General features: G+C 51.5%; 51 protein-coding genes and 1 tRNA gene. 27 read left to right on the forward strand and 25 right to left on the reverse strand.

Features of this window, described 5'->3' with window-relative positions; genetic code table 11:
- Positions 1-242: 242 nt before the first annotated feature.
- Positions 243-2,138: a family 43 glycosylhydrolase gene (locus BUA40_RS11800; RefSeq protein ID WP_083585389.1), complete on the forward strand. Its 1,896-nt coding sequence runs from the start codon at positions 243-245 to the stop codon at positions 2,136-2,138.
- Positions 2,139-2,141: 3 nt separating this feature from the next.
- Here BUA40_RS11800 and BUA40_RS11805 read toward each other — a convergent pair whose 3' ends face one another.
- Both BUA40_RS11805 and BUA40_RS11810 read right to left on the reverse strand, forming a co-directional pair.
- Positions 2,142-3,107: a phospholipase C/P1 nuclease family protein gene (locus tag BUA40_RS11805; RefSeq protein ID WP_072801058.1), complete on the reverse strand. Its 966-nt coding sequence runs from the start codon at positions 3,105-3,107 to the stop codon at positions 2,142-2,144.
- A gap of 90 nt (positions 3,108-3,197) precedes the next feature.
- Positions 3,198-4,121 (reverse strand): hypothetical protein, encoded by a 924-nt coding sequence (locus BUA40_RS11810; protein ID WP_072801059.1) that lies wholly within the window; start codon positions 4,119-4,121, stop codon positions 3,198-3,200.
- 81 nt (positions 4,122-4,202) lie between these two features.
- On the opposite strand from BUA40_RS11810, the gene thiS reads away from it, so the two are divergent.
- From thiS to BUA40_RS11825, 3 genes are all read left to right on the forward strand, one after another.
- Positions 4,203-4,397 (forward strand): sulfur carrier protein ThiS, encoded by a 195-nt coding sequence (thiS, locus tag BUA40_RS11815; protein ID WP_072801060.1) that lies wholly within the window; start codon positions 4,203-4,205, stop codon positions 4,395-4,397.
- Positions 4,397-5,062, forward strand: a complete 666-nt coding sequence (gene thiF, locus BUA40_RS11820; RefSeq protein WP_255369302.1) for a thiamine biosynthesis protein ThiF — start codon at positions 4,397-4,399, stop codon at positions 5,060-5,062. Before thiS ends, thiF begins: the two co-directional genes overlap by 1 nt.
- 92 nt (positions 5,063-5,154) lie before the next feature.
- Positions 5,155-5,922 (forward strand): thiazole synthase, encoded by a 768-nt coding sequence (locus BUA40_RS11825; protein ID WP_072801061.1) that lies wholly within the window; start codon positions 5,155-5,157, stop codon positions 5,920-5,922.
- Positions 5,923-6,110: 188 nt separating this feature from the next.
- Here the strand turns inward: BUA40_RS11825 and BUA40_RS11830 are convergent, their stop codons facing one another.
- A complete protein-coding gene (locus BUA40_RS11830; RefSeq protein ID WP_072801062.1) occupies positions 6,111-8,369 on the reverse strand; it encodes a DUF748 domain-containing protein in 2,259 nt (752 codons plus the stop codon).
- An 81-nt stretch (positions 8,370-8,450) separates the two neighbouring features.
- Between BUA40_RS11830 and BUA40_RS11835 the strand changes: the two genes are divergently transcribed.
- The 6 genes from BUA40_RS11835 (at position 8,451) to BUA40_RS11860 (ending at position 15,291) form a co-directional block, all read left to right on the forward strand.
- Entirely contained in the window at positions 8,451-9,350 is a 900-nt protein-coding gene (locus tag BUA40_RS11835; RefSeq protein ID WP_255369303.1) for a sugar phosphate nucleotidyltransferase, read from the forward strand.
- A 38-nt stretch (positions 9,351-9,388) separates the two neighbouring features.
- Positions 9,389-10,183: an RNA methyltransferase gene (locus BUA40_RS11840; RefSeq protein ID WP_072801063.1), complete on the forward strand. Its 795-nt coding sequence runs from the start codon at positions 9,389-9,391 to the stop codon at positions 10,181-10,183.
- On the forward strand, positions 10,184-10,546 hold the full coding sequence (locus BUA40_RS11845; protein WP_072801064.1) for a hypothetical protein: 363 nt from the start codon (positions 10,184-10,186) through the stop codon (positions 10,544-10,546). It abuts the gene before it with no gap.
- 25 nt (positions 10,547-10,571) lie between these two features.
- Entirely contained in the window at positions 10,572-11,006 is a 435-nt protein-coding gene (locus BUA40_RS11850) for a dUTP diphosphatase (RefSeq protein ID WP_072801065.1), read from the forward strand.
- A gap of 246 nt (positions 11,007-11,252) precedes the next feature.
- Positions 11,253-11,987 (forward strand): DsbA family protein, encoded by a 735-nt coding sequence (locus BUA40_RS11855; protein WP_072801066.1) that lies wholly within the window; start codon positions 11,253-11,255, stop codon positions 11,985-11,987.
- 115 nt (positions 11,988-12,102) lie between these two features.
- Positions 12,103-15,291: a carbohydrate binding domain-containing protein gene (locus tag BUA40_RS11860; protein ID WP_072801067.1), complete on the forward strand. Its 3,189-nt coding sequence runs from the start codon at positions 12,103-12,105 to the stop codon at positions 15,289-15,291.
- Positions 15,292-15,457: 166 nt separating this feature from the next.
- On the opposite strand, the gene glgB is transcribed toward BUA40_RS11860, so the two are convergent.
- Entirely contained in the window at positions 15,458-17,674 is a 2,217-nt protein-coding gene (glgB, locus tag BUA40_RS11865; RefSeq protein WP_218588196.1) for a 1,4-alpha-glucan branching protein GlgB, read from the reverse strand.
- Between the two features lie 87 nt (positions 17,675-17,761).
- Here glgB and BUA40_RS11870 point away from each other — a divergent pair, with 87 nt between their 5' ends.
- Both BUA40_RS11870 and BUA40_RS11875 read left to right on the forward strand, forming a co-directional pair.
- Entirely contained in the window at positions 17,762-18,595 is an 834-nt protein-coding gene (locus BUA40_RS11870) for a pyridoxamine kinase (protein ID WP_072801068.1), read from the forward strand.
- A gap of 6 nt (positions 18,596-18,601) precedes the next feature.
- Positions 18,602-19,033, forward strand: a complete 432-nt coding sequence (locus BUA40_RS11875) for an acyl-CoA thioesterase (RefSeq protein ID WP_083585390.1) — start codon at positions 18,602-18,604, stop codon at positions 19,031-19,033.
- A gap of 90 nt (positions 19,034-19,123) precedes the next feature.
- On the opposite strand, the gene BUA40_RS11880 is transcribed toward BUA40_RS11875, so the two are convergent.
- Positions 19,124-20,560 (reverse strand): aldehyde dehydrogenase family protein, encoded by a 1,437-nt coding sequence (locus tag BUA40_RS11880; RefSeq protein WP_072801069.1) that lies wholly within the window; start codon positions 20,558-20,560, stop codon positions 19,124-19,126.
- Positions 20,561-20,700: 140 nt separating this feature from the next.
- Between BUA40_RS11880 and BUA40_RS11885 the strand changes: the two genes are divergently transcribed.
- From BUA40_RS11885 to BUA40_RS11915, 6 genes are all read left to right on the forward strand, one after another.
- The gene (locus tag BUA40_RS11885; protein ID WP_072801070.1) at positions 20,701-21,213 is read left to right on the forward strand and encodes a gamma carbonic anhydrase family protein; all 513 of its coding nucleotides are present in this window, start codon (positions 20,701-20,703) and stop codon (positions 21,211-21,213) included.
- Positions 21,214-21,278: 65 nt separating this feature from the next.
- Positions 21,279-22,241 carry a diacylglycerol/lipid kinase family protein gene (locus BUA40_RS11890; RefSeq protein WP_072801071.1) on the forward strand — a complete coding sequence of 321 codons (963 nt, stop codon included), beginning with the start codon at positions 21,279-21,281 and terminating at the stop codon, positions 22,239-22,241.
- Positions 22,241-23,308: a UDP-3-O-(3-hydroxymyristoyl)glucosamine N-acyltransferase gene (locus BUA40_RS11895; RefSeq protein WP_072801072.1), complete on the forward strand. Its 1,068-nt coding sequence runs from the start codon at positions 22,241-22,243 to the stop codon at positions 23,306-23,308. Before BUA40_RS11890 ends, BUA40_RS11895 begins: the two co-directional genes overlap by 1 nt.
- 183 nt (positions 23,309-23,491) lie before the next feature.
- The gene (locus BUA40_RS11900) at positions 23,492-24,394 is read left to right on the forward strand and encodes a UDP-3-O-acyl-N-acetylglucosamine deacetylase (protein WP_072801073.1); all 903 of its coding nucleotides are present in this window, start codon (positions 23,492-23,494) and stop codon (positions 24,392-24,394) included.
- A complete protein-coding gene (locus BUA40_RS11905; protein ID WP_255369305.1) occupies positions 24,363-24,854 on the forward strand; it encodes a 3-hydroxyacyl-ACP dehydratase FabZ family protein in 492 nt (163 codons plus the stop codon). The genes BUA40_RS11900 and BUA40_RS11905 overlap by 32 nt, the downstream gene beginning before the upstream one ends.
- A gap of 159 nt (positions 24,855-25,013) precedes the next feature.
- Positions 25,014-26,162: an FISUMP domain-containing protein gene (locus BUA40_RS11915; protein ID WP_143149794.1), complete on the forward strand. Its 1,149-nt coding sequence runs from the start codon at positions 25,014-25,016 to the stop codon at positions 26,160-26,162.
- 233 nt (positions 26,163-26,395) lie between these two features.
- Here the strand turns inward: BUA40_RS11915 and BUA40_RS11920 are convergent, their stop codons facing one another.
- On the reverse strand, positions 26,396-26,989 hold the full coding sequence (locus BUA40_RS11920; protein ID WP_072801076.1) for an L-threonylcarbamoyladenylate synthase: 594 nt from the start codon (positions 26,987-26,989) through the stop codon (positions 26,396-26,398).
- A gap of 125 nt (positions 26,990-27,114) precedes the next feature.
- On the opposite strand from BUA40_RS11920, the gene gatB reads away from it, so the two are divergent.
- From gatB to BUA40_RS11940, 4 genes are all read left to right on the forward strand, one after another.
- On the forward strand, positions 27,115-28,572 hold the full coding sequence (gene gatB / locus BUA40_RS11925) for an Asp-tRNA(Asn)/Glu-tRNA(Gln) amidotransferase subunit GatB (protein ID WP_072801077.1): 1,458 nt from the start codon (positions 27,115-27,117) through the stop codon (positions 28,570-28,572).
- A gap of 159 nt (positions 28,573-28,731) precedes the next feature.
- A complete protein-coding gene (locus tag BUA40_RS11930) occupies positions 28,732-29,022 on the forward strand; it encodes a hypothetical protein (RefSeq protein WP_072801078.1) in 291 nt (96 codons plus the stop codon).
- A 6-nt stretch (positions 29,023-29,028) separates the two neighbouring features.
- Positions 29,029-29,763 carry an IMP cyclohydrolase gene (locus BUA40_RS11935; RefSeq protein ID WP_072801079.1) on the forward strand — a complete coding sequence of 245 codons (735 nt, stop codon included), beginning with the start codon at positions 29,029-29,031 and terminating at the stop codon, positions 29,761-29,763.
- 95 nt (positions 29,764-29,858) lie between these two features.
- Entirely contained in the window at positions 29,859-32,804 is a 2,946-nt protein-coding gene (locus BUA40_RS11940) for a TIGR02171 family lipoprotein (RefSeq protein ID WP_178299631.1), read from the forward strand.
- Here the strand turns inward: BUA40_RS11940 and BUA40_RS11945 are convergent, their stop codons facing one another.
- The 16 genes from BUA40_RS11945 to BUA40_RS12020 form a co-directional block, all read right to left on the reverse strand.
- The gene (locus tag BUA40_RS11945) at positions 32,805-34,196 is read right to left on the reverse strand and encodes a GntR family transcriptional regulator (RefSeq protein WP_072801081.1); all 1,392 of its coding nucleotides are present in this window, start codon (positions 34,194-34,196) and stop codon (positions 32,805-32,807) included.
- A gap of 80 nt (positions 34,197-34,276) precedes the next feature.
- A complete protein-coding gene (locus BUA40_RS11950) occupies positions 34,277-35,305 on the reverse strand; it encodes a glycoside hydrolase family 16 protein (RefSeq protein ID WP_369827631.1) in 1,029 nt (342 codons plus the stop codon).
- A 113-nt stretch (positions 35,306-35,418) separates the two neighbouring features.
- On the reverse strand, positions 35,419-36,462 hold the full coding sequence (ruvB, locus tag BUA40_RS11955; protein ID WP_072801083.1) for a Holliday junction branch migration DNA helicase RuvB: 1,044 nt from the start codon (positions 36,460-36,462) through the stop codon (positions 35,419-35,421).
- Between the two features lie 35 nt (positions 36,463-36,497).
- Positions 36,498-37,106 (reverse strand): Holliday junction branch migration protein RuvA, encoded by a 609-nt coding sequence (ruvA, locus tag BUA40_RS11960; RefSeq protein WP_072801084.1) that lies wholly within the window; start codon positions 37,104-37,106, stop codon positions 36,498-36,500.
- A gap of 106 nt (positions 37,107-37,212) precedes the next feature.
- Positions 37,213-37,809, reverse strand: coding sequence for an ABC-type transport auxiliary lipoprotein family protein (locus BUA40_RS11965; RefSeq protein ID WP_072801085.1), 597 nt, complete (start codon positions 37,807-37,809; stop codon positions 37,213-37,215).
- Positions 37,810-37,812: 3 nt separating this feature from the next.
- Positions 37,813-38,739 (reverse strand): MlaD family protein, encoded by a 927-nt coding sequence (locus BUA40_RS11970; protein ID WP_072801086.1) that lies wholly within the window; start codon positions 38,737-38,739, stop codon positions 37,813-37,815.
- A gap of 12 nt (positions 38,740-38,751) precedes the next feature.
- Entirely contained in the window at positions 38,752-39,537 is a 786-nt protein-coding gene (locus BUA40_RS11975) for an ABC transporter ATP-binding protein (protein ID WP_072801087.1), read from the reverse strand.
- Between the two features lie 8 nt (positions 39,538-39,545).
- Positions 39,546-40,610: an MlaE family ABC transporter permease gene (locus BUA40_RS11980; protein WP_072801088.1), complete on the reverse strand. Its 1,065-nt coding sequence runs from the start codon at positions 40,608-40,610 to the stop codon at positions 39,546-39,548.
- Between the two features lie 8 nt (positions 40,611-40,618).
- Positions 40,619-41,374: a flavodoxin family protein gene (locus BUA40_RS11985; protein WP_072801089.1), complete on the reverse strand. Its 756-nt coding sequence runs from the start codon at positions 41,372-41,374 to the stop codon at positions 40,619-40,621.
- A gap of 2 nt (positions 41,375-41,376) precedes the next feature.
- Positions 41,377-42,222: a patatin-like phospholipase family protein gene (locus BUA40_RS11990; RefSeq protein WP_072801090.1), complete on the reverse strand. Its 846-nt coding sequence runs from the start codon at positions 42,220-42,222 to the stop codon at positions 41,377-41,379.
- Positions 42,219-42,926, reverse strand: coding sequence for a lysophospholipid acyltransferase family protein (locus BUA40_RS11995; protein ID WP_072801091.1), 708 nt, complete (start codon positions 42,924-42,926; stop codon positions 42,219-42,221). Before BUA40_RS11995 ends, BUA40_RS11990 begins: the two co-directional genes overlap by 4 nt.
- Before the next feature lie 5 nt (positions 42,927-42,931).
- A complete protein-coding gene (gene fabZ, locus BUA40_RS12000) occupies positions 42,932-43,378 on the reverse strand; it encodes a 3-hydroxyacyl-ACP dehydratase FabZ (RefSeq protein WP_072801092.1) in 447 nt (148 codons plus the stop codon).
- The gene (locus BUA40_RS12005; protein WP_072801093.1) at positions 43,375-44,106 is read right to left on the reverse strand and encodes a glucose 1-dehydrogenase; all 732 of its coding nucleotides are present in this window, start codon (positions 44,104-44,106) and stop codon (positions 43,375-43,377) included. The genes fabZ and BUA40_RS12005 overlap by 4 nt, the downstream gene beginning before the upstream one ends.
- Before the next feature lie 24 nt (positions 44,107-44,130).
- Positions 44,131-46,527, reverse strand: coding sequence for a beta-ketoacyl-[acyl-carrier-protein] synthase family protein (locus BUA40_RS12010; RefSeq protein WP_072801094.1), 2,397 nt, complete (start codon positions 46,525-46,527; stop codon positions 44,131-44,133).
- An 87-nt stretch (positions 46,528-46,614) separates the two neighbouring features.
- On the reverse strand, positions 46,615-46,854 hold the full coding sequence (locus BUA40_RS12015; protein WP_072801095.1) for an acyl carrier protein: 240 nt from the start codon (positions 46,852-46,854) through the stop codon (positions 46,615-46,617).
- A 139-nt stretch (positions 46,855-46,993) separates the two neighbouring features.
- On the reverse strand, positions 46,994-48,040 hold the full coding sequence (locus BUA40_RS12020) for a BamA/TamA family outer membrane protein (RefSeq protein WP_143149795.1): 1,047 nt from the start codon (positions 48,038-48,040) through the stop codon (positions 46,994-46,996).
- Between the two features lie 50 nt (positions 48,041-48,090).
- On the opposite strand from BUA40_RS12020, the gene BUA40_RS12025 reads away from it, so the two are divergent.
- From BUA40_RS12025 to BUA40_RS12045, 5 genes are all read left to right on the forward strand, one after another.
- Complete coding sequence (locus tag BUA40_RS12025; protein ID WP_072801097.1) at positions 48,091-48,561, forward strand: BTB/POZ domain-containing protein; 471 nt, start codon at positions 48,091-48,093, stop codon at positions 48,559-48,561.
- Positions 48,562-48,755: 194 nt separating this feature from the next.
- Positions 48,756-49,451 carry a hypothetical protein gene (locus BUA40_RS12030; protein ID WP_072801098.1) on the forward strand — a complete coding sequence of 232 codons (696 nt, stop codon included), beginning with the start codon at positions 48,756-48,758 and terminating at the stop codon, positions 49,449-49,451.
- A gap of 8 nt (positions 49,452-49,459) precedes the next feature.
- Positions 49,460-51,148: a M3 family oligoendopeptidase gene (locus BUA40_RS12035; RefSeq protein ID WP_072801099.1), complete on the forward strand. Its 1,689-nt coding sequence runs from the start codon at positions 49,460-49,462 to the stop codon at positions 51,146-51,148.
- A 105-nt stretch (positions 51,149-51,253) separates the two neighbouring features.
- A tRNA-Ser gene (locus BUA40_RS12040) sits at positions 51,254-51,338 on the forward strand.
- A 25-nt stretch (positions 51,339-51,363) separates the two neighbouring features.
- Positions 51,364-51,675 (forward strand): hypothetical protein, encoded by a 312-nt coding sequence (locus tag BUA40_RS12045; protein ID WP_072801100.1) that lies wholly within the window; start codon positions 51,364-51,366, stop codon positions 51,673-51,675.
- A 115-nt stretch (positions 51,676-51,790) separates the two neighbouring features.
- Here the strand turns inward: BUA40_RS12045 and BUA40_RS12050 are convergent, their stop codons facing one another.
- The 3 genes from BUA40_RS12050 to BUA40_RS12060 are packed head-to-tail and all read right to left on the reverse strand — an operon-like array spanning position 51,791 to position 54,451.
- The gene (locus tag BUA40_RS12050; protein WP_072801101.1) at positions 51,791-52,276 is read right to left on the reverse strand and encodes a PAS domain S-box protein; all 486 of its coding nucleotides are present in this window, start codon (positions 52,274-52,276) and stop codon (positions 51,791-51,793) included.
- Positions 52,273-53,631: a hypothetical protein gene (locus BUA40_RS12055; RefSeq protein WP_072801102.1), complete on the reverse strand. Its 1,359-nt coding sequence runs from the start codon at positions 53,629-53,631 to the stop codon at positions 52,273-52,275. Before BUA40_RS12055 ends, BUA40_RS12050 begins: the two co-directional genes overlap by 4 nt.
- Positions 53,624-54,451, reverse strand: coding sequence for a TIGR02147 family protein (locus BUA40_RS12060; protein WP_072801103.1), 828 nt, complete (start codon positions 54,449-54,451; stop codon positions 53,624-53,626). The genes BUA40_RS12055 and BUA40_RS12060 overlap by 8 nt, the downstream gene beginning before the upstream one ends.
- Positions 54,452-54,520 lie beyond the last annotated feature (69 nt).

Genomic DNA, 54,520 nt, shown 5'->3' on the forward strand with positions numbered 1-54,520 from the left:
CGTTTAAACGGAATGAGCCCGGTTCAATACCGGACCCATAACTCAATTTTATCCTAACTTTAACCTGTCCAACTTTTTGGGGTCGGTTCAGGCGAGGGGGTTGAGAGCTACGAAGTGCGAACCAGGGGGAGGCTTCCCCCTTTTGGATCCTATCGCGCTTCGCGCTCCAGGATGACATTTCCTCCTTCTTACTTTTTATTATATATTTAAACAGGTTTGGTTGTGTGGGAAAGCGAGGCGATATGAAAAGAGTCAACGTGTTTTTTGCACTTTCTGCACTGATGGCGGGGCAGGCTTTTGCGGCCGATTGGTACGCGAAGGAGACGCGATGGGCGGGGCATGACCCGGACATCATCCGTTATGAGGACGGCTATGCGCTTGCCACGACGGACAACCACATGCTCATGCAGTTTTCCGAAGACGCGCTGAACTGGAAGAACGGCGAACCTGCCATGCCGAAGTTTTCTCAGTGGCTTTACAAGTACGCACCGAACATGATTGACATCTGGGCGCCCGATATTCATTATGTCGGTGGCGAATACCGCATGTACTATTGCGGTTCCGAGATGGGTATCCGCTCGTCAGGTATGGGCTTTATGTCAAGTAAGGAAATCGACCCGACAAAACCCGGCTACGGCTGGACAGACCAGGGCGAGGTGATTCACACGGTCAAGAGCGATGCCTACAACGCGATTGACGCGGCGGTGCTGAAGGACAACGATGGCAAGGTCTGGATGGCGTTTGGTTCGTGGGGCACGGGTATCCACATTCTGGAATTGAACGAAGAAACAGGCAAGGTGAAAGACGGTGCGAAGATGATCAACATCGCGAACCGCGGCGGTTCGGGCATCGAGGGCGCAAGCCTCATCGAGCACGATGGTTATTACTATCTGTTTACGGCATGGGATAACTGCTGCAAAAAGGGCGCAGACCTCGAAAACAATTCTTACAAGACGACGGTGGGACGCTCCAGTCGCATTGACGGCGGGTATGTGGACCGCAGCGGCAAGGCGCTCTTGAATGGCGGTGGCACGATTCTGTTGAGCCGTTACGGGCGCTACTACGGGCCTGCGGGCGGCGAGGCGTTTCAGGACGTGAACCGCCAGCGTTTCGTGAATCATTACTACGACAAGAATGATGGTGGAAATTCTTATATCCAGGTCCGCGATATCGTCTATACGGACGATGGCTGGCCGGAACTGGGGCAACCGTTCCTCGGGCGTTACCTGAGTGCGGAGGCGGAACAAGGCGCTTTGACGCATGTGGATATCTCGAGCAGTTCCGATGCGTCGAACGGAGAATTTTGCGCCTACATCAATTACGAAGACAGCAAGATTCGCTTGCCGATGATTATCCCGCAGGCAGGCGACTACCTGATTCGCTACCGCTATGACAACAACTGGACCGAAGACGGTGCAAATGGTAGTTCGCATTTTGTGAGCGTCAACGGCAAAAATCAGGAAGTGGAATTGCCGCTGACGGGCGCGTGGAGCGCGTTCCCTGAAAAGTCGGTGGTGTACATTCCCGCGAAACTCAAGCGTGGCTCGAACTTTATCGAGATTACGAAGGGCAAGCATTATGCGGAACTCGACCGTCTCGACTTCTTGCGCATTATTCGCGATACGATTCCGGCGAACGGCTTCGATAACGGTATCCGCGTGCGACTCACCGAAAAAGATGAATTTGCCATCAAGGACGGCGGCTACGCAATTTTCGAGAATGTGATTACGGATTCCATCGTGGGCCCGGGCGTGCTTGTGCAGGTGAAGAACGGCGCAGGCGGAACGCTGAACATTCGCAAGGAAAGTAAGAAGGGCGACGTGATTTCGAAATGTGAATTGCCCTCGGCGGGCGATGCCACCAAGTGGGTTGACGTGCGCTGCACCAACCTTCCGGAACTCAAGGGCGTGCAAGACTTTTACCTGACGGCGGAAGGCCTCGGCGGCGAAACGCTCCTTGGGAACATCAAGTTTGACGAAGGAATCAAGGATACGACGACATCAATTCGCCGCATTGGCGGTCGCGACGAGCGGCCCCTCCGTGCGGGCGACATGCAGCTTCCGGCGCAGAATAAAAAATACCGCGACCTCAAAGGCCGGCGGTATGATAAGCAAATTCCGTATCGGGTGATGTTCTAGGCTTTATTTGGCCCAGTCCCTATACTTGATCCAGATGTGCAGCCAGATTCGGGCGACGGAATCAATGGCGTCGCTGAAAATCATGGTGCTGTACATCTCGAAATATTTGCCCCATTCTGTTTCTGTTTCGAATTCCTTTATGGATTTCGTGTTTTCGAAATTTTCGGGAATCAAGAAATACGAGAACAGGTAGGAATACTGGGAGACGGCGCTCATGAAGTCCCACACGTTGTTGTTCTTGCCGCCCCAACTGTGCATGTACTTTCTTTTGGCGATTTCCGTTTCTACGTTGGTAGTGAATGCGCTAGATGCTATCGGAAGCGGGTAACCGTCCGGGTCGTAGAAGAATCGGTTGTTGTCCTTGTCAATTTTGTAGGCCTTGCTAATGGCGTCTTCCCATTTCTTTTCGATGCCGCCGTGAATGCCCTTGCCGTCGGAATAGGGGCGACAGTCGCAGTGCAGGGGCATGTGGCAGTCGGCAATGTAGTGGCTCAAAATGAAGAATCGCATGGCGATGTGGTTGCCCGATGTTGCGATGGGGCAGCCTTTTTCTTCGCGGTTGAGCATTTTGAAGTTGTCGATGATGCTGTGCGAAACTGCTTCGCAGCGGTCTGCGCAGTTGCCGCCTTCGATGTTGTAGGGTTTGCCCTTGAGCGGCGATTCTTTGGACATCTTGGTGTAAATGCTGTGGGTCGAGGGCAAGCTGCCGAAGGTGTTGTAGGTGCCGTCTTCAGCAGGGCGGTATTTGACGATGTGGCTGGTGGCCATGTCCTTGAAAACATCGTCGGGGTACCAGGCTCCCTTAATCACGAAGTCGCGGTAGTCCTTGAACCATTTGACCAAAGCCTTGGCTTCGGTGCGGACTTTGTCGGTGACGCCTGCAATTACATTTTCGTCGGTAGTGGTGGCAATAATTTCCAAACGCTTGATCGCCATAAAGGCAATCCATGCATGAGAATATTTTTTCATGCTAAAAGGCTCCTTTTTCTTAAAATATAAGAAAAAGAAATACCTTGTATGGTAAATGTACTACAAAAGAATCGGTAACGCAGTTATGTACTAAAAGAGTACCAACAGGTTCAGACCTGTAGCGGCATTTGCAACATTAAAGGTGGGGGTCACGAAGATTTGGGCTTCGCTGCGGCGAAGTTTACCACTTTTGTAGTATTCGTATGTTTCTTCGTTCTTGATTCGCTGGTGCTTGTGGCCAACATCCCTATGAATGGCGTAGATGTTGTAAATCGTGAGAGGGAGGCCGCCGGCGACCAATGGCACTCCTATAATAAAACAGGCGACGTCGTTGAGCGCATTGTCAAGATCGTCTGAACCGCCGGCCATCGATGCCAAGACGATTACGCCTAATGTGGTGACGCCAACGCCGGCAATTGTGCCTATGACATTTTCGGCAATGCTTTCCTGAGAGCGCTCTTTTTCGATTTCTTCGATAAAGTAGGAGTCGTAATCGTGTGACGGATCCAGGGCGAGTTGTTCGGCTACGAGTGTGTTGTATGCAACGGAGTCGCTTGCGGTTTCGGCCGGTTCGGTTGCGCCGGTTTTACGCGATTGATATAATTGATGGGCGCGTTCGTATGTCATGCGGCGCTTTGCGTGCGCTTTGCTTTCGTTAATTCCGCTGATATTTGCGGTTAAAATCGTTACACCCGATACCAAAAGCGGCATCGCTAGAATCGCTCCCGTGGCTCCTTCGTTGGATAATCCGGTCATAACAGTAAGTCCAAGACCGGTCAATAAGGCGCCAGAAATAGAACCCAAAACATTTAACCCGATTCCTTCTTGATTTCGTTCGTTTTCAATCTGGTTCTGGTAGTAAATATCGTAAGAATGCTTTGTGTCTAAGGCAAGCTGTTCTGCGATAAGGGAATCGGTATAGAACAACGAATCCGTCTTGTTGGTGTCCGGGGTGCCTTGTGCAAAGTTGAAAACGATGGCTAGCAGTATAAAAACGAGCGACTTTTTGAGCATGATTCTGCAATTTGGGTTGAAAGGTTCATTTGAAATATAAGATAATTATTTGAATTTGTTCTAATTTTTTATATTTGAGCTATGCTTACCATAAATGGACAGAGTGTCGATGCGGCGGGCAAGACTGTTGCCGAGTACCTTGCAGAAGCTGGGTACAATACCGTGCGCATCGCTGTGGAACGGAACGAAGAAATTGTTCCGAAGGCGAAGTATGCCGAAACGTTGCTGGCCGACGGCGACGTAGTCGAGGTCGTGAACTTTGTAGGCGGCGGGTGATGACTGCTGATCTTTCGCAGATGCGCGAACCTTCTCGCATGCCTTCGCAGAACGAGATGCACGCTGCGCTTGAAAAACGACAGGGCGCAGAAGCCGTGTGTAAGTTGCAGGCGGCAACGGTTGCTGTTTGCGGTTTGGGCGGCCTGGGTTCGAATATTGCGATTTCTTTGGCGCGAGCCGGTGTCGGCAAACTCATTCTGATTGATTTTGATCATGTTGATGTGACGAATTTGCATCGCCAGCAGTATAAGGCGTGCCAGGTGGGCATGCCGAAGCCCGATGCCTTGCTTGCTAACTTGAAAGAGATTGCACCGTATACGGAGTATGAAACGCATTTCGAAAAGGTGACTGCCGAAAATGCGGAGGCGTTGCTTGCCAAGGCCGACGTGATTTGCGAGGCGTTTGACAATGCCGAGGCGAAGGCGATGCTTGTGAACACGGTGCTTGAAAATATGCCCGAAAAGTTCTTGGTTGCGGCTTCTGGCATGGCGGGCTACGACAGCGGAAATTCAATTACGACTCGCAAGGTGACCAAGCGCTTTTATGTTTGCGGTGACGGCAAAAGCGACGTGAACGACGGAATCGGGCTCATTGCGCCCCGCGTGATGCTTTGCGCCGCTCACCAGGCTTTGGCTGTTATCCGCTTGATTCTTGGGTTAGAGTAGCATCTCGTTTCCGATGTCGTCCTGACGAATGTCAGGATCGGATTTGTTTTGTTGAACTTTGCTATATTTTGCCTTGCAAAAAAGAAGGCTTTATGGACGACAAACTCGTTATCGGTGGTCACGAATTTAATTCCCGCTTTATTTTAGGTTCCGGCAAGTATTCCCTCAAGCTGATTGAGGCTGCTGTGCGCGATGCTGGCGCAGAGATTGTCACTCTCGCCGTGCGCCGTGCAAACACCAAGGATCACGAAAATATTTTGGATTACATTCCGAAGGGCGTAACGTTGTTGCCGAATACGTCCGGCGCACGCAACGCCGCCGAAGCGGTGCGCATCGCGCGTCTTTCCCGCGAACTCGGCTGCGGTGATTTCGTCAAGATCGAAATCATGCGCGACACGAAGTACCTTTTACCCGATAACTACGAAACCATCAAGGCGACTGAAACTTTGGCGAAAGAAGGTTTCGTAGTAATGCCGTATATGTATCCGGATCTGAACGTGGCGCGCGACCTCGCTAACGCGGGTGCCGCAGCCGTGATGCCGCTTGCCGCTCCGATTGGGTCTAACAAGGGACTTTCGACTCGCGAATTCATCCAGATTCTCATTGATGAAATCGACCTCCCGATTATTGTGGACGCGGGCATCGGCAAACCGTCTGAAGCTTGCGCCGCCATGGAAATGGGCGCTGCCGCGATTATGGCGAATACCGCACTTGCAACCGCTGGCGATTTGCCGATGATGGCTCAGAGCTTCAAGCTTGCAATTGAAGCAGGTCGAAAGGCATATCTCGCTGGCCTTGGCCGTGTGCTGACCCGCGGAGCTTCTGCCTCTGACCCGCTCACGGGTTTCTTGAGAGATTAAAATCGGGGTTTTAGGGGCTTCGCCCCACCTTGGTGGCCATGCGCACTAAGGAGTAAAACTCCTAAGTGCTGTCCGCCCTAGGCGAAGGGGTAATGAAAAAAAGAGCGCTTAAAAAGCGCTCTTTTTTGTAGTGAGGGGGATTCTTCCCCCTTCAAACTGTTTACAGTCTACTTCCTACTTCCTACTTCTTACTGAACATCAACCTGTACCTTGTACATGGCCTTGCGCTGGGTGAGTGCGCCGCGCGGGGCGGTAGTCACGGTGACGTTTTTCTTGGTCACGCCGGGTTGCTGCTGCAAGGTCTTGAGGAGTTCCTGGTTGCGGGCTTCGGCCATGGCGAGGATTTCCTTTTCCATGGTCTTGCGGTCCAGTTCCTTGGCGTGTTCTGCGGCGTAAGCGGCGTAGGCGCTGTCCTTGTCTTCGATGGCGACAATGGCCTTTTCGTCGAGTTCGTTGAGCGTCGTCTTGTTCTGCGTGGCCTTGTAGAAGTCGGTCTTGAGCTTGTGCGTCTTGTAGGCTTCAACGGTCTTTTTCATGTTGAAGTTCTGCACAAAGTTCATCTTGAGTTTCTTGTCCTTGGCGAGTGCTTCGACCATCTTCTGGGCCTTGGCGAACTGTTCGCTGGTAAAGGAGCTTGCAAGCGGATCGATAAAGATTTCGTCGTTCTTGCCGAGGTCGATACCCACAACGCCTGCGCCCGTGGCGGCCACGTTACCTACGACCTTGAGCGGCGAGAGAGCCACCTTGATGAGCAAATTCATCACGGTCTGCCATACGATCTTCAGGTAAGAGAATTCCGGGTCCTTCACGTTGCCCTTCACGGGAACATCGAACTGAATCTTGTCATCTTTATCCTTGAGAATATAGAGACCGACCTTCATGGGAACGGTGTATTCCGGGTCGGTGGAGCCGTCCTTGTCACCGACGTCGATGTTGTAGATGTCGATAGTGTTCTTACTTTCGATGTTCCAGTCGTTCATCTTGTTTTCGCTGGCGAATGCCATGGTGCCCGAGCTGATGGGGTAGCCGGTGTAGTGGTGGCTATACGGCGAGAAATGCTTGAGGGCGAGGTTCTTCACGCTGATGTAGGCGTCCATGGTGCCGATGTCGGAAAGTGCGCCCTTGTACTTGAGCGTGAGTGCGCCACCTTCGGGGAAGGCTGCAGAAACGTTGATGGTGCAGGGGGTGTTGAAGTTGATGTTGGAACCGTTGACAGCGATGTTGCTCACCTTGTAATTGAACGGCTGCTTCGGAGTATGGTCGCTTGCGGATACGTTGGTGTTCACGACCTGCAGCTTGTTGATTACGGCCTTGAGCGGTTTGGACTTTTCGGCGGTCTTGGGATCTTCCTTTTCTGCAGGTTCTGCAGAAGCCTTCTTGGGCTTGTTCAGCGGTTCAAGCAAAACGTCGATGTTGGTCTTGCCATCCTTGTAAAGATCCAGGTGTGCGTAAGCGCCATCCACAATCACGGAATCTACGCGGAAGTCCATTTCGTTCACGTTTGCCTTGGCAATGCCAACGCCTACGTGTGCAACGCCGATGGTCTTGCCGCTGGTTTCGGTGAGCTTGATGCCGTCTACCGAGACGGTGCCGCTCACGTTCGAAGAGAGAACGTTGTTCACGTTGCCTGCCACGTTCAGGTCAACCCCGAGGGAGCCTTCGAAATCCTTGAACTTGATGAAGTCGTTCAAGTAGGGCTTTGCAATGGCGAGGGCGAGCTTGTTGAGCGTGACATTCACGCCGAAGTCCTGCGTCTTCATGTTGAACTGCACCTTGACGCCGAGGTCGCCACCGTTTGCGAACTTGAGGTTCACGCCGATGTCGGTGTTCTTGTTGCTGAAGTAGACGGCGGGAATGGCAACGGAGAAGTCCTGGATATGGATCTTGGAACCCACCTTGAGGTCTTCGTAAATGATGTTGCCTTTTTCAAGAGTGATGTTTTCGATGGCGACGCTGAATCCGCCCAAGGCTTCGGAGGGGTCGAGGTTCAGGGCCTGAGCAGAGTCGGTTGCCGTGGTGTCGGCCTTGGGTTCTTCCTTGGCGGCGGTGTCGCTGGCCGTGGAATCGGCGGCAAACTTGTTCAAGATGTCGCTAAAGTTGAACTTATCGCCTCTTTGCGCTACACGGGTGTAGAGGCCTTTCAAGTAGATTTCGCTCACGCTAATTTCTTTCTTGAGCAGGTGCGTGGGGTTCACGTTGATGCGGAACTTTTCGAAGGCCACGAAGGGGGTGGTGCCATCGGGTTCGTAGATGGCGAAATCGTCGACGGAGACGGTAAACGATAACGGGCTGAATTCCACGTTTTCGATTTTCATCTTGCGACCGATGAGTTCGTTGGAGTGTTCGACCACGTAGTCTTTTGCGATGCCGGGGGCGACTTTGAGTGCGACAATGACGAGAATGACCAGTGCCGCGAGAACGATAAGGGCGATATAACGTTTCTTCATGGTGCCTTAAAAATAGAATTCTTACTTTGCAGAAGTGTGTTAATTTTTTTTAGAACGCCTTTTTCTATCTTTATACATATAATGGAAAATTCCCCCTTGAATAACGATTCCCTGAACGTTTTGATTCTGGCGGCTGGCCTTGGAACCCGTCTGCGTCCACTGACAAATGACGTGCCGAAGCCCCTTGTTCCCGTGGTTGACGCCTCGATTTTGGATTTGCAGGCCCGTAAGGCGCGTGCCATCGGAAATGTTCGTTTGCACGCAAATGCCCATTACTTGGCTGATCAGGTTGTTTCGGCGGGTGGAACTTTAGGTTTCGAAAAAGTCTGGGTGGAGCTGCCCGACATTCTCGGAACGGCCGGCCCGCTCAAGCGTATTTATAATGAAGGATATCGTGGCGGTCTCCTGATTATGAATGGCGACGCCTATTGCGATTTTGACTTGAAGGCTTTTGTAGAAAATGCGCAGGCGTTGGCTGTTCAGCTGAATGGCCCGCAGGTGGCCTTGCTTGCGGTTGATTTCCCGAAGGTGAACACATTCCGCGTGGGTGCGGATGGTCGCTTGGCCGGCGTGGTCGGCCGTTTCGGTAGTGAAGATGGTCTGCCTGCGACGTTCTCGGGTGTTTCGTGGTACAGCGACGAGGCTCTTTCGCGCATTCGCGACGGGGAATTCGATATCCGTGAATTCTGGAAGCAAGAGATTGCGGCGGGTCGCGCTCCGTTCGTGGACATGACGCAACTGCATGCGACTTGGATTGATATGGGCTCGCCCGAAGGCTTGATGTCGGCGGTGGAGGCTCGCTTGAAGGAACTTGGCCGCGACGTAAACGAAGCCGTTGTCGAAGAAGGTGTTCAAGTGCCCGCTTCAGCAAAGATTATTCATTCTGTCTTATATAAGGGTGCTGTTATTTCTGAAAATGAAGTTATTCAGGATGAAATTCGAGGAAAAGACTTCTCCTGGAAAATCGCTCCTAACCACTAATCACTAACCACTGTCTACTTCCTACTTCTAACTATCTTATGCGCAAATTCAGAGTCGTTTTAGTAGAACCGGAACATCCGCACAATGTGGGTTTTGTTGCCCGCGCCATGCACTGCTATGCCCTCGATGAACTTTATATTGTTTACCCGAGGCGCGACAAGGTCATCGAAAATTCTTACCATACGGCTCCGAACAGCCACGAGGTCTTGGACAAGGCGACCATCGTTCACAAGTTCGAAGATGCTATTGGCGATTGCGCTTGCGCGGTTGCGTTTAGTCGCCGCATTTACGGTTCTGCCATCAAGCATACGATGATGCCTGGGCTTTCGGAATTGTTGCCTGAAAATGGTACGATTGCGCTGGTGTTCGGCCGCGAATCTTGCGGGCTTGAAACCGAAGAAGTGAACGCTTGCACCTACCAGTGCGAAATCCCGGTGCCGGGACTCATGAGCTTGAACTTGGCGCAGGCGGTGACGGTGGGCCTTTATGAACTTTGCCGCAGTGGTGCGCTTGCCAATGGTGAAGGCCGTGCAAAGCGGGGGAGCAAGGGTGCCTGCGAAACGGCCCCGGCAACCATCGACCAGATCGACAGTTTCAAGAAGTTCCTGGACCGCTATCTGACTGGCCAGTATCACGACCAGTCTTGGCGCGACAACTTCCTCAATACGCTCTTGCAGCGTTTGCATCCAACCCGCAACGAACTTTCCGCTTTGTTTGGCCTCATCCGTAATCTTGCAAAAAAGCCTGCCCGTCTGGAACAGGCCGCCGACAAGGCCGCGGCACAGAAAGCCGCTAAGGCTGCCGAAACGGCCGAGTCTACTGAATCGAAATAAATGGAAGTCGAATACAACATCGCCGGGCGAATTCTGGCCAAGGAAGGCACGCGCGTCATAACGCTGGCCGAAATCCTTGCGTCGCCCTTGGTGGTGAATGGCACCGCGGGTGCCGCGACGAATGCCGCCGACCTCTCCGAAGATTCCCTCGCCGCTTATTGCAAGGCTGTTTCGGCGCAGAACGCCTGCAAAGTCTACCTCTGGAAAGACTGCGAAGAATACGGTAACGCGAATGTGTTCAACGGCGGCTCCGATTACGAAGTCGTGAACGAAGTTTGCTTCTTATGCATCTGCGACAGCGGAAAAGAAATGGTCCGTGAAACCACGAACCACTGGAACGAGAAAATCAACGCCGTTATTTAGCGATAAACCTTTTTAATTTTACACTATGACCACGAAGACAATTAAAATTCAGTACCTCGATGAATCTATCCCGAAACTCACATACGTTGGCGGCAAGTCCGACTGGATTGACCTTGCCGCGGCAGAGAACGTGACTCTCAAGGCGGGGGAGTTCCGCCTGATTCATCTGGGCGTTGCGATGAAATTGCCTGAGGGTTTCGAGGCGCATATTGCACCGCGCAGTTCCACGTTCAAGAATTTCGGCATCCTGCAGGCGAATTCCGTGGGTGTGGTCGATTCTAGTTACTGCGGCGCAAACGACTGGTGGAAAATGCCCGTTTACGCCACCCGCGACGTGACCATCGAGAAGGGGAGCCGCATCGCGCAGTTCCGCATCATGGAAATCCAGCCGACGCTCACCTTCGAAGAAGGCTCTCTCGACGGTGCCGACCGCGGCGGATTCGGCAGCACGGGAATCTAGGGAACACAGATTTTATTTCGTTTATACCGACCCGAATGTATCTTTGAATTTACATTCGGGTTTTTCGTCTTTGGAGTCATCTCACGATTCTACCCCCAAACCACTGTCTACAGCCTACTGTCTACTGCCTACTTCCTACTCACTTTCTCAAACCTCTCGTCTTTCGTCTCTCGTCTAATTAGTATATTTCCCCTACACCGGCAGGTATAGCGCCTGCCCAGATTTTTTAACATCAAAAGGAAAAACATGAAACGTCTCCCCATTGTCGCTCTCGCAGTATGTTTCGCTGGTCTCGTTGCCTGCAATCAGGCTTCCGCCGGCGGTTCGTTCAACCAGCAGGCCAGGCTTGATAACCTCGAAAAGGATTTCAAGCAGGTTAAGGAAGAATTCGAAATCATCAAGTATGCCCTCGACAAGCGCGGCATCTCTCTGGAACAGGCCCGCGCTGAAATGGAAGCGGACAACAAGGTTTGGGACATTCCCGACGAAGATAGCCCGGTCTTTGGCAACACCAAGAACCCGAAGCTCACGATTGTTGAATTTACCGAATTCCAGTGCCCGTACTGCTCCCGCATCGCTCCGGTCATGAAGGAACTCAACGAAAAGTATCCGGACAAGATCAAGTTCGTGTACAAGCACTTCCCGCTCAGCTTCCACTCCAATGCTCGCGCCGCAGCTGCCTCTTCTATCGCTGCTCAGAAGCAGGGCAAGTTCTGGGAATACCGCTACGCCCTCGCTCCGCATAGCCGCGAACTCGGCGACTCCATCTATGTGGAAGTTGCAAAGCAGATCGGTTTGAACGTGGAACAGTTCAAGAAGGACATGGTGCTTGACTCTGCCATGAACGCCCGTATCGACAAGGACTTCCAGCTCGGTACCGAAGTCGGCGTGCAGGGTACCCCGAACTTCTACATCAACGGCAAGCGTCAGGACCGTTTCAGCCCGGAACTGGTTGAAAAGCTCCTCAAGGAAGCCAAGTAATTACTCAAGCGGTTCAATCTGTAAACGCGACTTCGCGTCGCGTGCTTCCTTTTTGAACGCGAAAATTTTAATTTCAAAATCAAACTAAAAAACACAACCAAAAGGACACGATCATATGATGAAGCGTACATTGACTGCCGCTACCGTCGCCCTCCTCGGCTTCGGCGTAACGGCTACAATGGCTCAGCCGAAAGCACCGCGCGTAGTTCCTTACAAGTTCTTCGACGAACAGTATCGTCCGGGGGGCTTTGACTACGCATACGGCGGCAAGAGCAAAGGTATCACCATCACTAAAGACGGCGGCTACAAGTCTAAGGCTGCCTTGAACATCAAGCTTGACCCGAGCGAATATTCGGGCGCTTCTGTTTGCTTGTACAACGAAACCTTCGACCTCAACAAGTTCATGCTCGACTCCAAGCTCGAATTCATGATCAAGGGTAAGAAGGGTGGCGAAGCCGTTAAGGTCGGCCTTTTGGACGAAGAAGTTTCTGACGGCAAGAAGACCCAGGTCGTTCTCCCGATGAACAAGTACATCCAGGGCGGTGCCGTGACGACGGATTGGAAGAAGGTTTCCATTCCTCTCGTGGACTTCCCGGACCGTGGTCTCTACTGGGACAACACCCGTAAGTCTGAATTCCCGGCTCGCATTGACTGGGACAAGATTGCAGAAATCCGCTTCTCTATCGACAAGAGCGGCGCATCTGATTTCGAAATCTGGGTCGACAACATCGAAATCGTGAAGGGCAACAAGAAGGCCGCTCCGAAGAAGAAGGTTGTCTACTGGGATGAAAACAACGATGTCATTGACGGCCCGAAGAACCCCGAAAAGCTCGACGGCAAGGCTAAGCCTGTCAAGAACGGTACGTTCTACGATAACCAGCTCAAGGGCTTCAGCTACAGCTACGGTGGTCTCTCTGCCCAGCGCGAAGCTGACTCCAAGACTCAGGGCAACCCGAACGTGCTCGCCCTGTACATCGATAACAACGACTGGTCCGGTGTGACCTACTCTCTTGGCGAAGGCAAGTACATTGACCTCTCCAAGGTGCGTAACAAGGGCGGTCTCTACTTCTGGATCAAGGGTAAGCTCGGCGGCGAAAAGGTGTACGTCGGTATCCTCGACAACCAGGGTAATGACATCAAGAGCCAGACCAAGATTAGCCTGAACGACTGGATCGAAGGCTCCAAGGTCAGCAAGGACTGGAAGCTCGTCAAGATTCCTCTGAAGAAGTTCGGCGACAAGGGTAAGGCTTGGGACGCTAACAAGCAGGCCGAAGTTGCTAAGGACGTGCAGTGGAACAAGATTCAGGAAGTCCGCTTCTCTGTGGGCAAGGGTGAAAACCAGGGTGAACCGGGCAAGCCGGCTCCTGTGACCATCTTCGTCGACCAGATTACCTTCACCGAAAATATCGACTGGGTTGACCCGGATATCAAGTGGGATAACTGGAAATCCAAGGCTCCGGATGTCGTGATTTCTGACTTCGAAGGCAAGTTTGGCAAGGACAAGTGGGAACCGTCTTTCGGTCCGAAGTCCAAGGCCGAAATCGAAATGCCGTACAAGACCTCCAAGCTCGACGGCAACAGCCTCTACATCAAGCACTTCGAAATGTCCGACTGGGTGGACTTCGTTCTTGACTTTACCAAGAACGGTGCCGCTCACGACGCTAAGCAGCGCGACTGGACGAACCATTGGGGCATCATGTTCGACGTCTACTCCGAACGTGCATGGCAGTCCATCACGGTTCAGATCGGTGACGCTGGCAACGAACTCTTCGTTTCCAACACCGGTGTACCTCGCGGTCGCACCACGGTGATCGTGCCGTTCCGCACGTTCTCCAAGTTCCCGTACTACCAGCCGCCTAACGCTAAGGAAAACGGCGTGTTCGACCTCAAGAACGTCGTTTCTCTCGACTTCAAACCGGGTGGAGAAGGTTCTAACGGTAGCTTCGAAATCGACAACATTAAGCTCACCAACCAGAAGGAAGTCAAGGCTGCTGCTCGCCCGGCTCTCGTGAAGGTTGAAGTTAAGGGTACCGGCGACGTGATCAACCCGAACATCTCGGGCGGCCTCTTCGGTATCAACGCTGCACTTTGGGATGGCGACATGCTCGACAATCCGAAGTTCAAGGTTCAGACTGCTGAATACGCCAAGCGCATCAACCACGGCATCATCCGTTATCCGGGTGGTCTCCGTGCCGATGACGACCACTGGAAGGAAATCCTCGACAACCACGACTGGATGGTCGATACCGACGAATTCCTCGCTTGGTTGAAGAAGACCGGTTCTAACGCCATGTTCACCGTGAACTTCGGTTCCGGTACCGAACAGGAAGCCGCTGCTTGGGTGAAGCACACCAACATCGACAAGAAGGCCGGCATCGTTTACTGGGAAATCGGTAACGAAGTCTATGGTAACTGGCACCCGTACTATGAAAAGTATGGTAAGGACGGCGGTACCATTTATGGTAAGCGCGCCCGTAAGTTCATCGAAGCCATGAAGAAGGTTGACCCGACTATTAAGGTCGCAGTCCTCGGCGTGCTCGATGGCCAGTGGAACGACAACGTGCTCAAGGAAACCGGCGACATTGCCGACGGTCTCATTGTTCACCACTATCCGCAGCACCTCGGTGAAGAAAACGACTTCGCACTCCTCTCTGCTCCGCAGGACCTCGTTCCTATCTACAGCCGTCTCCATAAGGTTGTGGACAAGTGGACCAGCCACTTCAAGAAGGACAAGAAGATCGAACTCTGGCTCACCGAATGGAACTCCGTGGACTTCAACCCGGGTCCGCAGACCATCTCTCTCGAAAACGGTCTGTTCGTTGCTGACTACCTCGCTATGCTCGCCACTGAAAATGTGGACAACGCACAGTACTGGGATATCCACAACGACATCACTCCGGAAGGCGGTGACTACGGTTACCTGACCCGTTCTGCAGAAGAATGCATGAACTGCCCGCGTCCGAGCTACTGGGCATTCCAGATGGCTTCTGACGCTCTCCGCGGCAAGCTCCTCAAGACCGAAATTACCGGTGACAAGGAATCGCTCATCACGACCTACTACACCGAAAACGGCAAGAAGAAGAGCCTCCTCGTGATCAACAAGAGCCCGTACAGCGACTACGAACTCAAGCTGAACATTCCTGGCTTCAAGGGCAAGGCCACTGTCCAGACTCTCGACCGCAGCACCGAAAAGCTGAAGGAAGGCTGGGCAAACGATCCGTCCAAGAAGGCCAAGAAGGGTGTTGACATCAGCAAGCCGGTCAAGGTCGGCAAGCGCACCGTCACCCTCATCACGGTGGAATAAGGAATATCATTCCGGCTTAACCGCCGGAATCATTCTTTGAAGAAACGCCTCGGCTCTGCCGGGGCGTTCTTTTATATTCGGCAAATATATCCGATTAATGAAGCCGGCTGTATAAACGAAAAGCCGCAGGCAAACGCCCGCGGCTTTTTTTAGATATTTTGTTGAGTTATCTTTCCAAGCGGAAGTAGACTGCGGCCAGCGGCGGGAGCTTGATATTCAGGCTCCACTGGCGGTTCTGCCACGGAATGTCCTGCGTCCAGACTTCGCCGAAGTTCCCCACGTTTGAGCCGCCAAACATGCTAGCGTCCGTGTTGAAGATTTCCTTCCACTTGCCGCGAGTCGGAGCGCCCAGGCGGTAGTCATTGCGGACTACCGGCGTGAAGTTGAACACGCAGAGGATTTCGTTTCCGTGGTCGTCCTTACGCACAAAACTTACGATGGAATTGTCGGCGTCGTCGCACCAGATCCATTCAAAGCCAGTGTAGTAGTGGTCGATTTCCCAGAACGGGGCGTTTTCCTTGTACAGGTGGTTCAAAACCTTCATCATCTGCAGGAGCTTGCCGTGGCTATCCCAGCTGACCAAGTGCCAGTCGAGGGAGCGCTTTTCGTTCCATTCGCGGAACTGACCGAAATCGTTGCCCATGAAGTTGAGTTTCTTGCCCGGATGCGCGTACTGGAAGGCGTAGGTGAGGCGGAGGTTTGCAAACTTCTGCCAGTTATCTCCCGGCATCTTACCGAGCATTGAACCCTTGCCGTGAACCACTTCGTCGTGGCTGAACACCTGGATGAAGTTTTCGCTGTAGGCGTACACCATGCTGAAAGTCAGCTGGTTGTGGTGGTACTTACGGTGAATCGGTTCGTGCTGAATATAGCTGAGGAAGTCGTTCATCCAGCCCATGTTCCACTTGTAGTGGAAGCCGAGGCCGCCCTGTTCAGGCGGACGCGTAATGCTCGGGAAGCTGGTGGATTCTTCGGCAATCAAGATTGCATGCGGCGTGAGGCGGCCCATGATGCTGTTCAGGTGCTTCAGGAATTCGAGCGTATCGTAGTTGATATTGCCGCCATCCTTGTTCGGCACCCACTGGCCGGGGCCCTTACCGTAGTCGAGGTAAAGCATCGATGCCACAGCGTCGACGCGCAGGCCGTCGCAGTGGAATTCCTTGAGCCAGTACATGGCGTTTGCAATCAGGAAGTTCTTGACTTCGTTGCGGCCCAGGTTGAAAATGTAGGTGCCCCAGTGCGGGTGCTCGCCCTGGCGCGGGTCGGCGTGTTCGTAACAGGCGGTGCCGTCGAAACGTCCGAGTGCGTGAGCATCCTTCGGGAAGTGGGCCGGAACCCAGTCCACAATCACGCCGATTTCGTTCTGGTGGCAAAGGTCCACAAAATGGCGGAACTGGTCAGGCGTACCGTAACGGCTCGTGGGGGAGTAGTAACCGGTCACCTGGTAGCCCCAAGATTCATCGAGCGGGTGTTCGGCAAGCGGCAAGAATTCCACGTGCGTGTAGCCCATTTCCTTAAGGTACGGAATCAAGGTGTCTGCAAGTTCGTCCCAGTTGAGGAAACGATCCGGATTTGCGGGGTCGCGACGCCAAGAGCCTGCGTGGACTTCGTAAATGTTCATCGGCGAACCGAAGACCTTGGTTGCCCAATGCGTAGTCATGTAAAGGTCATCACCCCATTCGTAGCCATCGAGGTGCGTGGTAATGGAGGCGGTTGCCGGGCGGACTTCGCTGAGTTTTGCGAGCGGGTCCACCTTCACGTGCAGGTTGCCGTCGGCACCATGAATTTCAAAGCGGTAGAGTTCGCCTTCGCCAATGTTCGGAATAAAGATTTCCCAAATGCCGGTGCTGCCGAGCATGCGCATCTGGTGGCGGCGGCCGTCCCAGCTGTTAAAGCTACCGACCACGGAGACCGCGCGGGCGTTCGGAGCCCAAACAGCAAAGTGTACGCCTTTAAAGCCCTGGTGTTCTACAAGGTTTGCGCCCAACTTGCGGTACAGTTCGTAGTGCGTGCCGCTGGAAATCAAGTGGCGGTCAAAGTCGCTAAGTACAGGGAGGAATGCATACGGGTCAGTCAGCGTGTATTCGTTGCCGTCGTCCTGCTTGATAATCAAGTTATAAAAGAACGGTTCGTATTCCTTGTCGAGAATGGCTTCGAAAAATCCCGTGTTGCCAAGCTTCATGAAGTCGAACTCGAACTCGCCGTCGCAAGATTCACCGCGAATAAAGCTAGCCTGCGGCTGGTAAGCGCGAATCACCGTCTTCACGCCGCGGTCCGTATTCAGCGGATGCAAACCCAAGATGGAAAAAGGATCCTTTGTATTAAAATCCCAAATGGCACGCATGTCTTCCGAAGTCAAGCTCGTGAAGTCATTCCATTCCATATCATACTCCTGTAAAACACCTAGTTGTAATGTCGTAAATATAACTTAATCAAAAAAAATGGGGCTTTGCAATTCTATATTTGGGGCATGTACAGGCGAGTCCTTACGATTCAAGATATTTCGTGCTTTGGACAGTGCTCCCTCACGGTGGCACTGCCGATTATTTCTGCGTGCGGTGTAGAGACGGCTGTGTTGCCGTCGGCGATTCTTTCGACCCATACGGGTGGCTTTACGGGCTGGACATTCCAGGACCTGACTAAAGAAATGTTGCCGATTAGCGAACACTGGCGTGTGGCTGATATTCGCTTCGATGCATTCTATACTGGTTATCTGGGTTCTATTGAGCAAATCAACATGGTTCAGCACATTATGGACACCAACGGTGTCGATGGTGCGATTCGGGTGGTAGACCCTGCCATGGCCGACAACGGGGCGCTTTACCCCGGCTTTAACATGGAATTTGTCGCTGCCATGAAGGATTTGTGCGCCCATGCCGATGTTTTGCTCCCGAACATGACCGAAGCTTGCATGCTCACCGATACGGAATACAGCGAAAACATTGACCGCGAAACGGTCGAAATGCTTTGCAAAAAACTCTGCGAACTGGGCACCAAGTCGGTGGTGCTGACCGGTGTCGGATTCCGCGCGGGATACACGGGCGTGATGCTTTACGACGGTAAGGAATTCAACTACTACGAACACAAGAAGATTACCAAGGGCTTTAACGGCACGGGTGACTGCTATGCTTCTGCATTTGTGGGAGCCATGCTCCGTGGTCGTTCCATGGTCGATGCGGCCCGAATTGCGGCTGATTTTGTGTTGGAATGTATCGAAAAGACGTACGAAGACAAGTCTCACTGGTATGGAGTCAAGTTTGAACTTGCGCTCCCGAGCTTGATTAAAAATTTGGCAGACGAGTAGGTTCTTATGGCAATTGCGATGGAAGAAACGGTTGACCCGATGCAGTTTACGCAGGTGTTCAAGGTAACGCCCGAAATGATTGACGACAATCATCATTTCAACAACGTGTGGTCGGTGCAGTGGATTCAGGATATCGCGATTGCCCATTCCGATTCCGTGGGCGGTACGCAGCTGATGCGTGACCTAGGTGCCGGCTGGATGATTCACGTACAGCACGTGGAATACAAGAACCAGGCTTTCCTCGGTGATGAAATCCGCGGAACTACGTGGGTTGCCGCTTACGGTAAAGTGGCTAGCTTACGCAAATGCCGCTTTGAACGCGTCTCTGACGGCAAGGTGATTTTTGAGTCTGAAACCCAGTGGGTGCTTGTTGACATGAAACGCGGTCGCCCCATCGCCATTACCGACGAAATGAAGCGCCTGTACGTCGGTCACTAGTTAGTATACAGTAGACAGTAGGCAGTAGGAAGTGACTCGAATGTGTCATCCTGAGCAACGTCACCCTGAACTTGTTTCAGGGTCAGCTTTTTATTTTAAGAAATATTCCGCAATCCGTTGGATTCTTGCCCGGAGGCTTTTTTCGTTGTCTTTGTGGTACGGCGGGTAAAGGAATGTCATGGTGTCGAGGGCGCTCTGCCGCATCACGTTGCGTTCGTGACTGAATGTCTTGAATCCGTAAATCCCGTGGTAATTGCCGGTGCCACTCATGCCCACGCCGCCAAACGGAACGGAATTATTTGCAATCTGCAAAATGCAATGATTCACGCAGGTAGAGCCCGAGGTTGTGCGGGCGATGACTTCGTTGATTTTCACTTCGGACTTTCCGAAAATGTACAGTGCCAGCGGCTTCGGGCGCGCTTGAACGAAGGCGATTGCTTCTTCTAGAGAATCATAGGCAATTATCGGGAGAAGGGGGCCGAAAATTTCGGATTCCATAATGCGCATGTCGGCGGTGACACCCGTGAGTACGGTTGCGGGAGTGTAGCGGTTTTTGATGTCGTCGGGGCTGAATTGCGCGCCGATGACAGCCTTCGCGCCGTTGTCCAAAGCGTCTTTGATGAGCCCTTGATGGCGCTCCACAGTTCGGCTTTCTACGATGTGCACGAAAATTTCGGAGTTGCGGCGTGCCTCATCGGTTTCGCCGTACATTTTCTTGATGTTGTCTGCGATGGCTTCGGCGAGCGGTTGCATTAAACGGCGCGGACAAAGCATGTAGTCGGGAGCGATGCAGGTCTGGCCTGCGTTCAGGCACTTGCCCCAGGCGAGTTTCTTCGCGGCATCCTTGATTTTAACATCGTCCAGAATGATTACCGGCGATTTTCCGCCAAGTTCGAGCGTAACGCCGGCGTGAATCTTGGCCGCTTCTTCTGCCACATGGGCACCTACGTTCGGACTACCTGTAAAGAACACATGATCGAAGGGAAGGGCAAGTAACTGGTCGCCAATTTCGGCACCTGCGCCCTGCATGACGGCGACTTCATTCTGCTGGAAAACTTCTTTAATAATCGATTCCAAAACTTCGGCAACATGCGGAGTCTTGTGGCTCGGCTTTGCAATCACCACGTTGCCTGCGGCAATAGCCGCTACAATCGGCGAAATAAACAGCAAGAACGGGTAATTCCACGGGGCCATAATCAGCACGCGGCCCTTGGGCTCAAAATGACTCACGCTTGAATTCAGCGGGAACAGGAAACTCCAGCTACCGTCTTTATCTTCGACCCAATCGGGCAAATGATTCACGGTGTGGTCGATTTCTTGCAGGGCGGGGTAGACTTCGGTGAGCCAAGCTTCAGTCTTCGGTTTATGAAAGTCGGCCCATACGGCATCGTAGAATTCCTGCTGTCGAGCCTCGATAACCTTGCGGAGTTTGAGCAATTTGACGATGCGTTCTTTTACGCTTGTTTGTGCAATCTTCCAGCGATTTTCACCTTGCGCATCAAATATGTTTTGTAAGAAATCTGACATGCTGCACAATATAATTTTTAGTCATTCGTTTTAGGTCTAGGGACGCTCGTTTTATGGCTCTGTAGTGCGTTAAACGATTCTAGCCACAAAATCCTGTCTACTGTCTACTGCCTACTGTCTACTTTTTATACATTATAAATATGGCAAGTTTGATTGAATTCAAGGGTAAAAAGCCCATCCTTGGCGAACGCGTGTTTATCGCGGAAGGTGCCAAAGTCATTGGCGATGTAGAAATTGGCGACGATTCGTCTGTTTTTTACAATACGGTAATCCGTGCTGACCTCGCCGAAATTCGCATTGGCAAGCGTACCAATATCCAGGACAATGTGACCGTCCACCTTTCGACCGGTGTCGGAGTCCATGTGGGTGACGATGTGACGGTGGGCCATAATGCCATTTTGCATGCTTGCGATGTGGACGACCACGTGTTGATTGGCATGGGTGCAATCCTCATGGACGGCGTACACATCAAGTCGAACAGCGTGGTGGCTGCCGGTGCCGTGGTGACGCAAAACAAGGAATTCCCGGAACGCAGCTTGATTGTGGGTGCTCCGGCCCATGTGGTGCGTGAACTGACCGAAGACGAAATCCGCAAATTCCATGAAAATGCGGAACATTATTTGGTCATTAAAGAAGAGTTGAGAAACTCTTAACGCTTTTTTGCTACAAAAAACTTTGCTTTAGACTTGATCCTTTATATAATTATATTTTAGCTGTGATGTATAAGTTTGTCTTTCTCATTAATCCGATTAGTGGCGGCGGCCAGGGCAAGGTGATTCACCAGTATTTGCCCGAAATCATGTCTTCCTTGAATTATACGGAAGACCAATGGAAGGCCGAATTTACCAATATTGATGGGTTAGACAATCAGATCAGGGATGCTCTTGCCAATACAGAAAAACTGGTGGCCGTCGGTGGCGATGGCACCGTGTCCTCTGTCCTTTCGGTGATGGTCTCTTCGGAATACGCGAAGTCCGTGAAAATCGGCCTGATCCCGCTGGGTACAGGTAACGATCTTGCCCGCGTTTTGAATCTTTACAAACCCTATGTGGACAAGGGACTCTTGTTCCTGGTGCGTAGGCTTTTGCAGGCCAAGGCGCGCCCCTTTGATATCTGGAAGGTTAACGGAAAACTGGCCTTTGCGAACTATTTTTCGGGCGGTATCGATGCCCGAATTGCTCACGATTTTAACCGCGCCCGCGCCAATGGCGAATTCAATTCGAATTCCGTGCTGGTGAACAAACTGCATTACGTGAAGAGTTTCTTTGCGGACCGCTCTTACCAGCTTAAAAAGGGTAAGCTTTCGTTTGTAGATGCCGAGGGCCGCAGCTGGCAAAAGATTCTGGATGGTCACCGCACCGTGATTGTGGGCAATATCCCGAGTTTTGCAAGCGGCGCAAATCCGTTCTACAAGTCCGACATGGCTGATGGCCTGCTCGAAATCGTATGTGTGCCGAATATGTTCAGGTTCTTGCTGGCCATTGCGGTCGGAAACTTGCCTGTAATCGGAAATCTGGTTAAGAAGTATTTCATCAAGACTCGCAAGGCAAAATCCATTAAGCTTGAATTTGCCGAAGATGAATTCTTGCAGCTCGACGGCGAAGACCTGAGCGGTAAACTCGGCGGCCATGTAGACATTGACTTTGCCTGCAAGGTGCAGATTATGGCGCTGGGGGAATAATGTTCTCCGTTCGCGCCTCAGACATAATCGATTACCTGCAAAACATATGCCAAATTGAATGCCGCGTCTTGCGCGAGTCGCCAGAGGTTACTTTAACAGGCTTTGCCGCACTGACGCAGGCTCGTGAAAACGATGTGAGTTTCTGGGTCGGTCGCGTCGAGAGCGTGACGCATGCGAATGGTCCTTCGAACGACGATTTGAAAAAGACGGCCGCTGGCCTCCTATTCGTGCCTTCTGCTGCGGCGCAATCGGGCGAGGTCTCGTTTGCCGAGATTTTCCCGAATGCAAAGAATATTGTCGCCGTCGCTGAACCTTACCATGCCATGGTCAAGTTTCTGGAGCATTTCGAAGGCAACGGATTCACCGACAACATGGAATCGGGTGTGCATTTTGACCGCGACTACATGGGCGTCGGCTATGGCGAAAACGGCCCCTGGATTCACCCGTCGGCGGTTGTCGAAGGCTTTGTTGACGAAGGCTGCTTTGTCGGGCCCGGCTGCGTCGTGATGCGTGGTGCAAGCGTCGGGCGAGGCTGCCGCCTGGAATCGAACGTGACCATTTACCCGAATGTCATCGTGGGCGAGGACTGCATTTTTCAGGCGGGCGTCGTCGTCGGTAGCCGCGGTTTCGGATTCTATGAGCACGAAGGCGAACGCCGCATGGTGCCGCATTTTGCAGGCGTCTGCATCGGGAACCGTTGCAGCTTTGGTGCAAACACAGTCGTGGCGGCCGGATTCATTTCTCCGACGACTATTGGCGACAACTGCCATCTGGATTCCATGGTGCAGATTGCGCACAACTGCGTTTTAGGCAATAACATTTATATGGCCTCGCAAACGGCTCTCGGCGGCACGACGATTCTCGAAGATGGTGTGCAGTTCGCGGGCGGCGCAAAGGCGGCGGGGCACTTGACCGTTGGCAAGAATGCGATTGTGACTGCGAAAGCGGGCGTGACCAAGAGCGTGCCTGCGGGTAAGACTGTCGCTGGATTCCCGGCGATTGATATCGACATCTGGCGTCGTCAAATGGTCGAGCTCCGCGTTATGGCGAAGAAAAAACTGAAGTAGACAGTAGACGGTAGGCAGTAGGAAGTGACACGAACGTGTCATCCTGAGCTATACGAAACTAAGAACTTTAGTTCTCAAGTTGAGTTATGCCCTTTGGGTAGTAGTGTAACGAGTCGAAGGATCTTTTGTTGACTGAGACTCGTAAATGTCTTTCTGCAGATATTTGCTATTTTGTAGCTCGTAATGAGTAATGTGTGTGAATTTAAATCCCCCAGCTTAAGCTTTGGTTCGACATCGGTTTCTGTCGAGCCGCTGGAAAAGGACCCGCAGAAAGTTCCCTTTGTGGCTTGGTATGTGGGCGAAAAGCTTTTTTATCGCAGCGATGCGTGTCATTGTTTTGAAGAACTTGAATTTTTTGCGAAGCGCACCGCTGGCTACAAACTGAGCGAATCCGGCTTGGGACTCTTGTCGCCGGAGCATTTGGCATCTGTGTTCCTGATGTGGCCGCACCGGCGCTTTAATGTGCGACTCTCTGATGCGGCCAAGCCCGAAGTCCCGATGATGGACGGTTCTGCAATTCCGTTCTTCTGCGAAATGCGAAAATTCTGCGGAGCGCCCGAAGAACTCGTCTTTTTCGACGCCCCTGTGCATGCCGAGTGGGACTTGGGTAGCGATACCGCAGTCTACGGCCATGTCCGCATTACGCCGGCGGAAACCTTCGAAGTGGAATACGTGCTCGACCGCAACACCGCCCGCGACGGTTACGACCTGAAGTCGGCGGCGTCCGTCTCCATTTATTCGCCCGAAAACTTGTACCAAATTTTCATGGCGCGCACCTTCATCCATCAGGTGGAACTGGAGCGCGCTCAAGCGGCAGGGCTCCTCGCCGGAGTCGATGAATCTTGCGGACTCCTGCTCGCAGCGGGGGATTGCGCGGCTCAAAACAGCGCCTGTTCGCCAAAATTCCGCATCGCGAACGAGCCTGCGATGCATAAAATACTAGATTTGATTGGAGACCTGAGTTTTATCTGTCCGGCCCTTCCGAGGGTCAGAATCGAAATCACCAACGGTGGGCACGTGTCCCATCGACAAATTATGGAGAAAATTATTCCTTATGTCCATGCTGGAATCTTTACCCAAGTCTAATGTCGCCGGAATCCTCTACGATGCCGAAGTCGTCCACAGCGTGCTTCCGCAGAAGGCCCCGTTTGCCTTTGTCGATGAAATCTTGAGTCTCGACGCCGAAAACATGGAAATCGTTGCCAAGTGGCATTTGACCGGCGAAGAAGGATTCCTCAAGGGACATTTCCCGGGCAATCCGGTGCTCCCCGGCGTGATTCAGATTGAATCCATGGCCCAGGCCGCCACGCTCCTCACCATGATTGGTCGCGAAGCCGAAACTACCGGCAAGCGCCCCGCCTTCATGGGTGTCGAAAACTGCCGTTTCCGCGCTCCGGTGATTCCGAAGGCTGAAATCGTTCTGAAGGCCAAGCTCATCATGGCCCGCCACGGCATTTACAAGTACAGCGGCGAACTCCTGACCGTCGACGCCGAAGGCAAGGAAACCCTCTGCACCAAGGCCGACTTCAGCGCCGCTATGGTGTAATTATTTAATGCCCTCTCTGTCTTCCCGGCGTAAGCCGGGATTTCCTTTGATGCCTGCTAAGGATTGCTTTATTGTCACGCTGATTGGGAATCACTAACGTGATTCCTTTTTTTATAATTTAAATTTGGCAAAAAAGATTGAGGTTCCAGGAGGTTTTCTGTGAAATATTTTGTTGCGTTGTTGCTTTCTGCTTTTTTGTTCGTCGCCTGCGGTGACGACGACAGCAGCAGCTTCGTGAGTCCGGAGAAGGAATCTTCGTCTAGCGAAATTCTGAGCAGCGGCGACGGGACCAGTGACGGCAATGGAGACAAATCCAGCAGCAGCGTCTCGTCTTCGTCTACGAACAGCTCTTTTTCCGCAAAATCAAGCTCTTCCACGGATTCCAAGAGCAGTTCTTCGAGTAGTTTGGTGCTTTTTGAAAGCTCCAGTTCCTTGTCTAAACAACTACGGTGCCTATTGGAGTGTACGGATGACTGCGAAGGGGAAACCTATTGGCAAGGGAGCGATTATCAAATGATTTGCCATGATGGGCAATGGCTTAATCTAGATTCTATGGAGCAGGCGAATGCGCCAAGCAGCAGCAGCTACTTCGACATGACGGAGCAGTTCAACGAGAAGGTGTCTTACGGCGAGTTCACGGACCCGCGTGACGGGCAGAAGTACCGCACGGTGAGCTTAAAGGATGGCCTTTATTATACTGACTCGCTTGTGTTTTTTGCAGAGAATCTCAATTTTGGCAAAATGATTCCTGGAGGTTCTGTACAGGGAGACTCCACGAAGTACTGCTACGATGACGATCCGTGGTACTGCGAGAACGGTTGGGGCGGGCTCTATACCTGGAGCCGTGCGATGAATCTTCCATCGGTTTGCGATTCTGTCAAGTTTGGGTCGGAGAAATGCTATTTCTCTTTTGCTCAGGATAAGGATGGAAAATATATCGATGGTGAAATTATTCATCAGGGAATTTGCCCTGAGGGTTGGCATATAGCGAATGATGGCGAATGGGCTTATCTTCAGGAGAAAAGCGGCAACAGTGTCGCCTACTACATGGGTTCAAAGGTCGCCGGCTTCGGTAATAACAGCTATGGGTTATCGATATTGCCCGCCGGGTATTGGGAACGGTATCCGAACGGAACAACGGTGTTTCAAAATATAAAGGAGCAGACGCTTTTTTGGCTTCCCGGACAGAATTCTGATCATCCAGACGAAGCTAGATTGACAAACGTTATGGATAATCAAATGTCTCGAGGCGGGTCGCGAAAGAAGAATGATTATGCGCATTCAATTCGCTGTGTAAAGAACTACTAGTTCACCACAATCTTTAACAAAAAAGTTTAACAAAAAATCAGGGTTATGCCAAATAACCCACAGGGAGGGACTTATGTCTAAGAAGAAAAGCGACGGCGAATGCCTGGCCGCTAAGCGAACATTCCGGAACGGCCATGTGAGCGTGCGGTGCAGGCAGAGCCGAAGCGCTCTTCGCAATAATGACTCTTATTAAACAGAAATCACGTTAGAGATTTCGAATTCGTGTGGCTTTTTTACGGATCCAGCAAATCGCCACGGATGACTTCGACTTGATCCCCAATTAAACTGATGATGTTAGTCGGATTGATTTCGATGGGGCCGCAGTCGACCATCATGTCAACGGAATGCTCGAAGGTTTTCCAGATATCGTCCGGCTCGTACATGTCTTCTTCGGTGAGCTTGGCGGCCGTACTCAGAATCGGCTTGTCGAAATGCTGGAAAAGTTCCTTGAAGAACGGGTGCGTCGGCATTCTCACGCCGATTTCCGGGCGCTTGACGTCCAGGCGGCGGGCGATATGCGGGTCGGCGGGCAAAATAAACGTGTATGGTCCGGGCACGCGCGGCTTCATTATGTTGAATGCAAAGTTGTCTACACGGGCGTAGTCGGTTGCCTTGCGAATGTCCGGAATGATGAGCGCCATGAAGAACTTCTTCATCGGCTTCTTGAGGGCATAAAGCTTGTGGATTGCCTTGGGCGATTCGGCGTTACAGCCAATTGCGTAACCAGATTCAGTGGGGTAGAGAACAAGACCGTCGTCTTCGAGGGCGGCTGCGGCAAGCTTCACGATTCTCGCTTGCGGATTTACAGGGTGAACTTCAAAACGCATGGCGATAAAATAGTAAAAACATAGGAAATTGCAATAGCTGATTTTAAGGGCTAAAAACTCAAAATTCCTGCTGTTTAGCCTGTCTTTTTTCTATTTTGTATGCCGTAAAATAATACGGAGTTTTTATGTCCAATTATTGTCCTGTTATCGGTCTTGAAATCCATTGTCAGCTCGCGACTAAAACCAAGATGTTCTGCGGCTGCGAAATCGAAGTGAATACGACCCCGAACAAGCACGTTTGCCCCGTTTGCCTCGGTATGCCGGGTGCCATGCCCGTGCCGAACAAGAAGGCGGTGGAATACGCCATTCGCTTAGGCCTCGCCTTGAACTGCGAAATCGACCTGAACGCCATGTGGACCCGCAAGAACTACTTCTACCCGGACTTGCCGAAGGGCTACCAGATTACCCAGACGGGCGGACTTCCGGTGTACGACCACCCGATTTGCAAGAACGGCTGGCTCGAAATCGTCAAGGAAGACGGTACCAAGAAGCGCGTGGGCATTACCCGTATTCACATGGAAGAAGACGCTGGCAAGCTCATCCACGACATGAGCCCGACCGATTCCCACTTCGACGCGAACCGCTGCGGCACTCCGCTTTGCGAAATCGTGACCGAACCGGATATCCGTAGCCCCGAAGAAGCCGTGCTCGTCTTGAAGAAAATCAAGCAGACGCTTGAATACACGCGTGTTTCCAATGCCAACATGGAAAACGGCAACATGCGCTGCGACGGCAACATTTCTCTGCGTGCCAGCGAAGACGCTCCGTTCGGTATCCGTGCCGAAATCAAGAACCTGAACAGTTTTACGAACCTCGAAAAGGCTCTCTACTGCGAAATGAACCTGCAGGCCTCGACGCTCGATGCCGGCAAGGAAGTGGAACAGTGTACCAAGCGTTACGACCCCAACGCGGACAAGACCATCGTCATCCGCTCCAAGGAAGACGCCCACGACTACAAGTACTTCCCGGAACCGGACATGGTCCGCCTCGTGACCGACCCGGCCTTTGTGGAAGAAATCCGCCGCACGCTTCCGGAACTGCCGGATGCCCGCCGCAAGCGCTTCATGGATGACTTCGGTGTCTCCGAATACGACGCCATGGTGCTGACCGAAGACCGCGACGTGAGCGAATGGTACGACACTGCTGCCAAGAACTGCAAGAACGGCAAGGTCTTGGCCAACTGGGTGATTACCGAACTCCTCGCCAAGGTGAAGGAACTGGAAGGCGGCCTCTCTGCCCTCAAGATCAAGCCCGAAGACCTCTGCAAACTCGTGAACCTCATTGCCGACAACACCATCAACGGTAAGATTGCTAAGACGGTCTTCGCCGAAATGTTTGAAACCGGCAAGGACCCTGAAGCTATCGTGAAGGAAAAGGGCCTTGTGCAGGTGACCGACACCGGCGCCATCGAAGAAGTGGTCCGTGCCGTGTGTGCCGAAAACGCAGCCCAGTTCGCCGAATTCAAGGCCGGCAAGGTGGCGCTCAAGGGCTTCCTCGTGGGTATGACCATGCGCAAGTCCGGCGGCAAGGCCAACCCGGGCCTCGTGAACCAGATCCTCGACAAGCTCGCGAAGGAAGGGTAGGGGTTCTGGGCTGTGGGGTCGCTCGTTTCACTCGCTCTGAGCGATGAGGTAGAGATGTCAAATAGTACATCTACTTTTCCTCATACCTCAAAGGCGCAATGCGCCGACCCCATACCTCACACCTCACACCTTATACCTCGTACCCTTTGCATTTTTCTTTTGCTTGTTATTGTCCTCGCTCTTCCCGCAGCCGCAGCCGACAAGCTCGACAAGTATGACAGCGCCTATGTGAGTACGCTGAACATGACCGACGAAGAAGCGGCGGAACTCTACGGCATCGATTCGACTAAATTGAATCAGGGGCCGACGCTTCAGGAACTCAACGAAGAGAATCCGAGTTACGTCAAGCGCGAATACAACCACCGCCAGCAAGTGATCGTTGGCAGCGTGGTGATGCTCTGCGTCGCCGTCGCCATGGTGCTCATGAACAATTATAACCCGAAAAGGTAGACTCCTATGAAATACACAGACGAAGCAAAACAGAATTTCAAGGCCCTCTCCAACAACCCGTATCCTGGTCGTGGCATCGTGCTCGGCACTAGCGCCGACGGCAAGTCCTACGTGCAGGTCTACTGGATCATGGGCCGTAGCGTCAACAGCCGCAACCGCGTTTTCGAAATGGAAGCCAAGACCGGCTTCATGAAGACGAAGGCCTTCGACGAGTCCAAGCTCACGGACCCGCACCTGATTATCTACTATCCGGCCCGTCACACCGCCGACGTCCAGATTATCACCAACGGCGACCAGACCGATACGATTTATAACGCTATCAAGCTCGGTGGTACTTTCGAAAGCGCTCTCGCTACCCGCCAGTACGAAGACGACGCTCCGAACTTCACGCCGCGTATTTCGGGCATCCATTACAAGAACGCCCAGCCGGCCCTCTACAAGCTCTCTATTCTCAAGAGCCGCAACAACTGCGAAGACGCCGGTTGCGAACGCATGACCTTTGAATTTGAAAAGGCTCTGCCGGGTCTCGGCCACTTCATCAGCACCTACGAAACCGACGGCAATCCGATTCCGTCCTTCAAGGGTTTCCCGCAGCTGATGCCGATCTTCGACAATGCCGAAGACACGCTCAAGAAGTACTGGGCTGCTCTCGACAAGGACAACAAGGTTTCCCTGATGGTCAAGTGGATCGACCGCAAGACCTTCAAGGCCAAGACCTTGATCGTGAACAAGAACAAGTAAGAGCAAAGATGTTGCTAAAGCGGTTCCCGTTTTAAGGAGCCGCTTTACTTTTAGGGTAGAGGGAAATGAAATCGGCGTGGCTTATATTAGTGCTATTGCAGATTTATCTGATAGCCTGTTCTAATTCGGAACAGGTTTTATCTGAAGAAATCCCTGCAGGAGGCATTATTTCAGATAGCCTCGCCCTAAACGACAGCTTGGTTAGAGACAGTCTTTTAAGGGATAGTCTGCTGAACGACAGTCTTCTTAGAGATAGTCTCTATAGGGACAGTTTGCTCAGGGATAGCCTGGTCAGGGACAGTCTCCTGAATGATAGCCTGCTTCGAGACAGCCTGTTTAAAGACAGCGTTCTTCGTGCGGATAGCCTCGCTGAGGTTGAACGCTTGAACAAGAACGGAATGTTCCTGATTACTTCGAAGGGTGTGTCCGTTGACTTGGGTACGAATCTTGCCGAAGCCCGTGTAAGTGAACGTCCTGCCATGAAAGTCAAGTTGAATTATGACTTTTACTTGTCCAAGCATGAGACGACTTGCGCCGAATTCAACAGCCTGATGAAAAAGGCGACGGGCCTTGCGTTGGAATGCGAAAGTGAAAATCTTCCTGCAACTAATGTGACCTATTTTGATGCGGTTCTTTTTGCGAATGAGCGTAGCAAGGAAAACGAGCTTGATACGGCTTACACTTATGCTTCAGCCCGATTTGATTCAGAAAAGCATTGCGTTAACCTTGAGGGCTTGGCTTATCATCCCGAAAAGGTCGCCTATCATTTGCCCACCGAGGCGGAATGGGTTTATGCAGCAAGCAAGAACTGGAATATGCGTGAGGCCTGGACGGCCGATGATTCTCAATTCAAGTTGCATAATGTCTGCAGCAAGTCTATTCCCAGTACGGAATTTTGCGATTTGGCAGGCAACGCCATGGAATGGGTCAATGACTGGCTGGGAACCTTCCGCGATACGACTGTCCTGAATTATGTGGGGCCTCCTGACGGAGGAGCGCTCGGTCAGCGCGTGGTGAAGGGCGGTAGCTACAGAAATACCTCGAATGCCGTCAACTTTTATAGCCGCGGCGATGTTTATGCGGTGACTTCTTCGACTCGTGCCGAATATGTTGGATTCCGCTTGGCGTATGGCGCGATTCCTGATGCGGTGTGGATGGATGCCGACGGCAAGGCTGCCTTGAGTAGAATTATCCTATTGGCCAATTCTTCGACTTTGCATTCGGTTGTAAAGACTTTCAATGCGAAGCTTGCTTTCCGCAACGATGTCTCGGGAAATCTTGCTTTTGTCGATTATTCTAGCGGCGCGCAGACGGTTGTCGAAATCGAGGATACGCTGGAAGTATTTCACCCCGATATATCGCCTGACGGAAACCTCGTGGCATTTTGCACCAAGTTTGAAGGGGTAGAGGGACCATCGGAACTTTATGTCCGCGAATTGAATAAAGAAGGATCCCGTCTCGTTAAGCTGGATTTTGAAAGTGCGTCCATCCCGCGTTGGCGAATCCTCGAAAATGGCGATACGGCGATTGTGTTTGTGACCTCCTCCGGCAACAATAATGATGAAGCCGCGTTCCGTTCTGCATCTACTTGGCAGGTGACTTTTGCAAATCGAAAATTCGGGACTCCGCAAAAGCTTTTCGATGGCGCTTATCATGGCGGAATCAGCAAGGATAACCGCCTGGCTGTAACCGGTGCAAGGCGCTTGCGTGCAAAAGTAGCCGATTCAGAATCCCCGTTGTCGCAATCTGCTCGCGACACCATGTGGTACAATGGCGAACAGGCCTGCAACGTATCGCTCTCGCAAGATAAGCGCAAAAAGACTCTGTTCCTGGATTTTGGCAGCGCGACTGGCCGTAATTTTGTCGGGAAAAGGTATGCCACCCATGAGCGGCTTTTGATTGCAGATTCCTTAGGTCGCCTGGTGCAATCGATTGGTGCGCCTGCGGGGATGACTTTTGATCATAGCGAATGGGTGAGAGGCTCCAGTCATCTCGCCGTGGCGACTCTTGTCAATGTCAACGGCTCCCATCGAACCATTGTACTGATGGATTTGACGGATAGCAGCTTTGTCAATCTTGCCGAAAGTGATGAACTGTGGCACCCGAGTCTGTGGGTAAACGAGAGCGCTTTTGCTGACGATGATTCCGGTCTCGATTTGGATAGTGCCGCCTTCTATTATGATAATGTTTCTAATCCGTTGCTGTCGCACAAGATGAATATTTTCTGGAGCGCCTCCGATTCCTTGAACGTTGTCGCCTTGGGTTCTTCGCGAATGAGTGTCGGTTTTATTGCGAATGCGATTACCTACGGGAAGGCGTTTAATATGGCCGCTATCCCTTCTGATATGGATCTTTCCTTGTATTTGGCTCGGTATTATATTCTCAACCATTGCCCGCACCTAAAGGCCATTGTCGTCGGACTTGATTTTGACTTGTGGTCGGAACCAGAAAATACGACCGTGACGCAGAATCTCCTTTCCTTCCCGGGGTATTTTTATGACTATACCCATAAATACTGGATGGGTGTCGAAGGCGTAGAAGAACTCAAGAACATTAGCCGAAAAATTGTTGAAGGAAACGATGTCTTGAACGGCTTTGCTTGGAATATGGGGTGGGTCCCCGTCGAAGAAGGTTTTTCGTGGAATAATACGGGCTTAAACGAGAATATTGTCGTCAATGATTCTACCTGGAGTGATAAACCGACGAACTATAGGCGTGAAATGTACAATCTGCAAATGCTGATTGAAGATGCTGCCCGGAAAGGGGTGAAGGTTCTCGGTGTCGTATTCCCGCAAAGTCCGGAATACGCGAATACGGGTTCCTTTGGCAGACATGGAATGCGTCGTTCCCATGCCCTTAAACTTCTTGAAGATGTTCGGGAATTTGAACAGCAGTACGATAATTTTTATTTGATGGACGAAAATAAGATGGGCAATCATGATTATGCCGATAGCCTGGCATATGATTATGACCACCTGAATGCTTTAGGTGGCGCTCAAATAACGTCCCGTATCGATTCAGTCTTGAATGCGATTAAGTAATTACTTTTCCACCACGTTTCCGAGAATGTGGTGGATTTTTTTGATACCGTCAAAAGCCGAGGGGCTGCTGATGTAGTAGAACATCTGCTCCACAAGGGCGTCGGTGTTGAAGTCGTAAGACGGAATGCGCAACAGGTAGCTTTCCATGGAATTATCGAAGGCGATGTAATTCGGTCCGATATTCGGCATGGGAATTTCCATGTTGTTTTCTTCGACCATTTCCATGAAGATGCCGGCGACTTCGTCATTCACGCAAATCCACGGCATGTTGTTGCCGTTTGCGTCCTGGAAGGTGAGCGCGCGTTCGGCAAGCGCCTTGAGTTTTTCTTTTTCAAGGGTGCGCGCCATGATTTCCACGGAGAGCTTTTCGACTTTTTTGCGGGCAATCTGCTTGTAATCCCAGGGGCTCGCGAATTCTGCATCCACGTAAGGGTGTACCACCAGGCCAGATTCTTCGAGGCCGGTCAAGCGGTCCTTGGACCACGAACTGTTATGGTAAGGTGAGAAATAACCGACTTCGGTGACACCGAGGCCAAGCAGGTAGCGGCCGATTTCTTTACCGGGCTGCTTGCCGAAGGTGGAATTGAAGAATACCCAGTTGTCCTTGCGCATGAAGCTGCGCGGTACGGCATCGATAGGGTGTTCCCACCATACGGCTACGGGGAATTCCGCATCGGCGAAAAATGTCAGGAGCGGTCTGAAGTTTTGCACCAAGAGTGTAGAAAGGATTGCACCTACGGCGTTCGGGTGTTCCGAAAGCTTGCAGGGCTTGCCGCTTCGGTCAATAAGCTTGCCCGTAGCATCGTTGATGCCGAAAAGGGTCAGCTTGTAATGGTTTTTACCGGCGGTCTTGTAAATGAGGCGCAAAAAGTCCAGTTCGCGTTCACTTTCGGCGGTAAAGCCGCCCCAGCTGTTGCATCGCGTCACGAAAATGAGTTCGCTCAGCGGCGCTTCGTCGCGTTTTTGCTGTTTGCGGTAAAAGAAGTACTGGCGACCCTCTTTTTTCAGGATTCCGCGGGCGACCTTTTCTTCCAGGAACTTGCGGAGAGTGCCCTGCGAAACATTGTAGCGGGCTGAAAGTTCCTTCGAAAGGGGGAGCGGCTGCGACGGCTTGATAAAGCCCTGCGCAAAGTCTCGTTCGAATGCCTTGGAGAGTTTTTCCGAAACCGTCTCGTGCACGTACGGAATCATGTTCTTCAGCGGAGTGTTTCCCCAAAAACAGCCTTTGCCCTGGATTTTGCAAATTTTTCCGGCGGATTCCAGCTCCATCAGGGCGGCCTGCACGGTTCCTGATGACGCTCCAAAGGATTTAATCATTGATCGGACCGACGGCAATCTGTCGCCATCGTTCAAGTTCATATCGAGCAAAGCCTTGATAATCCGCTGTTTCATATTGGGTAATATAACAACAAAAAGACCCGCACAGGGGAGGTTCCTATGCGGGCCGGGGTTGTTTGGGGTTGGATGAATTTCTAGAAATTGAAGTCAACCTGGTAGTTGGCCTTGTTGTTCGGGTTCACGCGTGCGCCCTTGGCGTTGACGGTGCCGCGGACTTCCTTGGCCTGCAACTGCTTGGCGTGGGTCGGAAGGATTCCGGTCGGATTGCTAGAGGAGCTGAACTGGTTGAACTGTTCGCTGCTGCTAGACGGAGTTTCGCTAGACGACGATGCAACGCTAGATGAACTGGGGGTAACGCTGCTGCTCGAAACCGGAGCCTGTTCGTCGTCTCGCGGGACTTGGCCGTTGAAGCTTTCCTGACCCTTGCGAGTGAGGGCGAGGATCAACATGCCGTCCTTGGAATAAATGTTCTTTTCGGTGAGGTCGACGCGGTTGCCGTCAAAGGTCCAGTCGCCCTTGCCCCAGCGGGAACCATCAAACGAGTCGAAATTGTCTGTCCAGTCGAGAGTGAAGTCGCTGCCGCCTTCGCCCTGGCCCGGAGTATACTTGTAAACCTTGACCCAGTTGATGAACTGGAAGAGCGGGAGCTTGGATTCGTCGAAATTTCCGACCCAAGCGGCGCTTTCGGAAGACCAAAGGTTAAAGCGGAGGCCCTGCGTTCCCTTGAGGTCGCTTACCTGGCCGCCTTCGGTCTTACGGACTTCATGACCGTCTACAGTCCAACGAACGTAGTTGGGGGTCCATTCGAGGCCGTAGGTGTGGAAAGCCTGGTCTGCAGCCGGGTTCACTGAATGGTGCTTTTCGCTGGTTTTTTGTGCGCCTGCCTTACCGGTAATGATGTTAGACTGGAAACTGCCCGGGTTTTTGCCTAGAACTTCGATATCGACTTCGACCCAAGGACGTCCATCGGCGATTTCAGAGCCGTTCTGGTAAAGGAACATGGAGCTGACCGTTCCAGAAGCTGCGGCCATCTTCATACGGGCTTCGAATTTACCGTACTGGACTTCCTTCAAGGTATAGAGTTCTGCGCCGGAAAAATCTTTTGCCATAGTTGCTACTGCCGCGATTGCGAGTACGGAAAGAGTCGTTTTAAGATGCATCATGCCTCCAATTAACACATCCTTAACACCAATAATGAATTTATAAAGAAAATGCAGACGTTACAACGCCTGCAGATGTTAAAATGTTATAGGTGTATCGGCTGTTTTAAACAGGTTTACAAATCCAGCGATTCTTGCGCACTGGCTTCTGCAAGTGTTTTCGGAATGGTGCGGTGGAGCATCTCGTAGGCGGTGCGCGTGGCGGTACGGCCACGCGGCGTTCGCGCGAGGAGCCCCTTGCGAATCAAGTACGGCTCATAGACTTCTTCGAGGGTGTCCGGCTCCTCGCCGAGCGCTGCCCCGATGGTGCCCAGCCCCACGGGGCCACCGCCGAACTTGTCGATAATCATCGAGAGAATCTTCCTGTCCATGTGGTCCAGGCCTTCGCCGTCGATGCCGAGCATTTCAAGAGTCTTGCTCGCCGACATCAAGTCGATAACGCCTGTGCCGCGAACTTGAGCCACATCTCGGCAACGCCTCAGCACTCGGTTTGCGATTCGAGGCGTTCCACGGCAACGACCGCTCAAAAGTTTGGCCGCATCTTCTTCGAGCCCTACATTCAAAATCTTCGCGCTGCGCATCAAGATGCTCTTGATGTCGTCTTCGTCATAAAGCTCCAGGCGGTACTGCAAGCCGAATCGGTCGCGCAACGGGCTTGTGAGCAAACCGCTTCGAGTCGTCGCGCCCACCAGCGTAAAATGCTTCAGCGGCAAGTTCACGCTGCGAGCCGCCGGTCCGGAATCCAGCATAATGTCGAGCCTAAAGTCTTCCATAGCGGGGTAGAGGTATTCTTCCACTACGCGGTTCAGGCGGTGAATTTCGTCGATAAACAGGATGTCGTTCTCTTGCAGGCTTGTCAAAAGCCCTGCCAAGTCGCTCGCTTTTTCGAGAACAGGACCGCTCGTAATATGGATGTTTACGCCCATTTCTTTGGCGATGATTCCCGCCAAAGTCGTCTTGCCAAGTCCCGGAGGTCCGCAGAACAAACAATGGTCTAGCGAATCGCCACGGTGTTTCGCGGCTTCAATAGCGATCGAAAGGCTTTCCTTGATGTTCTTCTGGCCGGTAAATTCAGCAAGGCTAGGCGGTCGGAGCGTGCGTTCGACATCGCTTTCGTCGCCCGTTCTGCGTTCCGGAGAAATAATACGCTGGTCGTCCATTCTACGTCATTCCGGATTTGATCCGGAATCTCCTCTTATAAATATTTCAAAGCCTCTGGAATAAGTGTCGCGGCATCTGCCGAGTCGCCCAAGATTTCAGCCGCCTTCATCACGGCCTTTTCTGCCGCCGGATCCTTCACGCCGAGCGTATGCAAGGCAAGAACCGCTTCCATCTTCGGGCCCGTGAGAGCGCCCATTCCGGTAATTCCGGATCCTTCCACATCGCCCAAGGCCTGCAACATAGCTCCTGCTTTGTCCTTCAGCGAAAGCACCATCTGTTCGCAGGTCTTTTTGCCGAGTCCCTTGATCTTGCCCAAGGCGCTCTTGTTGTCGCTTGCAATCATGTTCAAGAGGTCAGCAGGGGAGCTGCCGCTCAGAATGCGCTGGGCGAGCTTAGGGCCTACGCCGTTCACTTCGAGCAGCATGATAAAGGTGTCTTTCTCGGTCTTGTCGGCAAAACCGAACAGCGTCATGGAATCTTCGCGCACCACCAGGTTCGTGTAGAGCGTCACTTCGCTTTCCACCTCGGGCAACTTGCCTGCCGTGTAGGCCGAAATATTCACGCCGTAACCCACGCCATTTACATCCACGACCACGAAAGTGGGGGACTTTTCAATCAAAATTCCGCGAATCCGTTCAATCATTGCCTACAATGCCTCAAAATAGCAGTGAATCATAAACATCTGTTCACTGCACAAATATATACTAATTTATAGGCTCTGTCAAGCCCTTTTGTATTGCTGCGTTAAATTATTCGGAAATCTTGGCTATCGATTGCAGGGCGTCTTCCATGCATTCAGCCAGGAGTTTCGAAATTGCTTCTGCTGTTACTCTCGGCTCGCGACTGTCGGTGGAACGATTCTTGTCGCATTTGCCTTCCCAAAGCATTGTATTTGATTTTACGTTCTTGAAGGTAAAGCCAAGTGCCAAGTGTGCAGATTGAGAGCTACTTTCATCTACTTCTTCAATGGCGTTGACGTGGCCGGAAAGTTCATATTCCGGCATAGAGCCATTTCCCGAAACGACGGATTGAAACATTCCGCTCTTTTCAACGTATTCCGAGACGACTCGGGTAATCATGTGCTCGGGGCGGCTTGCCCACAAGTCCAGATCGTAGAACATAAAGTCGTAGGCGGATTCGCGGTAAACGATGTTTGTGCGTTGGTAGGCCTGGTCAATAGTGAACTTGCGTACCAGCAGGCTCTTGCCGGCAAATGTTTCCGAAGAGGGGGCCTGAATGTTTTCGACCGCAATCGTGTAATAACGAGTCGGCTCGCTGGACCCCCCGCCCAGGCATGCTGAGAGCGAAAGTGCAATTGCCGATAAAAGAACTAATTTCTTCAACATAAATTACTTCCTTCTAGACTTGTTTTCGGCGTGAATCAGCACCGACGGGTTGTTCTTGATTTTTTGCGAGAATTCTTCGAGGTTTTCAAGCACGGCGTTGAGTTCTACTACGGCATCGCCGACTTGGTCCTGGTTCTTGTAAACCATCTGGTCGAGGCGCTTAGAAAGTTGATTGATCGACTCCAGAGTCTGCGTGATGTTTTCGTTCATGCTCTTGGTGTCAATCGCGGCAATCTTTTCTTTGACTAGGTCCATGTTTTCGCTGGTCTTAGCTGCAATTTTAGCTTCTTCGATTTCGGCGAGAACGTTTTTCATGGATGCCGCGGCATTCGAAATGTTGTTGATAGGCTTGTTCAGGTTCTGAGTCATGTTATTCAGGTTCCTGGACGCCCCTTCGAAATTCTTGATGGCGCTGCTGATGTTGTCGGCGTTTTCCGACGAGAAAATCTTGTTGATGTTGGTCAAAAGCGAATCGATATGGCCGATAATGTCGGTGGCCTTATTTGCCATTTCGTCAAAGGCTGTCTTTTCGGCAGGCACAAAGCCGCCTTCCTGTACATCGGGCTCGTCAAAACGTCCGCCCGAAAGCACAATCTGCTTTTCTCCGGTGAGCGAAATGCCGTGGGTCATACCGGCGCGGGTGCCGATCTTGATCGGAGTACCCTTGTTTACGCGGAAGCGGACAACCACCTGATTCAGGTTCGAAGAATCAATTTCAATTCCTGTCACGTTACCGACATCGATACCGTTCAGCTTGACCTGGGCGTCTGTGTAAAGTCCGATAACGGATTCGCTGAATACCGTATAATAGTTGTCGAACTCCTTGTTCAAAAAGCGCGAAAGTACATAGCCAAGGAATACGCAGATCATGACTCCGCAAAGGAGCATGAATGCGCCAATCTTGATTCGTTCGGAGCGTGTGGTTTCCATAGTTACTCCAAATCAATCGATAAAGTTAAAATGGTAATATTCATGGTTGTCTTCTTCCTTGGGGCATTGCCTATTGAAGAAATGCTTGAGAATCGGATCTTCGCTTTCAAGCCCTTGCTGCAAGGTGCCGTCCATGAGCACGTAGCCGTCTTTCAGGTAAATAAAGCGGTCGCAGACAATCTTGATGCTTTCGAGTTCGTGGCTCACGATCACCATCGAAACCCCGAGCGTGTCGCGAAGTTCAAGCAAAAGTTCATCGAGCGAACGGGCGGTCACCGGATCAAGACCTGTCGAGGGCTCGTCGCAAAAGAGTAGTTCCGGCTTGAGGGCGATGGCACGGGCAAGTGCTGCGCGACGCTTCATGCCGCCCGAAAGTTCGGAGGGGTACTTGTGGAAGGCGTGCAATAGGTGCACTTTTTCAAGGCGGTCTGCCACAATCGCTTCCATTTGCTTCTTGGGCATATAGGGCATGCTGCGGATGAGCGGGAGCATGGCATTTTCAGCCACGGTCAAGTCCGAAAGGAGTGCCCCGTTCTGGAACAACACTCCCGTGCGTAGGCGTGTCTCGAAATCAAGGCCTTCCTTGGCTCCGAACTGTTTTCCGAAAAAGGTTATCGTTCCGCTTTCGGACTTGTAGAGCTTAAGGATGTTGTTCATCAGCGTTGACTTGCCGCAACCCGAACTGCCGAGAATCATGCGGATTTCGCCTTTCTTGACGTCGAACGAAATATCGTTCAACACGGTCTTTCCGTCGTAACCGGCCTTCAGGTGATCTACTTTGAGTGTAATGTCGTCCATGTTTGCTCCTAGTAGAATATAAAGCTGAATGCGCAGTCCGCGACAATGATCGCCGAAATAGAAACCACGACGCTAGAAGTCGTTGCAAGGCCTACCGCTTCGGCACCGCCTTCGGCGTTGAGGCCCTTGTTGCAAGAAATCAGCGTGACCAGCCAACCGAATGCGATGGACTTGACCGTACTCTTGAGGAACAGTATCGGCGGAATCCCGTCGCGAATCGACTGGAAGTAGTTCGCAAATGAAATGTCAAAGAAGAAGTATCCAATCAGGAAACCGGCGAGGCAGCCCGCAATGCCAGCGCAGAAGGCGAGAATCGGCGTGCAGATGGTCATTGCGATAAAGCGGGGGACCACCAGGTACTGCACCGGTGAAATCGCCATCGTCTTAATCGCCTTGATTTCTTCGCAGACGGACATGTTCGCAATTTCTGCGGCAATGGAGCTGCCGGAACGACCTGCCAAGATAATAGTCGTGAGGAGCGGACTGATTTCGGCGAAAATCAGGTAGCCCAGTCCCGAGGCGAGGTAGGAACCGCCGCCAACGGCCTTGAGCATGAAGGAGCTTTGGAGCGCCATGGTAAAGCAGATGAGTGCGACCATCAAAAAGCAGATGCCAGTAGCTTCGGTACCGAGCATAAAGACCTGCTTGGCGGTCCCGCCGAACTTGCTGCGTCCTTTGTCGAAGGGACCGCAGATCATCCAGTAAATGCTCATGTTCAAGAGAATGAATACTTCGGCGACTTCTTTGGCGACAACGACCGTCTTTGCGCCGATGGCTTCGAGGAAGTTGCTGTAGCCGTGCTTGACTTTTTCGGGGATTTTCTCTCTCTTGAGTGCCCTGAGCTGCGCCTTGATTTCTTCGTTGAAGTGGGCGAGGGTCAGTTCGTGACCGTACTTTTCACTGGTGTCTGCTAAAAGAGCAAAAAAGGCATCGCCGCTGTAATCCATGGACTCAAGGTCTGTTCCATCTACGGTTAACGGGCCGTTTCGCAAAATCTTGATGCAATTCTTCAGCAGAAACTGGCTGTTTCCGGCTGACAGAATCTTAGGAAGTGAAACGGTCTGTGCTTGCATGAGGACCCCTAAAAGTTGTCGTCTCGGTCGAACATGTGAGTCACAAATTCCACAACTAATTTTTCGTAGGCTTCATCACTGAAGATGGTCTTTTGCATCAGGTCTACTGCTTCCTGCGAAATTTTGCCGGTCTTGGCGAGTTCTGCTCCGCCTTCCCAGTAACGCTTGCGCAAAATATTCAGACGACGTTCGCCCCCACGATGGTGGAGGGCTCGCATCTGCGGGCATGCAATGAGTTGGTATCCTTCGTGACCAAGAATGATGTCAAACTGCTTTTTGATCGGTTCGTAGACGACATCCAGGTCGCACCAGGCGCAACTGGAAAGCAGAATGATTTTCTGCCCTTCTTTCTGGAACTGTAGACCATGAAGGTTTGAGTTAGAGGCGTTCAAGCCTTCTTTCAACTTTTGCCCCATATACGGGTGGACCATGCCTACTATGCGGTCCATGAGAACCTTCATCTGTCCAGGAATGCTGAACAGGAACAGCGGAAAACTCCAGATGACGATATCGGCATTGGTCAGTTTTTCACGAATGGCGGGAACGTCATCATCTTTGATAAAGCAACTGCCATCGGGGCGACCCCAGCAACTGAGGCAGCCTCGGCAAGGCTTGATGTTCATTTTGTCTATAAAGATGTATTCCGTTTCAAAGGTTCCGTTTTCTTCGAGACCTTGGACAAAAGCCTTCGTCGGAATCAACGTACCGCTTTTTTCATTCTTGGGGCTAGCCACCATTACAAGAATTTTTTTCGTATCAGCCATTGTCAAATTTCCAAGAAAGCTTTTAAATCGTCCATCTGTTTTTTGGCCATTTCGACACCGTGCTCGTAAGATTCATTCATCTTTTCCATATTGGTATCGAACTGGTCGCACAAATCGATGATCGGGCGAATCAAGAAGAGTTTGCCCTCTTTTTCGAGTTTTTCCATACGCACGAACATTTTTTCGTAGCGTTTTAGGCGAACCATCAGTGCGCGGAACAAGTCTGGGTACTTGCGCTTGTACATCGGGTTCAGAATTGCACGGTACTTGCGGAAATCCGTTACCGCTTCGCCGGGGTAGTGGGTCGAAATAGCGACTACCTTGTCGCAGCCTTTCTCGAAGGCGCGTTCAAACGGAATCGCTGCCGAAATACAACCGTCGGCGTAATGCTTGCCGTCGAGTTCCGCCATCGGGAAAATCATCGGTAAGGCGCAACTGGCGCTGATCAAGTCCAGCAAGCGCTTCTTGTCGTTCTTTTCGCTCTTGAATTCGGCGCGTCCCGTTTCGCAACAGGTAAGTCCGATTTCGCATTCAATTTTGGAATTGCGGTATGCCTCAAAGTCCAGAGGCATTTCACCATCGGCTGCAAGATAGTTCAACGCATGGAATTCCTTTTGAATTCCGATGAACTTGCTTGCCCATTTTTTGCCCTTCTGTAGGCGAGTCGGCAATACGATAAAACGCAAACGGCCTTGCTGGCGCGTAATGAAGTTTATCGCCGCATGGGCTCCGGCAGAAACACCTGCCACATAATTGAAATCAATCCCTTCGTCAAGCCAAGTGTCAATCACACCTGCGCTGAACATGGTCTGACGAGAACCACCTTCTAACACCAACCCTGTCTTCATGCTTGCACCTCTTCGGGTGTTTCGGCTGCGACCGGGAGTGGCTCCACTTCAGTCTTGCCCAGCGCTTGCTGCTTGAGAGCCCAGACTTTCTGCCTAAAGTATTCGCTGCGTTCCGCCAGGTGCTTAGAAGAAGGAATCCCCTTTACACGTTCAATCTTTTCAGGTTCAGTAACAACAATCTGCGTACGGTGACCACGCTTATAAATGCCGTCAATACCCACCGAAAGCACCGGAGCGCCGGTACTGCGGGCGAGGAATGCAAATCCCGTCTTGAATTCGTTCAGCAGACCATCGTAGCGGCATTTGCCTTCGGGGAAGATAATCACCGAGTTGCCTTTTTCCAGTTCACGCTTTGCAATCAGCGCCCATTCGGTATCCAGGTTAAAGCGGTCGCAAGGAATCACGCATTTCACGCGAGTGAGTGCCCAGCTAAAATGCGGGTCTTCAATCTGGTCTTTCGCTACCACGATGCTTCTGTTGTGGAAAAAGATAGCGAGCATCATGAGGGGATCCCACATGCTCGTATGGTTCGCAATAATCACCGAAGGTGTCTTAAGGCGCGGAGACTTCACTGTTTCACCGAGAAAGGTAACCTTCGGACGATTCCAAACAAGCAAATAAACTCGCACGGTGTATATGACTATCACCATGACGAGTTGCATAAAAAGTTCAAACAGCGGATTCTTTTTCTTTACGTCAGACATCTACCTTACTTCCCTAAGGATTCCTTCGGGATGCTTGTAAAGGTCAGGGCGCCCTTCGCATGAACGTTGCCGTTCACTTTCACGATGCAGTCAAAGCCGACCAGCACGCCACCTTCCTTCGTTTTCTTGACAGAGATTTCAAGTTGGTCGCCAGGAATCACCGGCTTCACGAACTTGAATCCATCAATTTTTAGAAGCACATAGAGATTCTTTTCGAGATCTTCGGCAGGCTTTTCAATCACGAGCGAGCAAAGCTGAGCGCAACTTTCCACAATGAGCACGCCCGGCATAATCGGGGTTCCCGGAAAGTGACCCGTAAAGTACGGTTCATTCACGCTCACGTTCTTGATACCCACGGCCGATTCGTTCGGCACCAGCTCCGTCACCTTCTCGATCATCTGGAACGGCGGGCGCTGAGCAATCTTTTCGCTGATTTCGTAAATATTCATCATAGAGAAAGACCTCCGTCGAGCACGAACACCTGGCCGGTCACGTAGGCGAACTGGTCGGAGGCCAAGGCAGACACAATATTTGCAACTTCGTCGGCAGAGCCAAAGCGCTTCAGAGGAATCTTTTCGAGGTAGCCCTTGCGGGTTTCTTCGGGAATCGCTTCGATCATATCGGTTGCGATAAAGCCCGGAGCTACGGCGTTCACGCGAATACCGAAACCGCCGAGTTCCTTGGCAAGCGTCTGGGTGAGTGAATTCACGGCACCCTTCGTGGCGCTGTAAACAGCCTGGCCAGCGAGAGCGAACTTCGAAGAAACGGAACTCATGTTGATAATCACGCCGGACTTCTGCTTGTACATCTTCACGGCCACCTGCTGTGCGCAGTAGAAGTAGCCCTTCACGTTCAGGTCGAAGCACTTGTCCAAGGTTTCCGGGTTCATCATCATCAAGTATTCGTCACGAACGATACCGGCATTATTCACAAGCACGTCAATGCGGCCATAAGCCTTGAATACTTCGCGGATCATGACTTTCACCTGAGAAAGGTCGGCGACATTCGCCTTGTAAATCATGCCGTCGCCACCTTCGGCCTTAATCTGGTCGAGCGTGGCATTTGCAGCCTCGTCGGAACTGGAGTAGTTCACCACGACAGTGTAACCGTCGCGGGCCAAACGCAGGGCACAAGCCTTGCCAATACCCTTAGATGCACCTGTTACCAAAGCAACTTTCATATTCTAGCTCCTTCTTCCTAAACACTATTTTCCGAACACGACGGCACTGTAAGAACCGCCCGTTGCATAAGAAATAACCAAAATTTTCTTGAGGTTTGCCGATTCAGCGGTCTTTGCAGAGACAGAACCGTCTGCCGCCACAAAGTAGGCGTTGTCGTTTGCAAGTTCACCGCTCAAAAGGAGAGCGGCTTCGGCAGCGGCAAGGGCTGCAGACCCCGCACGGCCTTCACCGGTGCGTTCCTTGACTTCGAAGAGCGGCATCGCGGCAAGCTTTTCGCCAAACACGCGCTTAAGGGCTCCCTTTTCAATGTCGTCAATCTTCTTGCAGCCGTTGGCAAAACCGCAAACAGCATCCACGTCGGCTGCCGTAATGCCGGCATCGGCAAGAGCATCTGCAATGGCCTTGTCCAAAGCCTCGTCAGAACCGGCGAGCTTACCGAACTTCACGTTCTTGCGGCCATGGCCGAATCCGAGAGCGTAGCAGTAAACCTTGGCGCCGCGGGCCTTGGCATATTCTTCTTCTTCGAGCAGAATCGACACGGAGCCGTCGCCCACCACAAAGCCTTCGGAGTTTGCGTAAGGAGCGACTACATCGTTTGCGGCCACGCCAAGCTTCTGGGCGAATTCCGTAATAATCGGCAGGTTTTCGTCGGTACCGGTAGCCATCATGGCCTGTTCCTGACCGTCGTGAATCACGTTCATGGAGTAGCCGATGCTATCGAGGCCAGAAAGCGGACCGGTGGTAATGGTTACCCCGTAGCCCTTGATGCCCGAACAAATAGAGAGGTAACCGCCAGCCGCATTGTAAACGGTGTGCGGGAACTTGAAGGCGGAACCGCCGGCATTGCCGAGTTCGGCAATCAGCTCTTCGAAATCGTAAGTTGCGCCGAGGCCGCCTTCGCTGGTACCCACGATAATGCCGATATCCATGGCGTTTTCGTCAGACACCTTGAAGTTTGCGTCTTGCAGCGCGCGCATGCCGGACACCGTCTGGAGCTGGCCCAGGTTGTCGAGCTTGCGGTAGAAAGCCATCTTGATGCCGAGTTCCTTGTAATCGTCGAGCGCAATCGTCGAACGCACCGAAGCGGACTCCGGCTTCTTGCCGGCTTTCACGGCTTCAAGGTAAGCGGTCTTGCTGTTGCCGAGGGGAGATACAACCCCAAGGCCCGTCACAACGATCTTCTTGTCCTTGGCGGGCTGGGCCGTCACATTTCCCGGTTCCTTCGAGAAAACGATTGCCGCATTCGTACCACCGAATGCCACGTTGTTGCTCAGAACGCACTTCAAGTCCTTATGGCGTGCCTTGTTCTGCACAAAGTCCATGTCGCCGACCTTTTCCTTGAGGGCGGCCGACTGTTCTTCGCTATACGGGAAGGTGGGGAGTACCGTATCGGTGGTAAGGGCCTTGATGCTGAATACAGCTTCGATAGCACCTGCGGCACCCAGGCAGTGGCCTGTAAGCACCTTGGTCGAGCTCACGCTCACCGTCGGATTTTCTTCGCCAAAGTAGGCCTTGAAGGCGGTCATTTCGGCGTTATCATTTTTACCCGTACCCGTACCGTGGGCATTAATGTAACCGATATCGGTTTTTGCAATGCCCGAATTCTTGACAGAGCGGTTGATCGCTTCCATCAGGCAAAGGCCGTCTTCGCGCGGAGCGGTAATGTGGTTTGCATCGCTGGTGACGCCCGAACCGAGCACTTCGCAGTACTGCTTGGCAGAGCGTTTTTGGGCATGTTCGTAAGATTCAACAATCACGATGCCGGCGCCTTCGCCGAGCGTAATGCCGTTGCAGCGGTTGAACGGAGAGCAGCCGTTTTCATCAAGCGCATGCAAAGAAAGGAATCCGGAGTAGGGGACCGAAGCAAAAGAATCGGCACCACCCGCAATGACCACGTCTGCCTTGCCCGCGCGAATCAAGTCGCAAGCCACCGCAATCGAAATGGTTCCGGCGGCGCAAGCATTCGCTACGTTCGTCACGATGCCACCGGCACCGCAAGTTTCCGCCACCTGAGAGGCAATAGAAGCGATAGGCATCTTGGCAATTTCAGAAGCGTCGCGACCATGCTGATGATACTGTTCAATTGAAAGAACGCCACCCACGCAACTTCCGATAACCACGCTCACGCGCTGGTCGTCGCCAAAGTTCTTGAGTCCTGCATCGGCCAAAGCTTCGTTTGCAGCCTTGATGCAAAGTTTCGAGACTCGGTCCTTTTCTTCGGGAGCGTCAATTTCATCGAGGGTATCGCACTTGACTTCGGCTGCCAAGTCCGCATAGCAGTTCACTGTATCAACAGAAGTGGTCTTATGAATGCCGGAAACCGATTCCAGGGCATTCTTCCAAGTTTCTTCGACATTGTTACCGACGGCACAAATGACGCCTAAACCAGTAACTACACAACGCTTGTCATTAGGGGTCATAATTTATCCAAAAACAGACGCATCCTATTGCATTGCTCCAGGATGCTAGAAAAAACAAAAAGCCGAGAGATGTATCTCGGCAGATTTTTAGGCCTTGTGGGCTTCGATGTAGGCGGCGATTGTATCGATGCTCTGGAAGTTTTCCTTGGCAACGCCAGTCATAGAGACACCGAAGTTGCTGTCGACAAAGGAGATGATTTCAAGAGAATCAACGGAATCGAGGCCGATTTCTTCACCAAAAAGCGGGGTATCGAACTGGAGCACGTCGCCATCAACACCGAGATCAGACATAAAAAAGGCCTTGAGTTTTTCTTTCATTTCGTTCATTTTTTTTACCTCGTAACTTTTTGGTGCTAAAGTAGAAAAATTTAACAACAATGATGTTAAAAAATAATCAAAAGCGACATAATGACATAAATAGGGGACAAAATGTATAAAAATACCCTATTTTTGAGCATTTTAGGCGCTAAAATGCCTGTCGAACGTAAAAAGAGAGACCTAAATGGTCAAAATCGACCCAAGAAAAGTCCGCTCTGGCGAATAAGTTTTCTTTTAGGTTGAGTCCTAGCAATGCGCCTGCGCCAACGGACCGGTGCCAGTCGTTACGGACAAGTTCACTGAAATAGCGACCTGATTTTCCACCTTCAAAAAACACATGACCGCCTAGCCGCCACCAAATGAATTGTCGTGCTTCTGCTTGCACAATTACTGCCTGGTTGTCGCCGAAATAGAGGCTTTCTACGCCGCGAAAACGGCTGATTCCATCGGGCCCGGCCAGCATATCAAAAGGAACATCTCCATCGGAGCGCATCCACAAAAAGCCGACCGCCGTTGTAGTCGTTTTGGACAAGCTTGAGTAGCCGCGCAAGTCGAGGGTTTCTACATCGAAGGTGTAGTCGCCCAGGTGATTGTTGTAGAACATCTGTTGCCATTGCACCAAGTAACCGTGGCGAGTCCAGTTGGTGTTGTCACGGGTGTCTAGGCCAAGCAAGTAGCCCAGTCCGTTACGCCAGCCCGAATGTGAATGGGGGAGTGGCATAGAGTCGCTTTCATGGAACGAAATGTCGGTGTGTTCAATATGCAATTCTACGCCGTATTTGAATTCCTTGGGAATACCGATTCTGGATTCTATCCGAGTTCCGCCTTGGAATTTCTTACGGTCAAAGAGCACATATTCGTCTATATCAGGGTTGTTTCCTCGTCCGAAATAGCTGGCAATCCAATCTTGGTATTTGAGAATGGACCATACCGTAATTTGATCGTGGAAAAAGTAAAAATAGGGTTCCAATGCGATATGCAGCTGGTTTCTTGTAGATCCGTAGGCCGTGAGCCCGATTTCAGGGACCTTGCCACCTTCAGTTTCCGGCTTAAGAAAATAGAGTCCCATGAGACCGTACTGGAATTCAGTTTCTTCGGTATATCCGAGTATGGGTACGACAGAATAACGCTGGAAGGAGTCTTCTGCAAAAAGGGGAATGAATAATAAGAGCGCGACCAGTGCACCGATTTTCATTTTTAAAATATAACTTTTTTGCATACAAAGTTTGCTATTTTAGGTCATATATGCGCAATTTTAAGTTCTTCATCGTCGTTATTTCTTTGATTTTGGGCCTGTTTACGGGTTGCAGCCTGATGATGGTTGCCATATTCGACTTTGAAGAAATTACGGTTCGGGCAGAAGACGAGGAATCTTACGATTTCTATAAAGATGACAAGCTGGTTTGCCGTGACGAAAAATACTGCGATATTTATCATGACAAAAGCGACATCTGCAGATACGTTCTTGAAATTAGGCGTGGCGATGTCGTGTTCGGCCGGTTGTATTACGGCTACTGGGAAGAACGGAATTTTATAGTCAACATGGTAAGCAAACGTGACGAAAAGAAATGTCCGGGATATACCGCAACGATCAAGGTCGACCAGGTTGTCAAGGCTCGCGAAGAAGCTCTGGAACGTAAGAGAATCCGCGAAGAAAAAGAAAGGAATGCTGCGCGTTGGCAGCAGTCTCCGTTAAGCTCAAGTTCGGCACAATAGTTTAAATCAGGGGCGAAAAGCCCCTTATCTTTCCGATTCTTTAGTTTACATAATATACATTATCGGCAATATGAATGTAGAAAGTTCAGGGGAGGCCTGTTTTACAAAATCACGTATTTTCTGCATAATAACCTTATTGGAGCCTAATGAATAAGCCATTTTATTATATTGTCTCTAAAAGACGATAATACCGTATGGTAATCAAAGAAATGAAGATTTTGCGTAAAAAAAGGTCCGGGGTATTTTTGGCGCTGCTCGCTGCCCTTGCGTGCGTCGCACTCTTTTTCTCGGGCTGTGCGGCTGCCAAGAAACTTTCGGCTGCAGATATCCTCTCCAAGACGAAGCTCGAATTCGTGAGCCTGTCGCTGGATTCTGCAACCATCAATAAGGATCTTTTCCCTAAGTCAGACGACCTGATGAAGGGACTGTTGCCGAACCCGCACGTGGTCGCCTTGGTGCAGGATTTTGCCCGCGGAATCCTTGAAAAAGAGATTGGCAGGGCTCATTTGACCGTCGGTTTAAATGCCAAGAATACGGACAAGGATACGCTCTGGATTCGTGGCCTGATGGCTAATTTGGTGCTGGATTCCTTGATGGATCTTCCTGTAGCGCTGCGTGATACGGTGAAGTTGGTTCCAGGCGATAACCAGGTGATTCTTGTGACCGAAATGCCCATTGACCGCCGTATTTTTAGGCTCATGGACGTTAACGTGGTTCATATCGTAGGCCGTATGGATGTTTCCCTGGAGGCCAGCGATGAGGCGTTTACGCTGGATTTTGATATGGATCGTAAGATTAGCCAAGAAGAGAAGCAGGCTCTTGCCGACAAGGCCCGTACCTCGGTTTTGGATAACATTGTAAGCGATTGGGTAGGAGCAATCAATTTTTAGAGGATGTTATGCGTACTTTTGTACCTGAAAATTTTAATGTAGACAACGTTAAGGAAGTTGAAAATTTATACCAAAGCCTTCTGGACGAAAATATCCCGAACTCCCCCGAGGCTTTGCGTGCCTGGATTTTGAAATGGAGCGAATTGGGCTCGGTTCTTTCTGAAGTTTCTTGCCGCCGTTATGTGGCCATGACCGTAAACACCAAGGACGAAGCCGCTGCCAAGGCCTACGAAGACTTCGTCAGCAATGTCGACCCGATTTCCAACGAATTTAGCGACAAACTGAACAAAAAATTGATGGCTCATCCCGCCAAGGATCAGCTGAAAGATGAATTCGGCGTTTGGTTCAAGAGTGTGCAGGTGTCTCTGGACTTGTTCTCCCCCGCCAATATCCCCCTTGAAACCGAAGAAAACATCGCCGTTCAGGCCTACCAGAAAATTACCGGTGGCATGAGCGTAGAATTCGATGGCGGCGTCAAGACGATGCAGCAGTTGAGCGCTTACCTGGAAAAGACTGACCGCGACTTGCGCGAACGTGCTTTCCGTACCATGTGGGATCGTCGTCTCAAGGACAAGGATGCTCTTGACGCCTCTTTCGACAAGCTTTTCCAAATTCGCAATAAAATCGCAAAAAATGCGCATTGCAAGGACTTTATCGACTACATCTTCCTTGCCAAGAGGCGTTTCGACTACTCCCCTGCCGATTGTAAGAATTTCCATGAGAGTGTGGAAAAGCTGGTGCTTCCGCTGCTCAAGGAAATTTACAAGAAACGTGCCGAAAAAATGGGCCTGAAGACGCTCCGCCCCTGGGATTTGAGCGTGGATCCCCTGAATCGCTCTCCGCTAAAACCTTACAGCAACGGTGACGAACTCATCGAGAAAGTGGACCAGATTTTCGAATCCATTCACCCACAGGCTGGCAAGTGGGCTCGCGAAATGCAGGCGAAGAAACTTATCGATCCGGATAGCCGTTTGGGCAAGGCTCCTGGTGGATACCAGATTGGTTTCGACGAAAGCCGTCTCCCCTTCATTTTCATGAATTCCGCGGAAACGGACCGCGATATCTATACACTTTTGCATGAATCGGGCCATTCCTTCCACCAGTATGCTTTGGCAAATCAGCCGATTTTGGCCTACCGCGATGTTCCGTCTGAATTTGCCGAAGTGGCGAGCATGAGTATGGAGCTCATCGGCACCAGCAACCTGAAACCTTTCTACGGAGATGATGCCGAGGCCATTCGCCGCAGTATCGAAGGTGAATTGGAAGACGTGATTTGGCTGTTCCCCTGGGTGGCAAGCATCGATAGCTTCCAGCACGAACTTTACAGCCGTCCGAACCATACGGCCAAGGATCGCGAAGAAATCTGGAAGGGGATCATGGACCGCTATGATGCCGGCGTTGACTATACCGGACTTGAGGCCGTGCGCAACAATTTGTGGCAAAAGCAGCTGCACCTGTTCGAATGCCCGTTCTACTACATCGAGTACGGAATCGCCCAGCTTGGGGCTCTCCAGGTGTGGGCAAACTTCAAAAAAGACCCGAAAAAGGCCATTGACGACCTGTTTAGGGCCGAAAGTTTGGGTGACAGCCGCCCGCTTCCGGAGCTTTTTGCCGCCGCGAATATCAAGTTTGATTTCACGGCGAAGACCATCGAACCGCTTATGCAGGTCGTGTGGGACGAATTGAGCCGGTCGTAGGGAGAATTTGATCAAAAATTTTGCTTTTTTTTGCAAAAAATTGCAAAAAAAAGGCAAAACCGCTTGACAAACTAAAAAGAATAACCTATATTTGGCGCACATCCTGGAGGGATGGCCGAGTGGTTGAAGGCGCACGCTTGGAAAGCGTGTTTACCTCACGGTAACGAGGGTTCGAATCCCTCTCCCTCTTCTAAAACATTTTCAGAGGTACCTTAATGGCTGAAGAACAGAGAGTCTATCTTGATGACATTTACGCAAACGAACAATGTCAAGGCTCCGTTTTCCGCGCAGTGGTCATGATGGCCCAGGAAGCCCGCTTTGTCAATAAGCAGGCTACTCAGGGTTATATCACTCTTACCAAGAAGCCGACCACCATTGCCATGTACAAGTTCAAGGAAGGCAAGCTTTCTATCACCGATAAGAAGGCTAACGACCAGGCTGAAGCAGTCGCCGTTGCCGAACCGGAAATGACTTCTGAAAACGTGGCTCAGGTTTCTGCAGCAGCTGATGACGCCTTCGGCGCATAATTGCTGAAACCTTAGCAAAGAAAATTGAAAAGCGGCTCATTGAGCCGCTTTTCTTTTTACCCCCCCCTTCTTATAAGACCGCTCACGGTACAGACCGCTCGCGCCCAGTCACCTGTTATACCTCCGCGCTTTTACGGTAGAACGCTTCCGGGAACGCCTTTGCTGCGCATTGGTTGCAAAGCATACGGAGTCTGGCTTCGGCGACAGATGTCACCCGGATCTGGGCACCGCAATCGGCGCACTTGGCCAGGAAAACCATAGAAAGCGGCGTTGTCTGGGTTTCGACATTGCTGCCCTCGCCTACCCTGCGAACGGTATTGCGGAATATGATTTCCCCGTCTGCGTTCTGGACAATTTCACGCACGATACAGCATTCAAAGCTGCGCCCGCGACGATTCCTCATGCGGGTGTTGAAGCTTGAATTGACCGTGTCGTTGCGGAATTTTTCCCAGTCGCTTACATAACGGTACAAGTCCGTTACGTAGTGCCACTGGAGTTCCGACGGTTCAAAGCCGAACATGCGGCAAAAGCGCCTGTTACCGCTGAGAAGGCGGCCATGTTCATTAACTTCGAAATATGCAAGATCGATAGTGTTCATCATTGTGCGCCTCCTCTTTGATAGTACCTGTACAGTACATCGGCTGAAGTGATTGCTTTTTCACCCAATCGCACATCACTCAAGGTCATATCTATCTCTTTATCCCCAAAGACAAACGGTGCTGTCGAGAAATCTTGCGAAACAGAATCCAAATAGATTTCTGCGATTTTAAAACCATCCTTGTAAAGCATCAGGTAATACCCGTTGAAAACGCCCGTCAGCGAAATCGGCTTCCCGGATTCCACGGTGGCAGTAGAGATGACTGCATCCTTGCAGCTAAACTGTCCGTAGCGGCCAACGTATAGGGCGAAGGAAGGAGCTTCGGTTCCGCATTCGCCGTTGATAATCGCAAGGCTGACAACTCCGGTTCCTTCTTCGTACTTGCCAAAGATATTCTTGCGGTAATAGCCTTGTTGGTCAATCGAATTCAGCTTGAACGTTGCTTCGATGGTCCATTCTGCATACCATTTGAATCCTTTATTGGAATCTTCTTCGGTAGAGCCGTTTGCGACGCTTGTCCAGTGCTTGATGGTGCCGTAGTCGGATTCATGAGGCAAATCGTTGGAAGGAACTGCCGCAAGCGAATCGATGTGGCCCATGTATTCTATTCGACTCGAAGAACTCTGGTTGCCGTCAGTTGAACCATTAGATGCCGAGGATCCTGGATAGGGTTCTGGATCCGGTTCCGGATGAGGCCCAGGATTGCCCGCGACCGGTTCGTCTTTATATACGAACGTCTGCAATTGGGGTTCATTGAAGTCGGAAGAGTCGACGAGGGAAATTGCAGAAGACGGTACAGGACCCAGCAATTCCGGAGTAGCGCCGTTTGTCAGCAGATATGCGACACCGTCAGAATTGCCGACGGATACGAGCATCGGGAACGTTCCAAGGGGAAGTTCGTCGAGTTCAAAATAACCGGCTTCATTGGTCTGTGTCGTTACGCTTTCGCCAGAAATATTAACGGTGATGTCAACCGGTTCGCCGTTGGTGTTGTTCAACTTGCCGACAAATTTCTGTGTACAAATCTCATCTGTACCCTTGTCTTTTATCGGGGTGGGCTCAGGAGTTTCTACATAAATCGGATCAGGTTCATGTATTATGACATACTGATGATGGTTGGGAGGGGGGTCTATTAATTGATCGGAGGTTCGGACGGTGTCAAGAATGACATCGCTGTCTTGTATCACGTTGCTTGAGTCGTTCCTCGGAGATTCCAATTCGGGATCAGCCGCTGCAACGGTGTTTGTTTCTTCGTCAACGCCGCCGGCCCAAAAGACGCCGCATGCCGACATGGTGAATGCGACAGCGGCGAGTGCCCAAAGTTCAACGCGACTTGCAATTTTAAACATCTTAAGCATGGCGTCCCTCCTTCGGCAATGTGCGTGTGAGGGGGAACAGCTGCACGTTCAGGCGGTAAACGCGTTCGTCGCCGGCATCATCCATGACGATGGAACTGATTCGTCTGCGGAATTCAGCGATTTCCTTAGTGATTTTTTCAAAAGCGCCCTCGGAAATACCGATGGTGAGACCGGAGATGTCTCGTTCGTTGACCGGTACCTGATCGAGGCTTTGAACCGCCAGCTCGCCCATTTGTCGGTGCATTTCGCGGATGGCGAGCGAGGTGACGTCGAGGTTGCCCGTCGTCACCGAGCGGGAATTCTGATTGTAACGGCCCTGCTCGTCTTTGTCGAGGAAGCCGTTCTTTTCAAGTAATTTGAGAGAGTTCTTGACGTGAGCCGCGTCGCTTTCAAAGACGAGCTCCCCCGCCATCTGGGCGGGTGTTGCGCCGGTCAGGCGCGGGGCCATTTCGCGGAGAACCGGATTCAGCCAGCTTCCGTAATAGTCGTACTGGTCCTCGCCCACCAACGCAAAGGAATTTTCGTTGGCAAGCTTGCGCATTTCGGCAAAGATTTTCTTCTTTGTGGCAGAAGACTTTTCCTGGTTGAATGCGACCAGCTGCCTAAAATATTGTAAATCCACTCCCACAAGCCCCATTGCGGATGCGACGCGTTCAATGCCTGCTTCGCTCAGGTTTGCCTTGCTGTCGCAAACTAATTTCAAGAACACCGGTGAGGAATACCCGGCGGCCTTTGCAAAATCGCGCCACGTAAAACCGTAGCGCTCCTTGCGCTCGGCATAGTAGTCGCGTATATAGTCGTCCCTTAAAATCCCGCCCAGCCCGCATAACTATTGGGAAAAACTGATTTCTACCCTGTGAAAATATTGCAAGGTTTTCTAAAATATGAC

Origin of the sequence: Fibrobacter sp. UWT2, from assembly GCF_900142545.1 — a bacterium.
Classification (GTDB): Bacteria; Fibrobacterota; Fibrobacteria; order Fibrobacterales; family Fibrobacteraceae; genus Fibrobacter.

Excerpts from the sequence above, each read along its gene's own strand:
- BUA40_RS12045 (WP_072801100.1), top strand. The coding sequence starts at position 51,364 with ATGGCTGAAGAACAGAGAGTCTATCTTGATGACATTTACGCAAACGAA.
- BUA40_RS12030 (WP_072801098.1), top strand. The coding sequence starts at position 48,756 with ATGGTAATCAAAGAAATGAAGATTTTGCGTAAAAAAAGGTCCGGGGTA.
- BUA40_RS11850 (WP_072801065.1), top strand. The coding sequence starts at position 10,572 with ATGACCACGAAGACAATTAAAATTCAGTACCTCGATGAATCTATCCCG.
- BUA40_RS11985 (WP_072801089.1), bottom strand. The coding sequence starts at position 41,374 with ATGGCTGATACGAAAAAAATTCTTGTAATGGTGGCTAGCCCCAAGAAT.
- BUA40_RS11950 (WP_369827631.1), bottom strand. The coding sequence starts at position 35,305 with ATGATGCATCTTAAAACGACTCTTTCCGTACTCGCAATCGCGGCAGTA.
- gatB (WP_072801077.1), top strand. The coding sequence starts at position 27,115 with ATGTCCAATTATTGTCCTGTTATCGGTCTTGAAATCCATTGTCAGCTC.
- BUA40_RS11900 (WP_072801073.1), top strand. The coding sequence starts at position 23,492 with ATGAGTAATGTGTGTGAATTTAAATCCCCCAGCTTAAGCTTTGGTTCG.
- BUA40_RS11835 (WP_255369303.1), top strand. The coding sequence starts at position 8,451 with ATGGAAAATTCCCCCTTGAATAACGATTCCCTGAACGTTTTGATTCTG.
- BUA40_RS11855 (WP_072801066.1), top strand. The coding sequence starts at position 11,253 with ATGAAACGTCTCCCCATTGTCGCTCTCGCAGTATGTTTCGCTGGTCTC.
- BUA40_RS11845 (WP_072801064.1), top strand. The coding sequence starts at position 10,184 with ATGGAAGTCGAATACAACATCGCCGGGCGAATTCTGGCCAAGGAAGGC.
- BUA40_RS11905 (WP_255369305.1), top strand. The coding sequence starts at position 24,363 with ATGTCCATGCTGGAATCTTTACCCAAGTCTAATGTCGCCGGAATCCTC.
- BUA40_RS11825 (WP_072801061.1), top strand. The coding sequence starts at position 5,155 with ATGGACGACAAACTCGTTATCGGTGGTCACGAATTTAATTCCCGCTTT.
- BUA40_RS11860 (WP_072801067.1), top strand. The coding sequence starts at position 12,103 with ATGATGAAGCGTACATTGACTGCCGCTACCGTCGCCCTCCTCGGCTTC.
- BUA40_RS11875 (WP_083585390.1), top strand. The coding sequence starts at position 18,602 with ATGGCAATTGCGATGGAAGAAACGGTTGACCCGATGCAGTTTACGCAG.
- ruvA (WP_072801084.1), bottom strand. The coding sequence starts at position 37,106 with ATGATTGAACGGATTCGCGGAATTTTGATTGAAAAGTCCCCCACTTTC.
- BUA40_RS12010 (WP_072801094.1), bottom strand. The coding sequence starts at position 46,527 with ATGACCCCTAATGACAAGCGTTGTGTAGTTACTGGTTTAGGCGTCATT.
- fabZ (WP_072801092.1), bottom strand. The coding sequence starts at position 43,378 with ATGATGAATATTTACGAAATCAGCGAAAAGATTGCTCAGCGCCCGCCG.
- BUA40_RS11995 (WP_072801091.1), bottom strand. The coding sequence starts at position 42,926 with ATGTCTGACGTAAAGAAAAAGAATCCGCTGTTTGAACTTTTTATGCAA.
- BUA40_RS12055 (WP_072801102.1), bottom strand. The coding sequence starts at position 53,631 with ATGCTTAAGATGTTTAAAATTGCAAGTCGCGTTGAACTTTGGGCACTC.
- BUA40_RS11840 (WP_072801063.1), top strand. The coding sequence starts at position 9,389 with ATGCGCAAATTCAGAGTCGTTTTAGTAGAACCGGAACATCCGCACAAT.
- BUA40_RS12005 (WP_072801093.1), bottom strand. The coding sequence starts at position 44,106 with ATGAAAGTTGCTTTGGTAACAGGTGCATCTAAGGGTATTGGCAAGGCT.
- BUA40_RS12015 (WP_072801095.1), bottom strand. The coding sequence starts at position 46,854 with ATGAACGAAATGAAAGAAAAACTCAAGGCCTTTTTTATGTCTGATCTC.
- BUA40_RS12020 (WP_143149795.1), bottom strand. The coding sequence starts at position 48,040 with ATGAAAATCGGTGCACTGGTCGCGCTCTTATTATTCATTCCCCTTTTT.
- BUA40_RS11920 (WP_072801076.1), bottom strand. The coding sequence starts at position 26,989 with ATGCGTTTTGAAGTTCACCCTGTAAATCCGCAAGCGAGAATCGTGAAG.
- BUA40_RS11945 (WP_072801081.1), bottom strand. The coding sequence starts at position 34,196 with ATGAAACAGCGGATTATCAAGGCTTTGCTCGATATGAACTTGAACGAT.
- BUA40_RS12035 (WP_072801099.1), top strand. The coding sequence starts at position 49,460 with ATGCGTACTTTTGTACCTGAAAATTTTAATGTAGACAACGTTAAGGAA.
- thiF (WP_255369302.1), top strand. The coding sequence starts at position 4,397 with ATGACTGCTGATCTTTCGCAGATGCGCGAACCTTCTCGCATGCCTTCG.
- BUA40_RS11805 (WP_072801058.1), bottom strand. The coding sequence starts at position 3,107 with ATGAAAAAATATTCTCATGCATGGATTGCCTTTATGGCGATCAAGCGT.
- BUA40_RS11830 (WP_072801062.1), bottom strand. The coding sequence starts at position 8,369 with ATGAAGAAACGTTATATCGCCCTTATCGTTCTCGCGGCACTGGTCATT.
- thiS (WP_072801060.1), top strand. The coding sequence starts at position 4,203 with ATGCTTACCATAAATGGACAGAGTGTCGATGCGGCGGGCAAGACTGTT.
- BUA40_RS11880 (WP_072801069.1), bottom strand. The coding sequence starts at position 20,560 with ATGTCAGATTTCTTACAAAACATATTTGATGCGCAAGGTGAAAATCGC.
- BUA40_RS11990 (WP_072801090.1), bottom strand. The coding sequence starts at position 42,222 with ATGAAGACAGGGTTGGTGTTAGAAGGTGGTTCTCGTCAGACCATGTTC.
- BUA40_RS11890 (WP_072801071.1), top strand. The coding sequence starts at position 21,279 with ATGTATAAGTTTGTCTTTCTCATTAATCCGATTAGTGGCGGCGGCCAG.
- BUA40_RS12050 (WP_072801101.1), bottom strand. The coding sequence starts at position 52,276 with ATGATGAACACTATCGATCTTGCATATTTCGAAGTTAATGAACATGGC.
- BUA40_RS11965 (WP_072801085.1), bottom strand. The coding sequence starts at position 37,809 with ATGTTGAAGAAATTAGTTCTTTTATCGGCAATTGCACTTTCGCTCTCA.
- BUA40_RS11975 (WP_072801087.1), bottom strand. The coding sequence starts at position 39,537 with ATGGACGACATTACACTCAAAGTAGATCACCTGAAGGCCGGTTACGAC.
- BUA40_RS11810 (WP_072801059.1), bottom strand. The coding sequence starts at position 4,121 with ATGCTCAAAAAGTCGCTCGTTTTTATACTGCTAGCCATCGTTTTCAAC.
- glgB (WP_218588196.1), bottom strand. The coding sequence starts at position 17,674 with ATGGAATGGAATGACTTCACGAGCTTGACTTCGGAAGACATGCGTGCC.
- BUA40_RS11970 (WP_072801086.1), bottom strand. The coding sequence starts at position 38,739 with ATGGAAACCACACGCTCCGAACGAATCAAGATTGGCGCATTCATGCTC.
- BUA40_RS11870 (WP_072801068.1), top strand. The coding sequence starts at position 17,762 with ATGTACAGGCGAGTCCTTACGATTCAAGATATTTCGTGCTTTGGACAG.
- BUA40_RS11895 (WP_072801072.1), top strand. The coding sequence starts at position 22,241 with ATGTTCTCCGTTCGCGCCTCAGACATAATCGATTACCTGCAAAACATA.
- BUA40_RS12025 (WP_072801097.1), top strand. The coding sequence starts at position 48,091 with ATGCGCAATTTTAAGTTCTTCATCGTCGTTATTTCTTTGATTTTGGGC.
- BUA40_RS11800 (WP_083585389.1), top strand. The coding sequence starts at position 243 with ATGAAAAGAGTCAACGTGTTTTTTGCACTTTCTGCACTGATGGCGGGG.
- BUA40_RS11885 (WP_072801070.1), top strand. The coding sequence starts at position 20,701 with ATGGCAAGTTTGATTGAATTCAAGGGTAAAAAGCCCATCCTTGGCGAA.
- ruvB (WP_072801083.1), bottom strand. The coding sequence starts at position 36,462 with ATGGACGACCAGCGTATTATTTCTCCGGAACGCAGAACGGGCGACGAA.
- BUA40_RS11980 (WP_072801088.1), bottom strand. The coding sequence starts at position 40,610 with ATGCAAGCACAGACCGTTTCACTTCCTAAGATTCTGTCAGCCGGAAAC.
- BUA40_RS11935 (WP_072801079.1), top strand. The coding sequence starts at position 29,029 with ATGAAATACACAGACGAAGCAAAACAGAATTTCAAGGCCCTCTCCAAC.